14 protein-coding genes and 3 rRNA genes are annotated in these 53816 nt (G+C 62.9%); 9 read left to right on the top strand and 8 right to left on the bottom strand.

The window, feature by feature from the left end:
• Positions 1-3176 (bottom strand): retention module-containing protein (locus tag CCOS865_RS00085; protein WP_119136963.1); only part of this gene is annotated, 3176 nt, incomplete at its 3' end.
• 339 nt (positions 3177-3515) lie between these two features.
• Between CCOS865_RS00085 and CCOS865_RS00080 the strand changes: the two genes are divergently transcribed.
• From CCOS865_RS00080 to CCOS865_RS00070, 3 genes are read left to right on the top strand one after another with little or no spacing between them, the layout of a single operon-like run.
• A complete protein-coding gene (locus CCOS865_RS00080; protein WP_119136962.1) occupies positions 3516-4853 on the top strand; it encodes a TolC family outer membrane protein in 1338 nt (445 codons plus the stop codon).
• A 44-nt stretch (positions 4854-4897) separates the two neighbouring features.
• Positions 4898-7054: a type I secretion system permease/ATPase gene (locus CCOS865_RS00075; protein WP_119136961.1), complete on the top strand. Its 2157-nt coding sequence runs from the start codon at positions 4898-4900 to the stop codon at positions 7052-7054.
• A gap of 7 nt (positions 7055-7061) precedes the next feature.
• The gene (locus CCOS865_RS00070) at positions 7062-8420 is read left to right on the top strand and encodes an HlyD family type I secretion periplasmic adaptor subunit (RefSeq protein ID WP_415842627.1); all 1359 of its coding nucleotides are present in this window, start codon (positions 7062-7064) and stop codon (positions 8418-8420) included.
• Between the two features lie 263 nt (positions 8421-8683).
• Here the strand turns inward: CCOS865_RS00070 and CCOS865_RS00065 are convergent, their stop codons facing one another.
• Together CCOS865_RS00065 and CCOS865_RS00060 are read right to left on the bottom strand one after the other, a co-directional pair.
• A complete protein-coding gene (locus tag CCOS865_RS00065; protein ID WP_119136959.1) occupies positions 8684-10060 on the bottom strand; it encodes an HlyD family type I secretion periplasmic adaptor subunit in 1377 nt (458 codons plus the stop codon).
• A complete protein-coding gene (locus tag CCOS865_RS00060) occupies positions 10050-12206 on the bottom strand; it encodes a type I secretion system permease/ATPase (protein ID WP_119136958.1) in 2157 nt (718 codons plus the stop codon). Before CCOS865_RS00060 ends, CCOS865_RS00065 begins: the two co-directional genes overlap by 11 nt.
• Before the next feature lie 758 nt (positions 12207-12964).
• Between CCOS865_RS00060 and CCOS865_RS00055 the strand changes: the two genes are divergently transcribed.
• Together CCOS865_RS00055 and CCOS865_RS00050 are read left to right on the top strand one after the other, a co-directional pair.
• Positions 12965-44290: an immunoglobulin-like domain-containing protein gene (locus CCOS865_RS00055; protein WP_119136957.1), complete on the top strand. Its 31326-nt coding sequence runs from the start codon at positions 12965-12967 to the stop codon at positions 44288-44290.
• Positions 44291-44401: 111 nt separating this feature from the next.
• Complete coding sequence (locus tag CCOS865_RS00050) at positions 44402-44743, top strand: tryptophan synthase subunit beta (RefSeq protein ID WP_119136956.1); 342 nt, start codon at positions 44402-44404, stop codon at positions 44741-44743.
• Positions 44744-44781: 38 nt separating this feature from the next.
• Here CCOS865_RS00050 and lapD read toward each other — a convergent pair whose 3' ends face one another.
• Positions 44782-46728, bottom strand: a complete 1947-nt coding sequence (gene lapD / locus CCOS865_RS00045; RefSeq protein ID WP_119136955.1) for a cyclic di-GMP receptor LapD — start codon at positions 46726-46728, stop codon at positions 44782-44784.
• Between the two features lie 10 nt (positions 46729-46738).
• Entirely contained in the window at positions 46739-47500 is a 762-nt protein-coding gene (gene lapG, locus CCOS865_RS00040) for a cysteine protease LapG (RefSeq protein ID WP_208644484.1), read from the bottom strand.
• Between the two features lie 207 nt (positions 47501-47707).
• Between lapG and CCOS865_RS00035 the strand changes: the two genes are divergently transcribed.
• The 4 genes from CCOS865_RS00035 to CCOS865_RS00020 all read left to right on the top strand — a co-directional run bounded on the left by CCOS865_RS00035 (position 47708) and on the right by CCOS865_RS00020 (position 52544).
• Positions 47708-48400, top strand: a complete 693-nt coding sequence (locus CCOS865_RS00035; RefSeq protein ID WP_119136953.1) for a GntR family transcriptional regulator — start codon at positions 47708-47710, stop codon at positions 48398-48400.
• Positions 48401-48487: 87 nt separating this feature from the next.
• The gene (locus CCOS865_RS00030) at positions 48488-48991 is read left to right on the top strand and encodes a sigma-70 family RNA polymerase sigma factor (RefSeq protein WP_119136952.1); all 504 of its coding nucleotides are present in this window, start codon (positions 48488-48490) and stop codon (positions 48989-48991) included.
• Positions 48992-48994: 3 nt separating this feature from the next.
• The gene (locus CCOS865_RS00025) at positions 48995-49963 is read left to right on the top strand and encodes a FecR domain-containing protein (protein ID WP_119136951.1); all 969 of its coding nucleotides are present in this window, start codon (positions 48995-48997) and stop codon (positions 49961-49963) included.
• A gap of 169 nt (positions 49964-50132) precedes the next feature.
• Positions 50133-52544: a TonB-dependent siderophore receptor gene (locus CCOS865_RS00020; RefSeq protein ID WP_279630102.1), complete on the top strand. Its 2412-nt coding sequence runs from the start codon at positions 50133-50135 to the stop codon at positions 52542-52544.
• 114 nt (positions 52545-52658) lie between these two features.
• On the opposite strand, the gene rrf (CCOS865_RS00015) is transcribed toward CCOS865_RS00020, so the two are convergent.
• The 3 genes from rrf (CCOS865_RS00015) to CCOS865_RS00005 all read right to left on the bottom strand — a co-directional run.
• Positions 52659-52774 (bottom strand): 5S ribosomal RNA (gene rrf / locus CCOS865_RS00015).
• Between the two features lie 109 nt (positions 52775-52883).
• Positions 52884-52999 (bottom strand): 5S ribosomal RNA (gene rrf / locus CCOS865_RS00010).
• A gap of 134 nt (positions 53000-53133) precedes the next feature.
• Positions 53134-53816 (bottom strand): 23S ribosomal RNA (locus CCOS865_RS00005); the annotation flags it as partial.

Below are 53816 nucleotides of genomic sequence, written 5' to 3'. Positions count from 1 at the left end.
TCGTGTGTGCCGCCGAGCGTGATCTGATGTTGCTGGCCATTGAAGGTATAGGTCAGCACAACCGGATCGCTGCCTGCCTTCGGCGCGGAGCTCATCTGGAAGTTGAAGGTGATGTCTTGGCCTTCGTTGACTGGGTTAGCAGTCACGATGGCGGTGACTGGTGTCTCGGTGTCAGAGACCTGGACGGTGCCATTCGACGTACCGATCTTCTCGAAACCACCGCCGGTGCCGCTGTCTACGGTCAGGGTCAGGGTGCCGCCGTCGACGTAGACGTCTTCGCCGTTCGGGTTGGCAACAGTCAGCGAGCCGTGGCCGGTAGAGTCCAGGGTGATCTGGTGTTGCTGGCCATTGAAGGTGTAGGTCAGCACAACAGGATCGCTGCCTGCCTTCGGCGCGGAGCTCATGGCGAAGTTGAAGGTGATGTCCTGGCCTTCGTTGACTGGGTTAGCAGTCACGATCGCAGTTACTGGGGTCTCGGTATCCGAGACGACCACGGTGCCATTCGACGTACCGATCTTCTCGAAACCACCGCCGGTGCCGCTATCTACGGTCAGGGTCAGGCTGCCAGCGTCGACGTAAACGTCTTCACCGTTCGGGTTCGCTACGGTCAGCGAGCCATGGCCCTTGTCGTCCAGGGTGATCTGGTGCTGCTGGCCATTGAAGGTGTAGGTCAGCACAACAGGATCGCTACCCGCTTTCGGCGCAGCGCTCATCTGGAAGTTGAAGGTGATGTCCTGACCTTCGTTGACTGGGTTAGCAGTCACGATCGCGGTGACCGGCGTTTCGGTATCCGATACGACTACGGTGCCAGCCGAGGTACCGATCTTCTCGAAACCACCGCCGGTGCCGCCCTGGACCTCAAGGGTCAGAGTGCCGCCGTCGACGTACACATCTTCGCCGTTCGGGTTAGCAACAGTCAGCGAGCCGTGGCCGGTAGCGTCCAGGGTGATCTGATGTTGCTGGCCGTTGAAGGTGTAGGTCAGGACAACAGGATCGCTGCCTGCCTTCGGCGCGGAGCTCATGGCGAAGTTGAAGGTGATGTCCTGGCCTTCGTTGACCGGGTTAGCAGTCACGATCGCAGTCACCGGCGTTTCGGTATCCGAGACGACCACGGTGCCATTCGACGTACCGATCTTCTCGAAACCACCGCCGGTGCCGCTGTCTACGGTCAGGGTCAGGGTGCCGCCGTCGACGTAGACGTCTTCGCCGTTAGGGTTCGCTACGGTCAACGAGCCGTGGCCGGTAGAGTCCAGGGTGATCTGGTGCTGCTGACCGTTGAAGGTGTAGGTCAGGACCACAGGATCGCTGCCTGCTTTCGGCGCGGAGCTCATTTGGAAGTTGAAGGTGATCTCTTGACCTTCGTTGACCGGATTAGCAGTCACGATTGCGGTGACCGGCGTAAGGGTGTCTTCGACCGTAACGGTAGTGGTCGCGCCCGCCAGGTCCACGCCTTCGAAGTTACCGCCATTTACGGCAGTGACGCTTGCAGTCACGGAAGATGGATCTATGTAGACATCATCGCCGTTAGTGTTAGGAACCTGCAGGGTTCCCTTGCCGTTCGCATCGATCTCAACGGTATAGACGGTACCACCGACATTGACGGTCAGCGTGGTAGGGCTGCCAGCCTGCGGCGGGTTGCTCAGCTGGAAGTTGAAGGTGATGTTGGCATCACCCTCTTTCGCAGGCTCCGCGGACACCGCCACGGTGGTGGTGTCGACGGTGTCTTCGACAGTGGCGTTAGTGGTCGCGCCCGTCAGGTCCACGCCTTCGAAGTTGCCACCGTTTACCGCAGTAACGGTAGCGGTAACGGAAGAAGGGTCTTTGTAGGCATCTTCGCCGTTAGTGTTAGGAACCTGCAGAGTGCCTTTACCGTTCGCATCGATCTGAACGGTGTAGTTGGTGCCACCGACATTGACGGTCAATGTGGTCGGGCTACCCGCCTGCGGCGGATTGCTCAGCTGGAAGTTGAACGTGATGTTGGCATCACCCTCTTTCGCAGGCTCCGCGGACACCGCCACGGTCGTGGTGTCGACGGTGTCTTCCACGGTAGCGGTAGTGGTCGCGCCAGTCAGGTCCACAGCTTCGAAGTTACCGCCGTTTACAGCAGTAACCGTCGCAGTCACCGACGATGGATCCTTATAGGCGTCCTCACCGTTGGTGTTCGGGATGACCAGGGTGCCCTTGCCGTTCGCGTCGACGGTCACTGTGTAGTCAGTACCACCGACGTTCACGGTCAGGGTGGTCGTGCTGCCAGCCTGCGGCGGGTTGCTCAGCTGGAATTCGAAGGTGATGTTGGCATCGCCTTCTTTCGCCGGCTGCGCGGTAACGGCAACCGTCGTGGTGTCGATGGTGTCGACGATCTGGGTGACCGCTGGGGCCGGATTCGGGGTGATGATCAGGCCGCCACCACCGGAGGTGCCGGTGATGGTCGTGGAAATCTCGCTCCCGTCGATGTACGGCGTGTCGTTCGGCGGGATGGTCACGCTGACGGTGCCGGTGGTCTGGCCGGCGCTGATGACGATGACCTGGCCATTGGAGAGGGTAATGGTCAGGTCGGTCAGCGGCGGTTGGCCGACGGTCGCGGTGTAGACGATCACACCACCCGCTTCGGTAATCGTAGGCGTGCCGGTGAGGGTCAGCCCGGTGGCAACCGGTACGGCAGTGACGGTCTGGTCGGCGTTGAGGTTGGTATCAATGCCGCCCACTTCTTCGCGCGTAGCGAAGGTTTCAAAGCCGATCGGGGCAGTCGGGAAGCCAATGGTCGGATCAACCACGCCAGCCGTCTCATCGAGCATGACGAACGAGTGCCCACCGCCTACCGAACCACCCGCGCCCGCGGCAGTCGGGCCCGCAGCGGTCGCTTCGAGCTCGGTGGTCGGGTCGAGGCCGGCGGAGATCGCTTGTTGCAGTTCTTCGACCGAGGGCGCTGCCTGTGCGGTGGCCTGGCTCAGGTCGGTGGTGCTATCCGGAGCGTCCGCGCTCCATTGAGTGTCGCGGCCCAGGTCGAGTGTGCGGCCATCCGCCAGCTCGAGCGTCACAGCACCGCCGACACCGGTCAGCACCTGCTCGCCGGCCAGCAAACGGTCGCCTTCGATAAGGACGCGTCGAATGCCTTCAGGGGATACCGCGATGACTTGGCCAACAATGCTTTTGACGATGGCAACAACACTGCTCATTGGACTCTCCGGATTTAGCCGTTCTGTTTGGCTTCATGCCTAGCCGGCCGGGATAAGCCGCTATGCGAAGGAAATAAATTAGTAACTATTGGCGTCAAATTTCTGTCTATACTATTTGGCAATTAACTTTATGCCAAACTATTGACCTTCTGCCCGCCATCCTAAACAATCGGCAACGTAATGTCACATTGATATTTTTACCGCTCGTCACCCTTCCTTTCGTACTAATAGCAGTACCTCTTCGGAAGCGACTTCTTACGGTTATTCAGGCTGCCATTTACCAGGCTGGCTCGGCTTTGGCCGTGATTTGGAACAAGCATCTTCGGGATCAACTAAAAAATGCGTGCTTTTGTATTCACAGCTCTTCCGTTTGCGCTCTCCATCAGCTTCGTACAGGCCCAGACCCTGCCTGAAGCCATGCAGAAAGCGCTCGAGGTTCATCCCGAAATCCAGGCTGGGGTAAATGCCCGCGTGGCCGCCGACTACCAATTGCGTGCCGCCAAGGGTGGCTACCTGCCAAAAGTCGACATCACAGCCGGTTATGGCCGTGAAGGCACTGACAGCCCGAGCACAGGCAACCGCTGGGAAACCCTCAACCGCGGTGAGTCGAGCCTGCGCCTGCGGCAGATGGTGTTCGACGGCTTCGCCACCTCCAACGAAGTCGGCCGCCAGCAAGCCACCGTCAACTCGCGCGCCTACAACCTGCTCGGCACCTCCGAGCGCACCGCGCTGAACGTTGCCCAGGTGTACCTGGATGTGCTGACCCGCCGCGAGATGGTGCAGTTGGCAGAAGACAACCTGCGCAACCACGACCGTGTGCTCGACCAGATCAAACTGCGTACCAGCCGCGGCGTCGGCCGCTATGCCGACCTCGATCAGGCCGAAGCGCGCCAGGCCCAGGCCCGCAACAACCTGATCACCGAGCAGACCAACCTGGCCGATGCCAACACCAACTACCTGAGCGTGGTCGGGCAGATGCCGGACGAGCTGAGCGCGCCAGCGCCGTTCATCGACCTGCTGCCGGCCAACCTCGACGAAGCCCGTCATCAATTGGTAGAGAACAGCCCGGTGCTGCGCTCGGCAGAAGCCGACATCGCTGCCGCCGAGAAGCAATACGAAACCGCGAAGTCTACCTTTTACCCGCGCTTCGATGCAGAACTCGGACGTACGGCTGACAACAACCTCGACGGCGTGCAGGGCCACAACAACGAGTGGCAGGCCATGCTGCGGATGAACTTCAACCTGTACAATGGCGGCAGCAACAAGGCAGACCTGGAATCCAAGTCGTACCTGGCCAACCAGGCACTGGATATCCGCAACAATGCCCTGCGTCAGCTCAACGAAGAGCTGGGCCTGGCCTGGAATGCCATGGATAATGCCAACGCCCAGCTGCCGATCGCCCAGCAGTACGTCGACCACAGCAACAAAGTGCGCAGCGCCTATCAGCAGCAGTTCAGCCTGGGCGAGCGTACCCTGCTCGACCTGCTCGACAGCGAGAACGAAACCTTCTCGGCGCAACGTCGCCTGGCCGAAGTGAAAACCCTGCAGCTCTTTACCCAGTATCGAATCAAGGCGACCATGGGTCAGTTGCTCAAGAGCCAAGGCGTGGTTGCGCCGATGGCCACCGTTGTGCAGAACGACCTGAAACCCAATGTGAGCCTGCCAGGCATGAACTGAGGCGCACATCTCCCGTACACCCGAAAGGATAAAGAGAGCGCCGCGTGGAATCCGAAGTCAGTCGAGTTCAACTCAGTCACGATCCGCGCAGCCAGCATGACGATCCTTTACTGGATAGCCTGCTGACCCTGTGTGTTCTGCATCAGAAGCCCGCCAGCCGGGCCATGCTGACCACCGGGCTGCCTTTGCCCTCCCAGCGCCTGGACCCTGAGCTGCTGCCCCGTGCGGCGGCCCGGGCCGGGCTGCAGGGGCGCCTGCTGCAGCGCAAGCTGGAGCAGATCCCGACTATCGCCATGCCGGCCATGCTGCTGCTCAAAGAGGGCCGCAGCGCCGTCCTGCTCGGCTGGGAAAACACCGACAGCGCGCGCCTGCTGCTCAGCGAGAGCGACGGCGGCGAAGTGCTGGTCAGCCGTGAAGCGCTGCTCGAGGACTACAGCGGCAAGGTGTTCTTCGCCCAGCCGCAGCACAAGTACGACGTCAACCACGGCAACCTGATCCCGCGGACCAAGTCCTGGTTCCGCGACACCCTGCTGCGCAGCAAGTGGCTGTACGTCGACGCCATCGCCGCGAGCCTGGTGATCAACCTGATCGCCCTGGCGGCGCCGCTGTTCGTGATGAACGTGTATGACCGGGTGGTGCCCAACCAGGCCACCTCGACCCTCTGGGTGCTGGCCATCGGCATCATGGGTGCCTACGTCTTCGACCTGGTGCTCAAGCTCATGCGCAGCCTGTGCCTGGACCTCGCCGGCAAGAAGACCGACCTGATCGTCTCGGCGACCCTGTTCGAGCGGATCGTCGGCATGTCGATGAAGTACCGCCCAGCGCGGGTCGGCAGCTTTGCCCAGAACATCCATGAGTTCCAGGGGCTGCGCGACTTTCTCGCATCACTGACCCTGACCAGCCTGATCGATCTGCCGTTCACCCTACTGATATTGATCGTCATCGCCATTCTTGGCGGCCATCTGGTGTGGATCCCGATCCTGGCCTTCCCGCTGGCCCTGGGCATCGGCTATGCCCTGCAAAAACCGCTGATGTCGACCATGGAGCGGACCATGGCGCTGGCCTCCGAGCGCCAGTCCAGCCTGATCGAAACGCTGGCCGGCCTTGATGCGATCAAGGTCAACAACGCCGAAAGCGAACGCCAGTACATGTGGGAACAGACCCTCGGCACCCTTAGCCGCCTCGAATTGCGGGTCAAGGTGCTGTCGGGCCTGGCAATGAACATCACTATGCTGATCCAGCAGCTGGCCGGCGTCGCGATGATCTGTGTCGGCGTCTACCTGATCATCGACGGCAACCTGAGCATGGGCGGCCTGGTGGCCTGCTACATGCTCAGCGGTCGCGCGCTCGGCCCGCTGGGCCAGCTCAACGGTTTGCTGGCACGTTATCAACAGGCCAAGGTGACCATGGTCGCCACCGACCAGATGATGGACCTGCCCCAGGAGCGCAACTTCGAGGAGCGCCCGCTGAGCCGCCAGGTACTGCAAGGCGCCATCGAGTTCCGCGGGGTCGACTTCACCTACCCGAACCAGCAGAACCAGGCACTCAAGGGCATCAACCTGACCATTCGCCCGGGCGAAAAAGTCGGCATCATTGGCCGCAGCGGCTCGGGCAAGAGCTCGCTGGCCAAGCTGATCGTCGGCCTCTACGAGTCGGACGCCGGCTCGCTCTTGGTCGACGGCGTGGACATCCGCCAGATCGACGTCAGCGAGCTGCGCCACAACATCGGCTACGTGCCCCAGGACATCCAACTGCTCGCCGGCACCCTGCGCGACAACCTGGTCAGCGGCGCGCGCTACGTCGAGGACGAGCTGATCCTGCAAGCCTCGGAACTGGCAGGGGTGCATGAGTTTGCCCGCCTGCACCCGGACGGCTACGAGCTGCAAGTCGGCGAGCGCGGCCAGAACCTCTCCGGCGGCCAGCGGCAGAACGTCGCCCTGGGCCGTGCGTTGCTGCTCAACCCGCAGATCATGCTGCTCGACGAACCGACCGCGTCCATGGACAACACCGGTGAAGAGCGCCTCAAGCAACGCTTGCAGGCAGTGATCGAACACAAGACCGTCGTGCTGGTGACCCACCGCGCCTCGTTGCTGTCGCTGGTCGACCGGTTGATCGTCATCGACCGTGGCCAAGTGGTCGCCGACGGCCCGAAAGCCTCGGTCATGGATGCGTTGAAGAAGGGGCAGATCAGTGTCGCTTAAGCTGGATGTGAGCCGTTTCAAGGACAATTTGCGCAGCTACTTCAAAGGCGCCGAGACATTTGCCGGCGAACCGCTGCCCGAAGTGCGCAAATCGCTGGTCGAAGATGCGCCGCGTGTGGCGCGCCTGACGATCTGGGGGGTGATTGCGTTCTTCCTGTTCCTGATCGTCTGGGCCAGCCTGGCCCCGATCGATGAAGTCACCCGCGGCGAAGGCAAGGCGATCCCGTCGTCCAAGCTGCAGAAGATCCAGAACCTCGAGGGCGGCATCATTGCCGAGATCTACGCCAAGGAGGGGGAGATCGTCGAGGTTGGCCAACCCCTGCTGCGCCTGGATGAAACCCGCTTCGCGTCCAACGTGGGCGAAACCGAAGCCGACCGCCTGGCCATGGCCATGCGCGTCGAGCGCCTGAGCGCCGAGGTCGAAGACCGCCCGCTGCAGATCGACGATGTGTTGCGCAAGGCTGCGCCGCATCAGGCGAGCAACGAAGAGTCGTTGTTCCAGAGCCGTCGCCAGCAACTGCATGACGAGATCGGCGGGCTCGAGCAGCAACTGGTGCAGCGCCAGCAGGAGCTGCGCGAGTTCAACTCCAAGCGCGGCCAGTACGCCAACAGCCTGCAGTTGTTGCGTCAGGAAATCGGCATGTCCGAGCCGCTGGTGGCGCAAGGTGCGATCTCCCAGGTGGAGGTCCTGCGCCTGCGCCGCTCCGAGGTGGAAAACCGCGGGCAACTGGACGCCACGACCCTGGCTATTCCGCGGGCCGAAGCGGCCATCAAGGAAGTGCAGAGCAAGATCGAAGAGACTCGCGGCAAGTTCCGCAGCGAAGCCCTGACCCAGCTCAACGAAGCCCGCACCGAGCTGAGCAAGGCTACGGCCACCGGCAAGGCGCTGGACGATCGGGTCAACCGCACCCTGGTGACCTCGCCGGTGCGCGGCATCGTCAAGCAGCTGTTGGTGAACACCATTGGTGGGGTGATCCAGCCGGGCAGCGACATCATCGAGATCGTTCCGCTGGACGATACCTTGGTGGTCGAGGCGAAGATCCTGCCCAAGGACATCGCCTTCCTGCACCCGGGGCAGGAAGCCACGGTCAAGTTCACCGCCTACGACTACACGATCTATGGCGGGCTGAAGGCCAAACTTGAACAGATCGGTGCCGACACCATCACCGATGAAGACAAGAAGACCACGTACTACCTGATTCGCCTGCGCACCGACCGCAGCCACCTGGGGACGGATGAGAAGCCGCTGCTGATCATTCCGGGGATGGTGGCTACGGTGGATATCATGACGGGCAAGAAGACCATCATGAGCTATCTGCTCAAGCCGATCGTCAAGGCGCGGTCCGAGGCCTTGCGCGAGCGTTGATCTGGTGTTCAGTCATCACGAGGGCCGCTTTGCGGCCCTTTCGCGTTAATGGGCCATGGCGGGCCTGTGGTGCCAGGGCCGGCCTCTTCGCGGGCAAGCCCGCTCCCACAGGGTTAAGCGGCGCTGCCCTTTCCTGTTCCATGCGCAACAGCGCAGCCATAAAGGCTGGGTGATCTCCACAGGGACCGCGCAAATCTCCAGAACAGCGCCATCCCTGTGGGAGCGGGCTTGCCCCGCGAAGAGGCCGACACGCAATCACTCGCCTAGCGCTCGCGCAGCGCCTCCCCACGGGCCTTGATGATCGGCTTGAGCAAGTAGCTCATGATGGTCTTCTTGCCGGTCATGATGTCCACCGTGGCGACCATCCCGGGGATGATCAACAACGGCTTCTCGTCAGTCCCCAGATGGCTGCGCTCGGTGCGCAAGCGGATCAGGTAGTACGTGGTCTTCTTGTCTTCATCGGTGATGGTGTCGGCGCCGATCTGTTCGAGCTTGGCCGTCAGCCCGCCATAAATGGTGTAGTCATAGGCGGTGAACTTGACCGTGGCTTCCTGCCCGGGATGCAGGAAGGCAATGTCCTTGGGCAGGATCTTCGCCTCGACCACCAGGCTGTCATCCAGCGGGACGATCTCGATGATGTCGCTGCCGGGCTGGATCACCCCACCGATGGTATTGACCAGCAGCTGCTTGACGATTCCGCGCACCGGTGAGGTCACCAGGGTGCGGTTGACCCGGTCATCCAGGGCCTTGCCGGTCGCGGTGGCCTTGCTCAGCTCGGTGCGCGCCTCGTTGAGCTGGGTCAGGGCATCGCTGCGGAACTTGCCGCGGGTCTCCTCGATCTTGCTCTGGATCTCTTTGATGGCCGCTTCGGCGCGCGGAATGGCCAGGGTGGTGGCGTCCATCTCACCGCGGTTCTCGACCTCGGAACGGCGCAGACGGAGGATCTCGACCTGGGAGATTGCGCCCCGGGCCACCAGCGGCTCGGACATGGCGATCTCCTGGCGCAGCAGCTGCAGGCCGCTGGCGTACTGGGCACGCTTGGAGGTGTACTCGCGCAGCTCCTGCTGACGCTGCACCAGTTGCTGCTCGAGGCCGCCGATTTCGTCGTGCAACTGCTGCCGGCGGCTCTGGTACAAGGACTCTTCGCTGTCTGCCTGGCGCGGTGATGCCTCGCGCAATTGCTCGTCGATCTTCAACGGCACTTCTTCGACCTCGGCACTCAGCCGCTCCACACGCATGGCCATGGCCACCCGCTCAGCTTCGGTTTCGCCCTTGTTCGAGGCAAAGCGGGTTTCATCGAGGCGCAGCAAGGGCTGGCCAACCTCGACGATCTCACCTTCCTTGGCGAAGATCTCGGCGACGATGCCGCCCTCGAGGTTCTGGATCTTCTGCACCTTGGACGAGGGGATCGCCTTGCCCTCCCCTCGGGTCACTTCATCGATCGGCGCCACACAAGCCCAGACGATCAGGAACAGGAAAAACGCGATCACCCCCCAGATGGTCATCCGCACCACCCGTGGGGCATCCTCGATCAAGGCCTTGTTGACCTCGGGCAGGGGCTGCCCGTTGAGCGAGTCAGAGCCTTTGAAATAGCGCCGCAGGTTGTCCTTGAAGTGCCCCACATCGAGCTTATGCAACACTGATCTGCCCCTTCTTCAGCGCATCCATGACCGTGGCTTTCGAGCCATCGGCGACCACCTGGCCACGGTCGATGACGATCAACCGGTCGACCAGCGTCAGCAGCGAGGCGCGGTGGGTGACCAACAGCACGGTCTTGTGCTCGATCACCGCCTGCAGGCGCTGCTTGAGCCGCTCTTCACCGGTGTTGTCCATGGACGCGGTCGGTTCGTCGAGCAGCAGGATCTGCGGGTTGAGCAGCAAGGCACGGCCCAGGGCGACGTTCTGCCGCTGGCCGCCGGAGAGGTTCTGGCCCCGTTCGCCGACCTGAAGCTCATAGCCGTCGGGGTGCAGCCTGGCGAACTCGTGAACACCGGAGAGCTCGGCAGCCTGGAGGATCATTTCGTCTTCGATGTAGCGCGCACCGCTGACCAGGTTGTCACGCAGGGTGCCGGCGAGCAGCTGGATGTCCTGAGGCACGTAACCGATGTTGTGGCGCAGCTCGCTGACGTCGATCTGGCGGATGTCTACGCCGTCGACCAAGAGCGAGCCATTGTCCGCCTCGTAGAGGCCGACGATCAGCTTGGCCAGCGAGCTCTTGCCCGAGCCGCTGCGGCCAATGATGCCGACTTTTTCGCCCGGGCGAATGGTCAGGTTGATACCCTTGAGCGCCTGGTTCTGCTGGTTCGGGTAAGTGAAGTCGACCCCGCGGAATTCGATGGCGCCTTGCAGTACCTGTCGGCTCAGCGGGCGCTCCTCGAAGTTGCGCTCCTGGGGCAGGTCCATCATCTGGTCAGTCGCGACCATGGTCACCTTGGCCTGCTGGTAACGGGCCAGCAAACCGTTGAGCTGGCCCAGCGGGCCAAGCGCTCGGCCACTGAGCATGTAGCAGGCGACCAGGCCGCCCATGCTCAGGTTGCCGTCGATGATCAGGTAGACCCCCACGCAGATCATCGCGACGCCCGCCAACTGCTGGATCAGCAGGGTGATGTTCATCGCCAGGCCCGACAGCACCTTGACCCGCAGCTCCAGCCGGCTAAGGGTGCCGAGGGTCTGCTCCCACATGTACTGGCGCTCGCTTTCGGCATTGTTGACCTTGACCGCGTCTAGCCCAGCGAGGGTTTCGATCAGGCTGGACTGGCGCTCGGAGGCCAGCGCCATGGTCCGCTCCATGGTCGACATCAGCGGTTTTTGCAGGGCATAGCCGATGCCCAGGGCCAGCGGGAAGGCCAGGATCGGGATCCACACCAGATGGCCCCCGATGATCGAGATGACGATCAGGATCAGCACGGTGAACGGCAGGTCGATCAGGCTGGTCAGAGTCAGTGACGCGAGGAAGTCGCGCAGCCCCTGGAACTCGTGGATGTTCTGGGCAAAGCTGCCGACCCGCGCCGGGCGGTACTTCATCGACATGCCGACGATCCGTTCGAACAGGGTCGCCGAGATGATCAGGTCGGTTTTCTTGCCCGCCAGGTCCAGGCACAGGCTGCGCAGGCCCTTGAGGATCAGGTCGAAGACGTAGGCGCCGGTAATGCCGACTGCCAGCACCCAGAGGGTCGACGTGGCCTGGTTCGGTACCACCCGGTCGTACACGTTCATCACGAACAATGGCGCTGCGAGGGCGATCAGGTTGATCACCAGGCTGGCGGCGATGGCGTCGATGTACAGCCATTTGCTGCGCAGCAGGGTGTCGCGAAACCAGGACTTGGTGCGCGGGATCAGGTTGCCGTGGTTGACGTCGTACTTGTGCTGCGGCTGGGCGAAAAACACCTTGCCGCTGTAATCGCCGAGCAGCGCCTCACGGCTCACCAGCACCTCGCCGCCGTCGCTTTCGCTGAGCAGCAGGCGCGCAGTGTCGGCATTCTCCCAGCCAAGCAGGACGGCGCTGCGGCCCTCTTTGAGCAGCAGCATGGCCGGCATGGCGATCGTCGGGATCTGCTCCAGCTTGCGCTGCAGCAGGCGCCCCTGCAGGCCGGCGCGAGCCGCCGCGCGGGGCAGCAACTCGGCATTAAGGCGCTGAGCCGGCAACGGCAGGCCGGTGGTCAGCATGGCCCGGCTGGCGGGCTTCTGGTGCAGGACACACAGGGTCAGCAGGCTGTCCAGCAACGGGTCATCGTGCTGGCTGCGGGGATCGTGACTGAGTGGGGCTCGACTGACTTCAGGTTCCACGCGGCGCTCTCTTCTTCCTGACGGTAGAGGGGGCAGGTGCGCATCCAGGCAGTGCCTGGTGGCTCACCCAGGTTCAGGCCACCTTCGACCCCCATGGCCCTGCACTATCAACCTCGGCGCTGCTCAACATTCATCGGGCAATTACATCACTGCGGTAGCGAAAACCCACGCTGTCCACTGCTGTTCCTGACCGTGCAACATGCTGGAGGTTTCATTGAATATCTGTCGGTTATGGTCAACAACAATGGCTGCGGAGATGGCTATTAGCCACTGACTAAATCAATTCATATCCCCCAAGACTAACTGTTCATCAAATCGATGCAAGTGGCGATACCGAATTTCATTCAATGATCCGCACTCAATACCTGCAGCGCCTGATCTAGACGATCTGGCGCTGTTAAACATACCCCGGAGAGCCTTTATTTAGTGCGACATTTGTCGCAATTCTCTGCAGGGCTATGCTCGTTCAATGGTTCAAATCCCCGTACACATTAATTGGAACCTTTGGTCAACCGAAGGACTAATACGAAAGTAAGAGTTGGCAACAGCGCAACTCCCGATGTGACATGGCTTTAGCAGTTGGCGTAATTAACCTGACGCACACAGTCAATAACCCGCCACTCGCCAACATCGGCGAAACGTCTCACGCGGTAAGTGCATGGAAATCAGCTGAAAACAACTTTGAAGTATTCCATCTGGCGGCCGCCTCTCGTCGCTGCAGCCATGGAAGCTACCGATCGGGTAACCCGGAGAGTCTCATGAGCACTGTCGTAGCCATCGTCAAAAGCGTTGTTGGCCAAGTCGTCGCAGTATCCCCAGAAGGCATCCGGCGTGTACTGATCGAAGGCGACCGGCTGTATGCCGGGGACCAGGTGCTGACCGGCGAGAGCGGCGCAGTGACGCTGGAGCTTACCGATGGGCGGATCCTCGACCTCGGCCGCGAGACACAGTGGAGCGCGCAGACGCCGGATGTCAGTACCGACCTGAGCCAGGAGAGCACGCCCACGGCGCCCTCGGTCGACGAATTGCAGCGCGCCATCCAGGCGGGTGATGACCCGACCGTAGACTTCGAAGCGACCGCGGCGGGGCCTACTGCGGCGGGCAGTTCGGGCTCGCTGGGCGGTGGCCACACCTTTGTCATCCTCGAGGCGTCGGGCGGTGTTGCGCCGACGATCGGCTTCCACACCGCCGGGCTGAGCTTTGACGACGAACTGCGGGTCGAGCCCACCTACGGTATTGATGAACTCCCGGTCGACACCACCTCGGCCACTCAGGCCGTACCGGCTGAGTCGGTCCCTGAGGTCATCACCGCCACCAGTGTGACCTTGAGCGCAACGCCCAGCCTGACCGAAGCCGGCGGCGTGATCACCTACACCGCGACCCTCGGCCAAGTGCTGCAGACCGACCTCACCGTGACCTTGTCCAACGGCGCGGTGATCGTCATTGCAGCGGGCCAGAACAACGGCTCGATCAATGTCGGTGTGGTGCCCACCGACAGCGTCTACATCGACGCCAGCCAGGTGGCTGCGCACATCACCACCACCGTTGGCGGCAACCTGACGGTGAACATCGACGGGACACCCGCCGTCACGCAGATCGTCGACACCGTCGACATCACCCACCTCACCCTCAGCGCCACCCCCAGCGTCACCGAAGGCGGTGTGATCACCTACACGGTAACCCTGAGCAACCCAGCGCAGACGCCGGTCACCGTGACCTTGTCCAACGGTCAGAGCCTCTCCATCGCGGCGGGCCAGGCCAGCGCCAGCGTGAACGTGCAGGCCACGGCCAATGACGTGTACAAAAGCGCCAGCACCGTTGCGCTGAGCATCGACAAGGCCGAGGGCGGCAACTTCGAGAGCCTGGTGGTCAGCAAGACCCCGGCGACCACCGCGATCAGCGACAGCCTCGACACCTCGACCGTGACCCTCACGGCGACGCCTTCGGTGAGCGAAGGCGGCAGCATCGTCTACACCGCCTCGATCAACGCGCCGGTGACCGGCAGCCCGGTGTTGGTGACCCTGGCCAACGGCAAGATCATCACCATCGCGGTTGGCCAGAGCTCGGGCTCGGTCAGCGTGGCAGTGAGCAATGACACGGGCAAAGGCCATGCGCCGGTCAGCACCAGCATCAGCGGTGTCAGCGGTGGCAACTTCGAGAACCTGGTGGCCAACCAGAGCCCGGTTTCCACGAGCGTCGACGATGCCAAGGACACCACCACCGTAACCCTGACCGCGACACCGTCGGTAACCGAAGGCGGGACCATCGTCTACACCGCATCGCTGGGCGCGCCGGTGACCGGCAGCCCGGTCGTGGTAACCCTGGCCAATGGGCAAACCATCACCATTGCGGTCGGGCAGAGCTCGGGTTCCATCGGCACGCCGGTGGGCAACGACGTGCACGCTGATCATCCGGCCATCAGCAACAGCATTAGTCAGGTCAGTGGCGGCAACTTCGAGAGCCTGGTGGGCGACCAGACGCCGGTCAGTACCACGGTCACTGCGCTACAAGACACCACCACCGTGTCGCTGTCGGCAACGTCGTCGGTTGCCGAAGGCGGGACAATCCTCTACACCGCCACCCTCGGCGCCCCCGCGGGCACCCCGGTGACAGTCACGCTGAGCAATGGTCAGGTCATCACCCTCGCCGCCAACCAGATCTCCGGCAGCGTGGCGGTTGCTGCGCCTGCGAATGATCCGTACGCGGATGCAGACTCGGTCAGCGTTCGCATCACCGGCGCCAGCGGGGGGAATTTCGAGAACCTGGCAGTCGATGGCAGCACTGTCGTGACCCGTATCGTGGATACCGTCGACACTTCGACCGTATCACTGACCGCGACGGCATCGGTTGCCGAAGGCGGGACTATTGTCTACACCGCCAGCGTGACGGCTCCGGTCACTGGCAGCCCGGTCGTGGTGACCTTGGCCAATGGCCAGAGCATCACCATCGCTGTCGGTCAGAGCGCTGGCACCGTCAGCACGTTGGTCAGCAACGACGCGTACCAGGGCCATGCGGCGGTCTCCAATAGCATCACCAGCGTCAGCGGGGGCAACTACGAGAATCTGGTAGCCAATAACGCTCCCGTATCTACGGGCGTCACCGACGTAACCGACACCACTACCGTCACTCTGACTGCTACGCCTTCGGTTGCTGAAGGCGGCACCATCGTTTACACCGCATCGGTCGGGGCGCCCGTCATCGGCAGCCCGGTCGTGGTCACCCTGGCCAACGGCCAAAGCATCACCATCGCGGTCGGACAGAGCTCCGGTACCGTCAGCACGCCGGTCAGCAACGACGCTTATCAGGGTCATGCTGCCGTCACGACAAACATCACCAGTGTCAGCGGCGGCAACTACGAGAACCTGGTGGCGAACCAGAGCCCGGTTTCCACCGGCGTCACCGATGTTCGAGACACCACCACCGTCACCCTGACCGCCACCCCATCGGTCGCCGAAGGCGGGACCATCGTCTACACCGCATCGGTCGACGCCCCAGTCACCGGCAGCCCAGTCGTGGTCACCCTGGCCAACGGCCAGAACATCACCATTGCCGTCGGCCAAAGCTCCGGCACCGTCAACACGCCAGTCAGCAACGACGCTTACCAGGGCCATGCCGCAGTCACGACTCAAATAACCGGGGTCAGCGGTGGTAACTACGAGAACCTGGTGGCTAACCCGACAGCGGTTTCCACCTCGGTCACCGATGTTCGTGACACCACCACCGTGACCCTGACCGCCACGCCTTCGGTGGCTGAAGGCGGCACCATTGTCTATACAGCCTCGCTGGGTGCTCCGGTTACCGGCACTCCTGTCGTGGTCACCTTGGCCAACGGTCAGAGCATCACCATCGCCGTCGGCCAAAGCTCTGGCACGGTCAACACGCCGGTCAGCGATGACGTCTACCAAGGCCATGCCGCAGTCACGACCAACATCACCAGCGTCAGCGGCGGTAACTACGAGAATCTGGTGGCGAACCAAAGCCCGGTTTCCACCGGTGTCACCGATGTCCGTGACACCACGGCCGTGACCCTCACGGCAACCCCGTCGGTCGCCGAAGGCGGCACCATCGTTTACACCGCTTCGGTCGAGGCGCCGGTCGCCGGCAGTCCAGTCGTGGTCACCTTGGCCAACGGCCAAACCATCACCATCGCCGTCGGCCAGAGCTCAGGCACCGCCAACACGCCAGTCAGCAACGACGTCTATCAAGGCCATGCCGCAGTTACGACCCAAATCACCGGGGTCAGCGGCGGGAGCTACGAGAATTTGGTCGCGAACCAAAGCCCGGTTTCCACGGGCATCACCGATGTCCGCGACACCACCACCGTGACGCTGACCGCTACGCCTTCGGTCGTTGAAGGCGGCACCATCGTCTACACCGCATCGGTCGACGCACCTGTCACCGGCAGCCCTGTCGTGGTCACCTTGGCCAACGGCCAGAGCATCACCATCGCCGTGGGCCAAAGCTCCGGCACCGTCAACACGCCGGTCAGCAACGACGTGTACCAGGGCCACGCGGCCGTCACTACCAACATCACCAGCGTCAGCGGCGGCAATTACGAAAACCTGGTGGCGAACCAAAGTCCGGTTTCCACCGGCGTCACCGATGTTCGCGACACCACGACCGTCACACTGACGGCTCCACCTTCGGTTGCCGAAGGCGGCACCATCGTTTACACCGCATCGGTCGGGGCACCCGTCACCGGCAGCCCGATCGTGGTGACATTGGCCAACGGCCAGAGCATCACCATTGCCGTCGGCCAAAGCTCCGGCACCGTTAACACGCCAGTCAGCAACGACGCTTACCACGGCCATGCCGCAGTCACGACTCAAATAACCGGGGTCAGCGGTGGTAACTACGAGAACCTTGTGGCGAACCAAAGCCCGGTTTCCACAGGCGTCACCGATGTTCGCGACACCACCACCGTCACCCTGACAGCCACCCCTTCGGTCGCCGAGGGCGGGACCATCGTTTACACCGCGTCGGTCGACGCCCCAGTCACCGGCAGCCCGGTCGTGGTGACATTGGCCAACGGCCAGAGCATCACCATCGCCGTAGGCCAGAGCTCCGGCACCGTCAACACGCCGGTCAGCAACGACGTGTACCAGGGCCACGCGGCCGTCACTACCAACATCACCAGCGTCAGCGGCGGCAATTACGAAAACCTGGTGGCGAACCAAAGCCCGGTTTCCACCGGTGTCACCGATGTTCGTGACACCACCACCGTCACCCTGACCGCTACACCTTCGGTCGCTGAAGGCGGCATCATCGTCTATACGGCCTCGGTGGGTGCTCCGGTTACCGGTAATCCGGTCGTGGTCACCCTTGCCAACGGTCAGAGCATCACCATCGCCGTGGGCCAAAGCTCCGGTACCGCCAACACGCCAGTCAGCAATGACGTCTATCAAGGCCATGCGGCGGTAACAACCAACATCACCAGCGTTAGCGGCGGCAACTACGAGAACCTGGTGGCGAACCAGAGCCCGGTTTCCACCGGTGTCACCGATGTTCCAGACACCACGACCGTCACCCTGACAGCCACCCCTTCGGTTGCCGAAGGCGGCACCATCGTTTACACCGCGTCGGTCGGGGCACCCGTCACCGGCAGCCCGGTCGTGGTGACATTGGCCAACGGCCAGAGCATCACCATTGCCGTCGGCCAAAGCTCCGGCACCGTTAACACGCCAGTCAGCAACGACGTGTACCAGGGCCACGCGGCCGTCACTACCAACATCACCAGCGTCAGCGGCGGCAATTACGAAAACCTGGTGGCGAACCAAAGCCCGGTTTCCACCGGTGTCACCGATGTTCGTGACACCACCACCGTCACCCTGACCGCTACACCTTCGGTCGTTGAAGGCGGCATCATCGTCTATACGGCCTCGGTGGGTGCTCCGGTTACCGGTAACCCGGTCGTGGTCACCCTGGCCAACGGTCAGAGCATCACCATCGCCGTGGGCCAAAGCTCCGGTACCGCCAACACGCCAGTCAGCAACGACGTCTATCAAGGCCATGCCGCAGTCACGACCCAAATCACCGGGGTCAGCGGCGGGAGCTACGAGAATCTGGTCGCGAACCAAAGCCCGGTTTCCACGGGCATCACCGATGTCCGCGACACCACCACCGTCACCCTGACGGCTACTCCTTCCGTCGCCGAGGGCGGCACCATCGTCTACACCGCATCGGTCGATGCACCGGTCACCGGCAGCCCAGTCGTGGTCACCTTGGCCAACGGACAAAGCATCACCATCGCTGTCGGCCAGAGCTCTGGGACGGTCAACACACCGGTCAGCAATGACGTCTATCAAGGCCATGCCGCGGTGACCAACAGCATCACCGGCGCAAGCGGTGGCAATTACGAAAACCTGGTGGCGAACCAGAACACAGTTACTACCGGTGTCACCGATGTGACTGACACCACCACCGTCACCCTGACGGCCACGCCTTCCGTTGCCGAGGGCGGGACCATCGTCTACACCGCGTCGGTCGATGCGCCCGTCACCGGTAGCCCAGTCGTGGTCACCCTGGCCAACGGCCAGAGCATCACCATAGCTGTCGGCCAGAGCTCCGGCACGGTCAACACGCCGGTCAGCAACGATGTCTACCAAGGCCATGCTGCCGTCACCAACAACATCACCGGGGTCAGCGGCGGCAATTTCGAAAGCCTGGTGGTGAACCAGAGCCCAGTATCCACGGGCGTTACCGACGTCACCGACACCACTACCGTGAGCCTGACCGCCACGCCTTCGGTGGCCGAAGGCGGCACCATCGTCTACACCGCCTCGGTCGACGCACCGGTCACCGGCAGTCCCGTCGTGGTGACCTTGGCCAACGGCCAAAGCATCACCATCGCCGTCGGCCAAAGTTCTGGGACGGTCAACACGCCGGTCAGCAATGACGTCTACCAAGGCCATACTGCCGTCACCAACAACATCACCGGGGTCAGCGGCGGTAATTTCGAAAACCTGGTGGCGAACCAGAGCCCGGCTTCTACGGGCGTCACCGATGTCACCGACACCACCACCGTGACCCTGACGGCCACCCCTTCGGTCGCCGAGGGCGGCACCATCGTCTACACCGCCTCGATCAACGCGCCCGTCACTGGCAGCCCAGTCGTGGTCGCCCTGACCAACGGTCAAAGCATCACCATCGCCGTCGGCCAAAGCTCGGGCACGGTGAATACACCCGTCAGCAATGATGTGTACCAAGGCCATGCCGCCGTTACGACTCAGATCGCTGGCGTGAGCGGCGGCAATTACGAGAACCTGGTTGCCAATAACGGCCCCGTATCTACGGGCGTCACCGACGTGACCGACACCACCACCGTCACCCTCACCGCCACCCCTTCGGTCGCCGAAGGCGGCACCATCGTCTACACCGCCTCGGTCGATGCGCCGGCCACCGGCAGCCCGGTCGTGGTCACCCTGGCCAACGGCCAGAGCATCACCATTGCCGTCGGCCAAAGCTCTGGCACCGTCAACACGCCGGTCAGCAACGACGTGTACCAGGGCCATGCAGCAGTCACGACCCAGATCACTGGGGTGAGCGGTGGGAATTACGAAAGTCTGGTGGCAAGCCAGAGCCCGGTATCTACGGGCGTTACCGACGTGACCGACACCACTACCGTGACCTTGACCGCCACACCTTCGGTCGCCGAGGGCGGTACCATCGTTTACACCGCATCGGTCGACGCTCCGGTCACCGGTAGCCCAGTCGTGGTCACCTTGGCCAACGGCCAGAGCATCACCATCGCCGTCGGCCAGAGCTCTGGAACCGTCAACACATCCGTCAGCAACGACGTCTACCAAGGCCATGCCGCCGTCACCACCAACATCACCAGCGTCAGCGGTGGCAATTACGAAAGTCTGGTGGCGAACCAGAGCCCGCTCTCGACCGGCGTCACCGATGTCACCGACACGACCACCGTCACCCTGACCGCCACACCGTCGGTCGCTGAAGGCGGCACCATCGTCTACACCGCGTCGGTCGATGCGCCGGTCACCGGCAGCCCCGTCGTGGTCACCCTGGCCAACGGCCAGAGCATTACCATCGCCGTCGGCCAGAGCTCCGGTACAGTCAACACACCGGTCAGCAACGATGTGTACCAGGGCCATGCAGCCGTCACGACTCAAATCACTGGTGTCAGCGGTGGCAGCTACGAGAATCTGGTCGCCAATAACGCCCCCGTATCCACGGGCGTTAGCGACGTCACCGACACCACCACCGTAACCCTGACCGCCACTTCTTCGGTCGCCGAAGGCGGCACCATCGTCTACACCGCATCGGTCGATGCACCGGTCACCGGCAGCCCTGTCGTCGTCACCTTGGCCAACGGCCAAAGCATCACCATCGCCGTCGGCCAAAGCTCCGGCACTGTGAATACGCAGGTTAGCAACGACGTCTATCAAGGCCATCCCGCCGTTACTACACAGATCACTGGGGTCAGTGGCGGTAATTACGAGAGTTTGGTCGCCGATAACGCCCCCGTAACTACAGGCGTTACCGACGTAACCGACACCACCACCGTGACCTTGACGGCTACCCCTTCGGTCGCCGAGGGCGGTACCATCGTTTACACCGCATCGGTCGATGCTCCGGTCACCGGCAGCCCAGTCGTAGTCACTTTGGCCAACGGCCAATCCATTACCATCGCCGTCGGCCAAAGCTCCGGCACTGTGAATACGCCGGTCAGCAACGACGTGTACCAGGGCCATGCAGCCGTCACGACTCAAATCACTGGGGTGAGCGGTGGCAGCTACGAGAATCTGGTCGCCAATAACGCCCCCGTGTCCACGGGCGTCACCGATGTAAACGACACAACCACCGTGACCTTGACGGCTACCCCTTCGGTCGCCGAGGACGGTACCATCGTTTACACCGCATCGGTCGATGCTCCGGTCACCGGCAGCCCAGTCGTAGTCACTTTGGCCAACGGCCAATCCATTACCATCGCCGTCGGCCAAAGCTCCGGCACTGTGAATACGCCGGTCAGCAACGATGTGTACCAAGGCCATGCAGCAGTCACGACCCAGATCACTGGGGTCAGCGGCGGCAGCTACGAGAATCTGGTAGCCAATGACGCCCCCGTATCTACGGGCGTTACGGACGTAACCGACACCACCACCGTCACCCTGACCGCCACACCTTCGGTCGCCGAGGGCGGTACCATCGTTTACACCGCATCGGTCGACGCTCCGGTCACCGGTAGCCCAGTCGTGGTCACCTTGGCCAACGGCCAGAGCATCACCATCGCCGTCGGCCAAAGCTCTGGCACCGTCAACACGCCGGTCAGCAACGATCTGTACCAAGGCCATACGGACGTCACGACCCAAATCACTGGGGTGAGCGGCGGTAATTACGAAAACCTGGTGGCGAACCAGAACACGGTTTCCACCGGCGTCACCGACGTAACCGACACCACCACCGTCACCCTGACCGCTACGCCTTCGGTCGCCGAAGGCGGCACCATCGTCTACACCGCCTCGGTCGATGCGACGGTCACCGGTAGCCCAGTCGTGGTCACCCTGGCCAACGGCCAGAGCATCACCATCGCCGTCGGCCAGAGCTCTGGAACCGTCAACACATCCGTCAGCAACGACGTCTACCAAGGCCATGCCGCCGTCACCACTCAAATCACTGGGGTCAGCGGTGGCAGCTACGAGAATCTGGTCGCCAACAACGCCCCCGTATCCACGGGCGTTACCGATGTCACCGACACCACTACCGTCACCCTGACCGCCACCCCTTCGGTCGCCGAGGGCGGGACCATCGTGTACACCGCATCGGTCGATGCGCCCGTCACTGGCAACCCGGTCGTGGTCACCTTGGCCAACGGCCAGAGCATCACCATTCCCGTCGGCCAAAGCTCTGGCACCGTCAACACGCCGGTCAGCAATGACGTCTACCAAGGCCATGCCGCCGTCATCACTCAAATCAGCGGCGTGAGCGGCGGTAATTTTGAGAGTTTGGTCGCCAATACCGCCTCCGTGTCCACGGGCGTTACCGACGTGACCGACACAACTACCGTAACCCTGACCGCCACCCCTTCGGTCGCCGAGGGCGGCACCATCATCTACACCGCATCGGTCGACGCGCCGGTCACTGGCAACCCGGTCGTGGTCACCTTGGCCAACGGACAGTCCATCACCATCGCCGTAGGTCAAAGCTCCGGTACCGTTAACACGCCGGTCAGCAACGATGTGTACCAAGGCCATGCAGCAGTCACGACCCAGATCACTGGGGTCAGCGGCGGCAACTACGAGAACCTGGTAGCGAACCAGAACACGGTGTCGACCGGCGTTACCGATGCGACTGACACCACCACCGTCACCCTGACCGCCACTCCTTCGGTCGCTGAAGGCGGCACCATCGTCTACACCGCCTCGGTCGATGCGCCAGTCACCGGTACCCCAGTCGTGGTCACCCTGGCCAACGGTCAGTCCATCACCATCGCTGTCGGTCAGAGCTCCGGCACCGCTAACACGCCGGTCAGCAACGATGTGTACCAGGGCCATACAGCCGTCACGACCCAGATCACCGGAGTCAGCGGCGGCAATTACGAAAACCTGGTGGCCAACCAGAGCCCGGTATCTACGGGCGTTACCGACGTAACCGACACCACTACCGTCACCCTGACTGCCACACCATCAGTCGCCGAAGGCGGCACCATCGTCTACACCGCATCGGTCGATGCGCCAGTCACTGGCAGTCCCGTCGTGGTCGCCTTGGCCAACGGCCAAAGCATTACCATCGCGGTCGGCCAAAGCTCCGGCACCGTCAACACACCGGTCAGCAATGACGTCTACCAGGGCCATGCGACAGTCACCACGAACATTAACGGTGTCAGCGGTGGTAACTACGAAAACTTGGTAGCGAACCAGAACCCGGTTTCCACCGGCGTCACCGATGTCACCGACACCACCACTGTCACCCTGACCGCCACGCCTTCGGTCGCCGAGGGAGGCACTATCGTCTACACCGCATCGGTCGACGCCCCAGTCACCGGCAACCCGGTCGTAGTCACCCTGGCCAACGGCCAAAACATCACCATCGCGGTCGGCCAAAGCTCGGGCACGGTCAATACCCCGGTCAGCAACGATGTGTACCAAGGCCATACGGCCGTCACGACCCAAATCACTGGCGTGAGCGGCGGTAATTACGAAAACCTGGTAGCGAACCAGAACCCGGTTTCCACCGGCGTCACCGATGTCACCGACACCACCACTGTCACCCTGACCGCCACGCCTTCGGTCGCCGAGGGAGGCACCATCGTCTACACCGCATCGGTCGACGCCCCCGTCACCGGCAGCCCAGTCGTAGTCACCCTGGCCAACGGCCAGAGCATCACCATTGCCGTCGGTCAAAGCTCTGGTACCGTCAACACGCCGGTCAGCAGCGACGTCTATCAAGGCCATGCCGCAGTCACCACCCAAATCATCGGCGTGAGCGGCGGTAATTTCGAGAGTCTGGTCGCCAATACCGCCTCCGTGTACACGGGCGTTACCGACGTCACCGACACCACTACCGTGACCCTGACCGCCACGCCTTCGGTCGCAGAAGGCGGCACCATCATCTACACCGCATCGGTCGATGCGCCGGTCACCGGCAGCCCGGTCGTGGTGGCGTTGGCCAACGGCCAAAGCATCACCATCGCGGTTGGCCAAAGCTCCGGCACTGTGAATACGCCGGTCAGCAACGACGTCTATCAAGGCCATGCGGACGTCACCACTCAAATCACTGGGGTGAGCGGGGGCAATTACGAAAGTCTGGTGGCAAACCAGAGCCCCGTATCTACGGGCGTTACCGACATAACCGACACAACCACCGTCACCCTGACCGCCACACCTTCGGTCGCCGAGGGCGGCATCATCGTCTACACCGCCTCGGTCGATGCGCCGGTCACCGGCAGCCCGGTCGTGGTGACCTTGGCCAATGGTCAAAGCATCACCATCGCCGTCGGCCAAAGCTCCGGCACCGTCAACACGCCGGTCAGCAATGACGTCTACCAAGGGCACGCTGCCGTTACGACCAACATCACCGGGGTCAGCGGCGGCAATTACGAAAACCTGGTAGCGAACCAGAACACGGTGTCGACCGGCGTTACTGATGTCACCGACACCACCACCGTCACCCTGACCGCCACTTCTTCGGTCGCCGAAGGCGGCACCATCATCTACACCGCATCGGTCGACGCGCCGGTCACCGGTAGCCCAGTCGTGGTCACCTTGGCCAACGGCCAAAGCATCACTATTGCGGTCGGCCAAAGCTCCGGGACTGTGAATACGCCGGTTAGCAACGACGTCTACCAGGGCCATGCGGCCGTCACGACTCAAATCACTGGCGTGAGCGGCGGTAATTACGAGAGTTTGGTGGCGAACCAGAGCCCGGTATCCACCGGCGTTACCGACGTGACCGACACAACCACCGTCACCCTGACCGCCACGCCTTCGGTCGCCGAAGGCGGCAGCATCGTCTACACCGCGTCGGTCGACGCGCCCGTCACTGGTAGCCCCGTCGTAGTCACCCTGGCCAACGGCCAGAGCATCACCATTGCCGTCGGCCAGAGTTCCGGCACCGTCAACACGCCGGTCAGCAACGACGTGTACCAGGGCCATGCCGCCGTCACGACCCAGATCACTGCAGTCAGTGGTGGCAACTACGAGAACCTGGTAGCAAACCAGAGCCCGGTCTCCACCGGCGTCTCCGATGTGACTGACACCACCACCGTGACCCTAACGGCCACCCCTTCGGTCGCCGAAGGCGGCACCATCGTCTATACCGCATCGGTCGATGCTCCGGTCACCGGTAGCCCAGTCGTGGTCACCTTGGCCAACGGCCAAAGCATCACCATCGCCGTCGGCCAAAGCTCCGGCACTGTGAATACGCAGGTTAGCAACGACGTCTATCAAGGCCATCCCGCCGTTACTACACAGATCACTGGGGTCAGTGGCGGTAATTACGAGAGTTTGGTCGCCGATAACGCCCCCGTAACTACAGGCGTTACCGACGTAACCGACACCACCACCGTGACCTTGACGGCTACCCCTTCGGTCGCCGAGGGCGGTACCATCGTTTACACCGCATCGGTCGATGCTCCGGTCACCGGCAGCCCAGTCGTAGTCACTTTGGCCAACGGCCAATCCATTACCATCGCCGTCGGCCAAAGCTCCGGCACTGTGAATACGCCGGTCAGCAACGACGTGTACCAGGGCCATGCAGCCGTCACGACTCAAATCACTGGGGTGAGCGGTGGCAGCTACGAGAATCTGGTCGCCAATAACGCCCCCGTATCTACGGGCGTTAGCGACGTCACCGACACCACCACCGTAACCCTGACCGCCACTTCTTCGGTCGCCGAAGGCGGCACCATCGTCTACACCGCATCGGTCGATGCTCCGGTCACCGGTAGCCCAGTCGTGGTCACCTTGGCCAACGGCCAGAGCATCACCATTGCCGTCGGCCAGAGCTCCGGCACCGTCAATACGCCGGTCAGCAATGACGTCTATCAGGGCCACGCAGCGGTCACGACCCAGATCACCGGTGTCAGCGGCGGCAACTACGAAAACCTGGTAGCGAACTCGAACACGGTCTCGACCGGCGTCACCGACGTAACCGACACCACCACAGTGACCTTGACCGCCACACCTTCGGTCACCGAAGGCGGGACCATCGTCTACACCGCATCGGTCGATGCACCTGTCACTGGCAACCCGGTCGTGGTCACCCTGGCCAACGGCCAGAGCATCACCATCGCCGTCGGTCAAAGCTCTGGCACCGTCAACACGCCGGTCAGCAACGACGTCTATCAAGGCCATGCGGCCGTCACGACCAACATCACCAGCGTCAGCGGCGGTAACTACGAGAGTTTGATCGCCAATGGCACTCCCGTGTCCACGGGCGTCACCGATGTAAACGACACAACCACCGTCACCCTGACCGCCACCCCTTCGGTAGCCGAAGGCGGCACCATCATCTACACCGCATCGGTCGACGCTCCGGTCACTGGCAGCCCAGTCGTGGTCACCTTGGCCAACGGTCAAAGCATCACCATTGCTGTCGGCCAGAGCTCCGGCACCGTCAACACGCCGGTCAGTAACGACGTGTACCAAGGCCATGCCGCGGTCACCACCAACATCACAGGGGTCAGCGGGGGCAGTTACGAAAACCTCGTGGCGAACCAAAGTACGGTTTCGACGGGTGTCACCGATGTCACCGACACCACCACCGTAACCCTGACCGCCACCCCATCGGTCGCCGAAGGCGGCGTCATCGTCTACACCGCGTCGGTCGATGCTCCAGTCACCGGGAGCCCGGTCGTGGTCACCTTGGCCAACGGCCAAAGCATCACCATCGCGGTCGGTCAAAGCTCGAGCACGGTCAACACGCCGGTAAGCAACGACGTCTACCAGGGCCACGCGGCCGTCACTACCAACATCACCAGCGTCAGCGGTGGCAATTACGAAAGTTTGGTGGCGAACCAGGGCCCGGTTTCCACCGGCGTCACCGATGTGACCGACAATACGACGGTGACGTTGACCGCCACACCTTCGGTCGCCGAAGGCGGCACCATCGTCTACACCGCATCGGTCGACGCCCCAGTCACCGGCAACCCGGTGGTGGTCACCCTGGCCAACGGCCAGAGCATTACCATCGCCGTCGGCCAGAGCTCCGGTACCGTCAACACACCGGTCAGCAACGACGTCTACCAAGGGCATGCGGCGGTAACGACCCAAATCACTGGGGTGAGCGGTGGCAATTACGAAAGTCTGGTGGCAAACCAGAGCCCGGTATCCACGGGCGTTACCGACGTAACCGACACCACTACCCTTACCCTTACCGCCACACCTTCGGTCGCCGAGGGCGGCACCATCGTCTACACCGCCTCGGTCGACGCGCCCGTCACCGGCAGCCCGGTCGTGGTCACCTTGGCCAACGGCCAGAGCATCACCATCGCCGTGGGCCAAAGCTTGGGCACGGTCAACACGCCGGTCAGCAACGACGTGTACCAGGGCCATGCAGCCGTCACGACTCAAATCACCGGGGTCAGCGGTGGCAGCTACGAGAACCTGGTGGCGAACCAGAGCCCGGTGTCCACGGGCGTTACCGATGTCACCGACACCACTACTGTGACCCTGACCGCCACGCCTTCGGTCGCCGAAGGCGGGACCATCGTTTACACCGCATCGGTCGACGCTCCGGTCACTGGCAGTCCCGTCGTGGTGACCTTGGCCAACGGCCAGAGCATCACCATTGCTGTCGGCCAGAGCTCCGGCACCGTCAACACGCCGGTCAGTAACGACGTGTACCAAGGCCACGCAGCGGTCACCACCCAGATCACTGGGGTCAGCGGTGGCAACTACGAGAACCTGGTAGCAAACCAGAGCCCGGTCTCCACCGGCGTCACCGATGTCGCTGACACCACTACTGTCACCTTGACCGCCACGCCTTCGGTCGCTGAGGGCGGCACCATCGTCTACACAGCTTCGGTCGACGCTCCAGTCACCGGCAGCCCAGTCGTGGTCGCCTTGGCCAATGGCCAATCCATCACCATCGCCGTCGGCCAAAGCTCAGGAACGGTCAACACTCCGGTCAGCAACGATGTGTACCAGGGCCATGCCGCCGTCACGACCCAAATTACTGGGGTCAGCGGTGGCAACTACGAGAACCTGGTAGCAAACCAGAGCCCGGTCTCCACTGGCGTCACCGATGTCACCGACACCACCACCGTGACCCTGACCGCCACGCCTTCGGTCGCCGAAGGCGGGACCATCGTTTACACCGCGTCGGTCGATGCGCCGGTCACCGGCAGCCCGGTCGTAGTGACCTTGGACAACGGCCAAAGCATCACCATCGCCGTCGGCCAGAGCTCCGGCACCGTCAACACACCCGTCAGCAACGACGTCTACCAAGGTCACGCGGCAGTCACCACTCAAATCAGCGGCGTGAGCGGCGGTAACTTTGAGAGTTTGGTAGCCAATAACGCCCCCGTATCTACAGACGTTACCGACGTAACCGACACCACCACCGTGACCCTGACCGCCACGCCTTCAGTGGCCGAAGGCGGCACCATCGTCTACACCGCATCGGTCGATGCTCCGGTCACCGGCAGCCCGGTCGTGGTCACCTTGGCCAATGGCCAATCCATCACCATCGCAGTGGGCCAAAGCTCCGGGACTGTGAACACGCCGGTCAGCAACGACGTCTACCAGGGCCATGCCGCCGTCACGACCCAGATCACTGCAGTCAGTGGTGGCAACTACGAGAACCTGGTAGCAAACCAGAACACGGTCTCGACCGGTGTCACCGATGTCACTGACACCATCACCGTCACTCTCACTGCCACACCGTCTGTCGCCGAAGGCGGCACCATTGTCTACACCGCGTCGGTCGACGCGCCGGTCACCGGCAGCCCGGTCGTGGTCACCTTGGCCAACGGCCAATCCATCACCATCGCCGTCGGCCAAAGCTCCGGCACCGTCAACACGCCGGTCAGCAATGACGTCTATCAAGGCCACGCAGCGATCACCACTCAGATCACTGGGGTCAGCGGCGGCAGTTACGAGAATCTGGTAGCGAGCCAGAACACGGTATCTACGGGCGTTACCGACGTGACCGACACCACTACCGTGACCTTGACCGCCACACCTTCGGTCGCCGAGGGCGGTACCATCGTTTACACCGCGTCGGTCGACGCCCCAGTCACCGGCAGCCCTGTCGTGGTTACCTTGGCCAACGGCCAGAGCATCACGATCGCCGTCGGCCAAAGCTCGGGCACGGTTGATACACCAGTCAGCAATGATGTGTACCAAGGCCATCCCGCCATTACTACACAGATCACTGGGGTCAGTGGCGGTAATTACGAGAGTTTGGTCGCCGATAACGCCCCCGTAACTACAGGCGTTACCGACGTAACCGACACCACCACCGTGACCTTGACGGCTACCCCTTCGGTCGCCGAGGGCGGTACCATCGTTTACACCGCATCGGTCGATGCTCCGGTCACCGACAGCCCAGTCGTAGTCACTTTGGCCAACGGCCAATCCATTACCATCGCCGTCGGCCAAAGCTCCGGCACTGTGAATACGCCGGTCAGCAACGACGTGTACCAGGGCCATGCAGCCGTCACGACTCAAATCACTGGGGTGAGCGGTGGCAACTACGAAAGTTTGGTGGCGAACCAGAGCCCAGTTTCCACCGGCGTCACAGATGTGACCGACAATACGACGGTGACGTTGACCGCCACCCCTACGGTCGCCGAAGGCGGCACCATCATCTACACCGCGTCGGTCGATGCGACGGTCACCGGCAGCCCGGTCGTGGTCACCCTGGCCAACGGCCAAAGTATCACCATCGCCGTTGGCCAAAGCTCTGGGACGGTCAACACGCCGGTCAGTAACGACGTCTATCAAGGCCACGCCGTCGTTACGACCCAGATCACTGGGGTCAGTGGCGGTAATTACGAGAGTTTGGTCGCCGATAACGCCCCCGTAACTACAGGCGTTACCGACATAACCGACACCACCACCGTAACCCTGACTGCCACCCCTTCGGTCGCCGAGGGCGGTACCATCGTCTACACCGCATCGGTCGATGCGCCCGTCACCGGCAGCCCGGTCGTGGTCACCTTGGCCAACGGCCAGAGCATCACCATCGCTGTCGGCCAGAGCGCTGGAACCGTCAACACGCCGGTCAGCAATGACGTGTACCAGGGCCATGCAGCAGTCACGACCCAGATCACTGGCGTGAGCGGCGGTAACTACGAGAGTTTGGTGGCGAACCAGAGCCCGGTTTCCACCGGCGTCACCGATGTCACTGACACCACCACCGTCACCCTGACCGCCACACCGTCGGTCGCCGAAGGCGGCACCATCGTCTACACCGCATCGGTCGATGCGCCGGTCACCGGCAGCCCAGTCGTGGTCACCCTGGCCAACGGCCAAAACATCACCATCGCGGTCGGCCAAAGCTCCGGCACCGTCAACACCCCGGTCAGCAACGACGTGTACCAGGGCCACGCGGCCGTCAATACCAACATCACCAGCGTCAGCGGCGGTAACTACGAGAGTTTGATCGCCAATGACACTCCCGTGTCCACGGGCGTCACCGATGTAAACGACACCACCACCGTCACCCTGACCGCCACCCCTTCGGTCACCGAAGGCGGCATCATCGTTTACACCGCATCGGTCGACGCGCCGGTCACTGGCAACCCGGTCGTGGTCACCTTGGCCAACGGCCAGAGCATCACCATCGCTGTCGGCCAGAGTTCCGGCACCGTCAACACGCCGGTCAGCAACGACGTGTACCAGGGCCATGCCGCCGTCACGACCCAGATCACTGCAGTCAGTGGTGGCAACTACGAGAACCTGGTAGCAAACCAGAACACGGTCTCGACCGGTGTCACCGATGTCACTGACACCACCACCGTCACCCTGACCGCCACCCCTTCGGTCGCCGAGGGCGGCACCATCGTTTACACCGCGTCGGTCGATGCGCCGGTCACCGGCAGCCCGGTCGTGGTCACCCTGGCCAACGGCCAAAGTATCACCATCGCCGTTGGCCAAAGCTCCGGCACCGTCAACACACCGGTCAGCAACGACGTCTATCAAGGCCATGCGGCTGTCACCACTCAAATCACGGGTGTGAGCGGCGGCGATTACGAGAATCTGGTAGCCAATAATGCTCCCGTATCTACGGGCGTCACCGACATCACCGACACCACGACCGTCACCCTAACCGCCACACCGTCGGTCGCTGAAGGCGGCACGATCGTCTATACCGCGTCGGTCGACGCCCCAGTCACCGGCAGCCCTGTCGTGGTTACCTTGGCCAACGGCCAGAGCATCACGATCGCCGTCGGCCAAAGCTCGGGCACGGTTGATACACCAGTCAGCAATGATGTGTACCAAGGCCATGCCGCCGTTACGACCAAGATCACTGGGGTCAGCGGCGGCAATTACGAGAACCTGGTAGCGAACCAGAACACGGTCTCGACCGGCGTTACTGATGTCACCGACACCACCACCGTCACCCTGACCGCCACACCTTCGGTCGCCGAGGGCGGCACCATCGTCTACACCGCATCGGTCGACGCTCCGGTCACCGGCAGCCCGGTCGTCGTCACCTTGGCCAATGGCCAATCCATCACCATCGCCGTGGGCCAAAGCTCCGGGACTGTGAACACGCCAGTCAGCAACGACGTCTACCAGGGCCATGCGGCCGTCACGACTCAAATCACTGGCGTGAGCGGCGGTAATTACGAGAGTTTGGTCGCCAATACCGCCTCCGTGTCCACGGGCGTTACCGACGTAACCGACACAACCACCGTGACCTTGACGGCCACACCTTCGGTCGCCGAGGGCGGCACCATCGTCTACACCGCGTCGGTCGACGCGCCCGTCACTGGCAGCCCCGTCGTAGTCACCCTGGCCAACGGCCAATCCATCACCATCGCCGTCGGCCAAAGCTCCGGGACGGTCAACACGCCAGTCAGCAACGACGTCTATCAAGGCCATGCGGCTGTCACCACTCAAATCACGGGTGTGAGCGGCGGCGATTACGAGAATCTGGTAGCCAATAATGCTCCCGTATCTACGGGCGTCACCGACATCACCGACACCACCACCGTCACCCTGACTGCCACCCCTTCGGTCGCCGAAGGCGGGACCATCGTCTACACCGCCTCGGTCGACGCGCCGGTCACCGGCAGCCCGGTCGTGGTGACCTTGGCCAATGGTCAAAGCATCACCATCGCCGTAGGCCAAAGCTCCGGCACCGTCAACACGCCGGTCAGCAATGACGTCTATCAAGGCCACGCAGCGATCACCACTCAGATCACTGGGGTCAGCGGCGGCAGTTACGAGAATCTGGTAGCGAGCCAGAACACGGTCTCCACCGGCGTCACCGATGTCACTGACACCACCACCGTCACCCTGACCGCCACACCTTCGGTCGCCGAGGGCGGTACCATCGTTTACACCGCATCGGTCGACGCCCCAGTCACCGGCAGCCCAGTCGTGGTCACCCTGGCCAACGGCCAGAGCATCACCATTGCCGTCGGTCAGAGCTCCGGTACGGCTAACACGCCGGTAAGCAACGACGTGTACCAAGGCCATTCTGCTGTAACGACCCAAATCACTGGCGTGAGCGGCGGCAATTACGAGCACCTGATAGCGAACCAGAACACGGTGTCGACCGGCGTTACTGATGTCACCGACACCACCACCGTCACTCTGACCGCCACCCCTTCGGTCGCCGAAGGCGGCATCATCGTTTACACCGCCTCGGTCGACGCGCCGGTCACTGGCAACCCGGTCGTGGTCACCTTGGCCAACGGCCAATCCATCACCATCGCCGTCGGCCAGAGCTCCGGTACCGTCAACACGCAGGTCAGCAATGACGTCTACCAAGGGCACGCTGCCGTCACGACCAACATCACCAGCGTCAGCGGTGGCAATTACGAAAGTTTGGTGGCGAACCAGAGCCCGGTTTCCACCGGCGTCACCGATGTCACTGACACCACCACCGTCACCCTGATCGCCACCCCTTCGGTCGCCGAAGGCGGCATCATCGTTTACACCGCATCGGTCGACGCGCCGGTCACTGGTAACCCGGTCGTGGTCACCTTGGCCAATGGCCAATCCATCACCATCGCCGTCGGCCAGAGCTCAGGCACCGTCAACACCCCGGTCAGCAACGACGTTTACCAAGGCCACGCGGCAGTCACCACTCAAATCACTAGCGTGAGTGGTGGTAACTACGAGAATTTGGTCGCCAATAACGCCCCCGTAACTACAGGCGTTACCGACATAACCGACACCACCACCGTCACCCTGACTGCCACCCCTTCGGTCGCCGAAGGCGGGACCATCGTCTACACCGCATCGGTCGACGCGCCGGTCACCGGCAGCCCAGTCGTGGTCACCTTGGCCAACGGCCAGAGCATTACCATCGCTGTCGGCCAAAGCTCTGGCACGGTCAACACGCCGGTCAGCAATGACGTCTACCAAGGCCATGCAGCAGTCACGACCCAGATCACTGGGGTCAGCGGCGGCAGCTACGAGAATCTGATAGCGAACCAGAACACGGTGTCGACCGGCGTTACCGATGTCACCGACACCACCACCGTCACCCTGACCGCCACCCCATCGGTCACCGAGGGCGGCACCATCGTTTACACCGCATCGGTCGATGCGCCCGTCACCGGCAGCCCGGTCGTGGTCACCCTGGCCAACGGCCAATCCATCACCATCGCCGTCGGCCAGAGCTCCGGCACCGTCAACACGCCGGTCAGTAACGACGTCTATCAAGGCCACGCCGTCGTTACGACCCAGATCACTGGGGTCAGTGGCGGTAATTACGAGAGTTTGGTCGCCGATAACGCCCCCGTAACTACAGGCGTTACCGACATAACCGACACCACTACCGTCACCTTGACCGCCACTCCTTCGGTCGCCGAAGGCGGCACCATCGTCTACACCGCATCGGTCGATGCGCCCGTCACCGGCAGCCCGGTCGTGGTCACCCTGGCCAACGGCCAGAGCATCACCATCGCCGTCGGCCAAAGCTCTGGCACCGTCAACACGCCGGTCAGCAACGATGTGTACCAGGGCCATGCCGCCGTCACGACCCAGATCACTGGGGTGAGCGGTGGGAATTACGAAAGTCTGGTGGCAAACCAGAGCCTGGTATCTACGGGCGTTACCGACGTGACCGACACCACTACCGTGACCTTGACCGCCACACCTTCGGTCGCCGAAGGCGGTACCATCGTTTACACCGCATCGGTCGACGCTCCAGTCACTGGCAACCCGGTCGTGGTCACCTTGGCCAATGGTCAAAGCATCACCATCGCGGTCGGTCAGAGCTCAGGAACGGTCAACACTCCGGTCAGCAACGATGTGTATCAGGGCCATGCAGCCGTCACCACTCAAATTACTGGCGTGAGCGGCGGTAATTACGAGAGTCTGGTGGCAAACCAGAGTCCAGTCTCCACGGGCGTTACCGACGTCACCGACACCACCACCGTAACCCTGACTGCCACCCCTTCGGTCGCCGAGGGCGGTACCATCGTCTACACCGCATCGGTCGATGCGCCCGTCACCGGCAGCCCGGTCGTGGTCACCTTGGCCAACGGCCAGAGCATCACCATCGCTGTCGGCCAGAGCTCTGGAACCGTCAACACGCCGGTCAGCAATGACGTGTACCAGGGCCATGCAGCAGTCACGACCCAGATCACTGGCGTGAGCGGCGGTAACTACGAGAGTTTGGTGGCGAACCAGAGCCCGGTTTCCACCGGCGTCACCGATGTCACTGACACCACCACCGTCACCCTGACCGCCACACCGTCGGTCGCCGAAGGCGGCACCATCGTCTACACCGCATCGGTCGATGCGCCGGTCACCGGCAGCCCAGTCGTGGTCACCCTGGCCAACGGCCAGAGCATCACCATCGCCGTCGGTCAGAGCTCTGGAACCGTCAACACGCCGGTCAGCAACGACGTCTACCAAGGCCATGCCGCCGTCACTACCAACATCACCAGCGTCAGCGGTGGCAATTACGAAAGTTTGGTGGCGAACCAGAGCCCGGTTTCCACCGGCGTCACCGATGTCACTGACACCACCACCGTCACCCTGACCGCCACCCCTTCGGTCGCCGAAGGCGGCATCATCGTTTACACCGCATCGGTCGACGCCCCCGTCACTGGCAACCCGGTCGTGGTCACCTTGGCCAACGGCCAGAGCATCACCATTGCCGTCGGCCAAAGCTCGGGCACGGTCAACACGCCAGTCAGCAATGACGTCTACCAAGGCCATGCCGCCGTCACTACCAACATCACCGGCGTCAGCGGCGGCAATTACGAAAGTCTGGTAGCGAACCAAAACACGGTGTCGACCGGCGTTACTGATGTCACCGACACCACCACCGTCACCCTGACCGCCACACCGTCGGTCGCTGAAGGCGGCACCATCGTCTACACCGCATCGGTCGATGCACCTGTCACTGGCAACCCGGTCGTGGTCACCCTGGCCAACGGTCAAAGCATCACCATCGCCGTCGGCCAGAGCTCCGGCACCGTCAACACGCCGGTCAGCAATGACGTCTACCAAGGGCACGCTGCCGTCACGACCAACATCACCAGCGCCAGCGGCGGTAACTACGAGAGTTTGATCGCCAATGGCACTCCCGTGTCCACGGGCGTCACCGATGTAAACGACACCACCACCGTCACCCTGACCGCCACCCCTTCGGTCGCCGAAGGCGGCATCATCGTTTACACCGCATCGGTCGACGCGCCGGTCACTGGCAACCCGGTTGTGGTCACCTTGGCCAACGGACAGTCCATCACCATCGCTGTCGGCCAAAGCTCCGGCACCGTGAATACGCCGGTCAGCAACGACGTGTACCAAGGCCATGCTTCCGTAACGACCCAGATCACTGGGGTCAGCGGCGGCAACTACGAGCACCTGGTAGCGAACCAGAACACGGTGTCGACCGGCGTTACCGATGTCACCGACACCACCACCGTCACCCTCACCGCCACCCCTTCGGTCGCCGAAGGCGGCACCATCGTCTACACCGCCTCGGTCGACGCGCCCGTCACCGGCAGTCCCGTCGTGGTCGCCTTGGCCAACGGCCAGAGCATTACCATCGCTGTCGGCCAAAGCTCTGGCACGGTCAACACGCCGGTCAGCAATGACGTCTATCAAGGCCATGCAGCGGTCACGACCCAGATCACCGATGTCAGCGGCGGCAGCTACGAGAATCTGGTCGCCAATAACGCCTCCGTATCTACGGGCGTTACCGACATCACCGACACCACCACCGTCACCCTGACGGCCACGCCTTCCGTTGCCGAGGGCGGCACAATTGTCTATACCGCATCGGTCGACGCCCCCGTCACCGGCAGCCCAGTCGTGGTCACTCTGGCCAACGGCCAGAGCATCACCATCGCCGTCGGCCAAAGCTCCGGCACCGTGAATACGCCGGTCAGCAACGACGTGTACCAAGGCCATGCTGCCGTAACGACCCAGATAACTGGGGTCAGCGGCGGAAACTACGAGAATCTGGTCGCCAATAACGCCCCCGTATCCACGGGCGTTAGCGACGTCACCGACACCACCACCGTCACCCTCACCGCTACACCTTCGGTCGCCGAGGGCGGCACCATCGTCTACACCGCGTCGGTCGATGCGCCGGTCACCGGCAGCCCAGTCGTGGTCACTCTGGCCAACGGCCAGAGCATCACCATCGCCGTCGGCCAAAGCTCCGGCACCGTCAACACGCCGGTCAGCAATGACGTCTACCAAGGGCACGCTGCCGTTACGATCAACATCACCGGGGTCAGCGGCGGCAATTACGAAAACCTGGTGGCGAACCAGAGCCCGGTATCCACCGGCGTTACCGATGTCACCGACACCACCACCGTCACCCTGACCGCCACCCCATCGGTCGCCGAAGGCGGCACCATCGTCTACACCGCATCGGTCGACGCGCCAGTCACTGGCAGCCCCGTCGTGGTCACCTTGGCCAACGGCCAAAGCATCACCATCGCCGTCGGCCAAAGCTCTGGCACCGTCAACACGCCGGTCAGCAATGACGTCTACCAAGGCCATGCCGCCGTCACCACTCAAATCACTGGGGTCAGCGGTGGCAGCTACGAGAGTCTGGTCGCCAACAACGCCCCCGTATCCACGGGCGTTACCGACGTCACCGACACCACTACCGTAACCCTGACCGCCACGCCTTCGGTCGCTGAAGGCGGCACCATCGTTTACACCGCATCGGTCGACGCTCCAGTCACTGGCAGCCCTGTCGTGGTCACCTTGGCCAACGGCCAGTCCATCACCATTGCCGTCGGCCAAAGCTCTGGCACTGTGAATACGCCAGTCAGCAATGACGTCTACCAAGGCCATGCCGCCGTCACCACCCAAATTACTGGGGTCAGCGGCGGCAACTACGAAAGTCTGGTGGCGAACCAGAGCCCGGTTTCCACCGGCGTCACCGATGTGACCGACAATACGACGGTGACCCTGACCGCCACCCCATCGGTCGCCGAAGGCGGCACCATCATCTACACCGCGTCGGTCGATGCACCTGTCACCGGCAGCCCGGTGGTAGTTACCCTGGCCAACGGCCAAAGCATCACCATTGCCGTCGGCCAAAGCTCGGGCACGGTCAATACGCCGGTCAGTAACGACGTTTACCAAGGCCATGCCGCGGTTACCACCAGCATCACCGGCGTCAGCGGCGGCAGTTACGAGAATCTGGTCGCCAACCAGAGCCCGGTTTCAACAGGCGTCACCGATGTCCAGGACACCACCACGGTAAGCCTCAGCGCCACACCGTCCGTGGCCGAGGGCGGCAGCATCGTCTACACCGCGAGCCTGACCAATCCGGCGGGCACGCCGGTCACCGTAACGTTGAGCAACGGCCAGACCATCACCATCGCCGCCAACCAGACTTCCGGTAGCGTCACGGTCGCAGCGCCAGCAGACAACCCCTACCTGGATGCGGGCCAGGTGAGCGCCAAGATCACCAACGCCTCGGGCGGCAACTTCGAAAACCTGGCGATCAACAGCAGCGCGGCAGTGACCAACGTCACCGATACGGTCGATACCTCGACCGTGTCCCTGACCGCGACGCCATCGGTCGCCGAAGGCGCCAGCATCACCTACACCGCCAGTGTGACCGCGCCAGTCACCGGCAGCCCGGTCGTGGTGACCCTGGCCAACGGCCAGACCATCACCATCGCCGTTGGCCAGAGCTCAGGCACCGTCAGCACGCCGGTCAGCAACGACGTGTACCAAGGCCACGCTGCGATCACCAACAGCATCACCAACGTCAACGGTGGCAATTACGAGAACCTGGTCGCAAACAAAACTGCCGTCAGCACCAGCGTCACGGACGTCCAGGACACCACCACGGTAAGCCTCAGCGCCACACCGTCCGTGGCCGAGGGCGGCAGCATCGTCTACACCGCCACCCTGACCAACCCGGCAGGCACCCCGGTTACCGTCACACTGAGCAACGGCCAGACCATCACCATCGCCGCCAACCAGACCTCTGGTAGCGTCACTGTGGCCGCGCCAGGCGATGATCCGTACATCGACGCAGGCCAAGTCAGTGCACGCATCACCAATGCCTCGGGCGGCAACTTCGAAAACCTCGCGATCAACGGCACTGCGGCGGTGACCAACGTTACCGACACCGTCGACACCTCGACCGTATCCCTCACCGCGACCCCATCGGTCGCCGAAGGGGGCAACATCGTCTACACCGCCAGCGTGACCGCCCCGGTCACTGGCAGCCCTGTATTGGTGACATTGGCCAACGGCCAGACCATCACCATTGCGGTTGGCCAAAGCTCCGGTTCTGTCAGCACGCCGGTCAGCAATGACGTCTACCAAGGCCATGCACCGGTGAGCAACAGCATCACCAACGTCAGTGGCGGTAACTACGAGAATCTGGTCGCCAATTCGACCCAGGTCAGCACCAGCGTCACCGATACGCAGGACACCACCACCGTCACCCTGACCGCCACGCCTTCGGTCAACGAGGGTGGCACCATCGTCTACACCGCGTCGGTGGGGGCTCCGGTCACTGGCAGCCCGGTCGTGGTGGCATTGGCTAACGGTCAGAGCATCACCATCGCTGTCGGGCAAAGCTCCGGCACCGTCAGCACACCCGTCAGCAACGACGTCTACCAAGGCCATGCGGCGGTAACGACCCACATCACCAGCGTCAGCGGCGGCAACTACGAGAATCTGGTGGCCAACCAGAGCCCGGTCTCCACCGGCGTGAGCGATGTCCAGGACACCACCACGGTCAGCCTCAGCGCCACACCGTCCGTGGCCGAGGGCGGCAGTATCGTCTACACCGCGACCCTGACCAACCCAGCCGGCACACCGGTTACCGTCACGCTGAGCAACGGCCAGACCATCACTATCGGCGCCAACCAGACCTCCGGTACCGTCACGGTCGCAGCGCCAGCTGATAACCCCTACCTCGATGCGGGCCAGGTAAGTGCCAAGATCACCAACGCCTCGGGCGGTAACTTCGAGAACCTGGCGATCAACAGTGCGCCCGCGGTGACCAACGTCAGCGACACCGTCGATACCTCGACCGTGTCCCTCACCGCCACCCCATCCGTCGCCGAAGGCGCCAGCATCGTCTACACCGCCAGCGTGACCGCGCCGGTCACTGGCAACCCGGTCGTGGTCACCCTGACCAACGGCCAGACCATCACCATCGCCGTCGGGCAAAGCTCTGGCACGGTCAGCACACCCGTGGCCAACGACGTGTATCAGGGCAACCCTGCCGTCACCAACAGCATTTCCAACGTCAGCGGCGGCAACTACGAAAACCTGGTCGCCAACAAGACCGCCGTCACCACCACGATCACCGATGTCCAGGACACCACCACCGTGTCGCTGTCGGCGACACCGACCGTGGCCGAAGGCGGCAGCATCATCTACACCGCCACCCTGACCAACCCGGCCGGCACGCCAGTCACCGTCACCCTGAGCAACGGCCAGACCATCACCATCGCCGCCAACCAGACCTCTGGCAGCGTCACCGTGGCGGCGCCCGGCGATGATCCGTACATCGATGCCGGCCCGGTCAGCGCCATCATCACCAGGGCCACCGGGGGCAACTTCGAAAACCTGGCGGTCAACGGCAGCGCGGCCGTGACCAACGTCACCGACACCATCAACACTTCGACCGTGTCCCTGACCGCCACCCCGTCGGTGGTCGAGGCGGGCAACATCATCTACACCGCGAGCGTCACAGCGCCCGTGACGGGGACGCCGGTGGTGGTCACCCTGGCCAACGGCCAGACCATTACCATTGCCGTCGGCCAGAGCGCCGGCAGCGTCAGCACGCCGGTCAGCAACGACGTTTACCAGGGCCACGCCGCGGTCACCAACAGCATCTCCAACGTCAGCGGCGGCAACTACGAGAACCTGGTCGCCAACAAAACGACCGTCAGCACCAGCGTCACTGACCTGCAAGACACCACCACGGTCACCCTCAGCGCCACCCCGACCGTCGCCGAGGGCGGCCAGATCACGTATACCGCAACCCTCACCAACCCGGCCGGCACGCCGGTCACGGTGACCCTGAGCAACGGCCAGACCATCACCATCGGCGCCAACCAGAGCGCCGGCAGTGTCACCGTGGCGGCGCCCGCCGACAGCCCGTACATCGATGCCAGCACGGTCAGCGCAACCATCACGACGGCCACTGGCGGCAATTTCGAGAACCTGGCAGTGGTCAGCACGCCGGCGACCACGGCGGTCACCGATACCCTCACCACCACCACGCTCGGTATCAGCGGCACCGCCGCAGTGGTCGAAGGCGGCACGGCCAGCTACACCCTGACCCTGAGCAACACGGCACAAACCGACGTCACGGTGAAGCTGAGCTACTCCGGCACCGCCAGCAACGGCGCCGACTACACCGGGGTCGCCACGGCCGTGATCAAGGCCGGCAGCAGCCAGGCGACCTTCAGCATCCCGACCCTCAAGGACAACGTCACCGAGGGCACCGAGCAGTTCACGGTGAAGATCGACTCGGCCACCGGTGGCAACTTCGAGGGGCTGGTGGTCAGCAGTGCAGCGGGCAGCGCCACGACGCAGATCTTCGAGCCTGCGCCGGTCCTCGACCTGGACGCCAACGACTCGAGCGGCAAGACCGGCGCAGACTTCGTCACCACCTACACCGAGAACCAGGTCGGCGTCTCGATCGGTGATATCGACGTGTCGATCACCGACTTCGACAGCACCCAACTGACCGGCGCGACCGTTACCCTCACCAACCGCCAGCCAGGCGACGCGCTGAACCTGGGCAATAGCGTCAACGGTATTACCCTCAACGCCAACAGCACCGACGGCAAAGTGGTCCTGACCCTGAGCGGCAGCGCCTCGCTGGCCGATTACATGCAAGCGATCAAGAACATCAGCTTCACCAGCAGCAGCGAAGACCCGAGCACCACGCCACGGATCATCACGGTGACGGTGACCGACGGGGTCAACACGTCCAACACCGCGACCACCACGGTCAATGTCGTCTCGGTCAACGATGCGCCGGTGTCCAGCGGTGGTGCCGTGACCGGTACCGAAGACACCGAGCTGGTGCTGGGTTGGAGCAACTTCAATGTCAGCGATGTCGACAGCAGCCTGTCGAGCCTGGGGGTGACCATCACCAAGCTGCCCGATCTTGGCACCCTGAAGTTCAACAACGGCACGGCCTGGGTCAATGTCAGCGTCAACCAGACCATCAGCCAGGCCGACATCGCCGCCGGCAAGCTCAAGTTCGTGCCGCTGGCCAACCAGTCGGGCGCGGATGGCTACGGCGGCAGCGGGGTCGGCAACAAGCAGGCCGACTACGCCCAGATCAACTTCAAGCCCACCGACGGCGTGACCCCGGGCAGCGAAACCACCCTCAAGGTCGACATCACGCCGGTGGCCGACAAGCCGACCCTGAGTATCGCCAGCAACACCGTCAGCTCGCTGAGCCTGACCAAGGAAACCTGGACCAGCCTCACCGGCCTGGGCACCAACGGCAACGGCGTCACCGGCGACGCGTTGAAGACGGTGTTCGCCAACTCTGGCACCGCCAACAGCAGCCAGACCATCACCAACGTGCAGTCCGATGCCACCGTCGCCGGCGGCTCAGGCTCGAAGACCTCGGGGCTGATCTACCTCGAGGCCGGCAAGACCTACACCTTTAGCGGCAGTGCCGACGACAGCCTGCTGGTGGCGATCGGCGGCAAGAGCGTGGTCACCTCCACCTGGGGGACCAACAGCGGCGCGGTGGCGGGCAGCTTCACGCCGACCGTCAGCGGCTACTACACCCTGGAGATCTACCACGCCAACCAGTCCGGCCCGGGCAGCTACGACGTCAACGTCAAGATCGGCAGCGGCGCGGTGACCGACCTCAATAGCGCCAGCATCCCGATGTACCCCAACCTCACCGAGCTGGCGAACGCGGGGGTCAGCGTCTCCGACCTGCATGGCAGCAACGGCCAGGGCTACTACGATGGCTTCAAGCTCAACGAGGGGCCGGAGAACGGTACCGTCAAGCTGGTCGGGATCAGTTCCAGCCTGACCGACAGCGACGGCTCGGAGACCTTGAGCGTCAAGCTCAGCGGGATCCCGGCGGGCTCGGTGGTCAGCGACAACGCCGGCCACAGCATCACCGTGGGCGCCACCGCAGTGGATGTCAGCGGCTGGAACCTCGGCAGCCTGGCGATCAAGCCCCCGGCCTACTATGCCGGCCAGTTCGACGTGAAAGTCAGCTCGACCTCCAGCGAAAGCGTCGGCGGCAGCACAGCGCTCAACGAAAGCACGCTGAAGGTCACGGTGTACCCCGAGACCTACACCACCAGCAACCTCGGCATGGAGGCCAACACCACCACAGGCACCATCAGCAATGACCTGATCATCGCCGACACCAGCGGCCTGCACGTGGTGGCCGGCAAGGACTACAACCTCGCCTTCATCATCGATACCTCGGGCAGCATGGGCGCGGCCGGTGTCGACGCGGCGAAAAAATCCATGGAGTCGGTGTTCACCACCCTGGCGGCGAGCATCAAGGGCGCAACCACCGGTACCGTCAACGTGCTGCTGGTGGACTTTGCCAGCCAGGTCAAGAGCACGGTCTCGGTGCAGCTCAACGACGCCGGTCTGCAGACCTTGATCAATGCCCTGAAAACGCTCAGCGCCGAGGGCGGGACCAACTACGAGGATGCCTTCAAGACCACCGCCAACTGGTTCCAGAACCTCAAGAATGCCGGCAGCACCGGCAGCAACCAGACCTTCTTCGTCACCGACGGCCAGCCGACCTTCTACCAGACCGGCGAGCAGACCAACCCCAACCTGGCCAACAGCAGCGTCAAGCTGGACACCTTCCTCACGACCATCAACTACAAGGCGGGCGATACGGTCACCAACTACCAGCTCGACACCAGCAACCGGGTGTCGATCGACAGCACCGGCAAGCTGACGGCCGAAACCCGCAGCTTCGACCTGTTCAGCCTGGGCTACAAGTGGACCGCCGTCACCACCGGCACGGTGCGCGCCGAGGGTAATGGGGGTTACGAGCTGTCGACCCGCGCCGGCACCGGCAGCTCGACCAGCGACGCGACCCTGAGCAACTCGACCTCCAGCTTCGCGATTCTCGCGGCGCTCTCGGCGGTCGAGGCGATCGGCCTCAACAATGACGTCAAGGCTGAAGACCTCAGGGGCTTCGACTCGGACAAGACACCGCAGGTCAACGTCGACCCGAGCAAGCTGGCGGACGCCATCCTCGGCCACAGCGAGCTCGCCTCGGGGGCCGACAAGATCGACGGCAGCGATGGCCACGACATCATCTTCGGCGACCTGGTGCAGTACGACTCGATCCCCGGCACGGGTGTCGAGGCGATCCAGGCCTTTGTCGCCATCAAGCTGGGGCTCGATGCCGGCGACGTGGACGCCAAGACCCTGCACAAGTACGTCTCCGAGCATTACACCGAGTTCGATATCTCGCGCACCGCCGACGGCGCCGACACCCTGATGGGTGGCGCCGGCAACGACATCATCTTCGGCCAGGGCGGCAACGACTACATCGACGGGGGCACGGGCAACGACATCCTGCTGGGCGGCACCGGCAACGATATCCTGGTCGGTGGCGACGGCAATGACGTGCTGTTCGGCGGCGCCGGCAGCGACACGCTGATTGGCGGCAAGGGCAGCGATATTCTCACCGGCGGCGCGGGTGCCGATACGTTCGTGTGGAAAGCCGGCGACCTGGGCAGCGATGTGATCAAGGACTTCAAGCCGGCCGACGGTGATCGCCTCGACCTCAGCGACCTGCTGCAGGCAGAAAAAGGCACCACCATCGACAATTACCTGAAAATCACCACCGTGGGCGGCGAGTCGACGTTGCAGATCAGCACCGAGGGCAAGCTGAATGCGGCGGGTGGCCTGGCCAACGTGGATGTGTCGATCAAGCTCGAGGGGGTCAACTGGTCCAACACCACGATCAATTCGTTGATCAGCGGTGCAGACCCGACCATCAAGATCGACAACTCCAACACCTGAAGGGGCTGCAGCCGGTCAGGCGGCGCTGGGCGCTGCCGACCGGCATCTACACTGAATAGTGGCCATGCTGCCGAGCATCTGAAACCTACCAATGGAATGAGGGAGGACGCCATGTTCTACGTGCAACGCGACATCGACGGCCAGTTGCTGAGGGTTGAAGCCGCCCCGTATGAGCACTACACGGAGATGCTCCCGGCCGACCACGCGCAGATCCAGGAGTGGTTTTCCGACGTGGTGGTGGAAAACAGCCTCAAGCAGCTCAAGCAGAGTGACCTGGACATGATCCGGGTGCTCGAGGACCTGATCGAGGTGCTCACCAGCAAGGGCGTGTTCAGCATCACCGACTTGCCGATGGGGGCGCAGTCCAAGCTGCTCAGCCGCTCAACCGCGCGTAAGGCATTGGGCAGCTTGAACAACCTGATCGAGGAGGACGAGGGTGGCGGGTTGATCTGAGGCGGGCCTGCGCAAGGGCCGCAATGCGGCCCCGAGGTTCAACGCCAAGGTGCAGGCTGGCCTACCAGCTGACCCTGAATCCCCTGCACGCCCATCTCGCGCAGCACGCGCAATTCGCCTTCGGTCTCGACCCGCTCGGCAATCAGCGGCAAGTCGATGCTGTGCGCGGCGCGTTGCACCGCCTCGATGAACAGCCGCTTGTGCTGTTCCAGGTCGATGCTGCGGATATAACCGCCATCGATCTTCAGGTAGGCCAGGCCCAGGTGCGCCAGGTTGCCGATCATGCTGAAACGCCCACCAAAGCGCTGCAACCCGAGGCCAAAGCCCAGGCCATGCAGACGCCGGGTCAGCTGTTCGAGCACCGGTTGCTCTGGCAACTGCTCCTCACCGATCTCGAAGGTCAACCGCGTACCCAGCGCGCGGTGATGGCTGAGCAGGTCGAAGACTCGCTGCAGCGCCTTAGGGTCAGCCAGGGTCGGCGCCGACAGGTTCAGCGCCAGCGACTCACGGTGCCCCGGCAGGTGCTTGAGGACCTTTTCCAGCACCAGCAGGTCCAGCCGTGCCATCCAGCCAAACCGCTCCAGCCACGGCAGGAAGCGCCCGGCGGCCAAGGCTTCGCCATGCTCGTCATACAGCCGCGAGATGACCTTGTAGTGGAGAATCCGCTCGGGCGCCTGGCTGTCCACCACCGGCTGGAAGAACAGCTCGAACTGGCCCTTTTCGAGCGCTTGGTCGAGCCGCGCATGCCAGGCGTGATGACTGTCGGCAGCCTGCGCCGCAACGCCTTGCTCCAGGCACACCCAGCTCGGCTCGGGTTGGCTTTCGGCACGGGCCAGGGCCTCATCGGCCAACTTCAGCAGGGCCTGTGGCGCGTCCCCTGGGTTGTACGGCGCCAAGCCGATGCAGGCCACCGGGGCGACATCCGTGGCACCGGTCTCATGCAGGCTGCGCAAGGTGGCTTCCAGCGCCTGGGCCAGCTGCACGGCCTCCTGGTGGACCATGCCCGGCGCCAGCACGGCAAACTCGCCACCGCGGCTGCGGGTGATCAGGTCGTTGGTCTGCGGGAAGCTCGCGCAGGTGCGGCGCAACTGCTCGCCCACGGCCTGCAGCAACTGGTCGGTGCGCTGGCCGCCCATGCGCGCGTTGAGCCCCGCCAGGTCCATGACCCGCAGCAACAGCAGGTAACCGGAACGCGCTTCCTCCAGATTGCTGACCCGGGCCGCCAGCTGCATTTCGAAGTAACGCCGGTTGGCCAGCCCGGTGAGGCTGTCCTGGTAGGACTCGGTCCGCAGCTTCTCGCTGCGCTCAGCCTGCTCGGAGAACAGCGCCTTGAGCTTTTCGACCATCTGGTTCATCGCCTGCACCACCCGGCGCAGCTCCGGCGTGCGCGGCAGCTCGGGCAGGCTGAGGAACTCTCGGCGGGCAATCGCGTACGACTGCTCGACCATGTAGTCCAACGGGCGCAACTGCCGGCGCAGCAGCAGTGCGCCTAGCACCGCGCTGACCGCGCCGCACAACAGCAGCCAGCCGAGGCTGCCGAGGGCGCTCTGCCAGAGCTTGGCCAGGGCGAACATCGGGTGGCTGATCACCTCGACCCGCGCCGCCTGCTGCCAGCCACGGCTGACGATCGCATCGCCGCCGGCGGCCTCGAGGCCGATCATGCGGACGAACCACTCCGGTACCCCGCCGCGGTCTGGCTCGGCGTGGCGTTCGACCAGCAAGGCATTGGAGCCCAGGTCGACGACCTTGATGCTCGAGTAGTAGCCACTGTCGAAGATCGAGCTGACCATCAGCTCGACCATCGCCGGGTCGTCGATATTCGGCGTCAGCGACAACGCCAAGGCAGTTGCTGCATCCTGAGCATGCGAGCGCAGTTGGTTGACGTACTGGCTGCGCGAGCTTTCCAGGCTGACCATGAAGCTGCCGCTGAAGGCAACGACCAGGAACAGGCAAATAGCCAGCAGCAATTGTTTGAACAGTGACATCTGTGCTCCTTCAGTAAACCGGCTCGGCCGGGAACCCTTCGGCCTGCATTTTCTTCAGCAAATCCTGCCAGCGCGACAGGCGCTTGGTGTCGCCGACCTTCTTGTTGCCTGCCGCCCCGGTCAGCCACAGACCCTCACCATTGAAGGAATACACCGGCAACAGGTCGGTCCGCTGGCTGGCCGGCTTGATCGCGTCCATCAAGCTGTCGAGCACCAGGGGTTGTGCCTGCGGATTTGCATAATAGGTCAGGACCATGTGCGCGCGGTTCTGGCGCAGGGCCTTTACGTAGGTAATACGCAGTTTTTCACTGGCGATGCCCATGCGCCGCAAGCTGAAATACTTGGCGATGGCGTAGTCTTCGCAGTCGCCGGCGCCTTTGATCAACGACTGGATGGGCGTGGCCCAGTAATCCACTTCGTGCCACAGGTCGATGTCTTCCATGTAACGCAGTTGCTGGTTGAAGAACCGGTTGACCACCTGCAGCCGCTCCAGCTCACTGCCTTGCTGCTGTGTGGCCAGCAGGTTCTGCCAGGCATCGATACGCGCGCGTCCTGGCCCCAGTGGCCCGTACAGGGTCTGCGCACGCTGGCTGATCTGGGAAAAATCCCAATCCGCGCGCAAGCCACCGAGCAGCAGGCAGCCCAGCAACGCAGCACAGCCGAGCCGACCCAGGGCGACTCTGAGCATCCAAGGTATCGCCACTGCGAAGACCTGTTCAGACCAATCGAAAGCCGCGATGGTGCGGCCTGTGGCGGGAAAAGACAATGGCACCTTACAATCATTGCGCCACTGTCGAGGCCCCCGTCATTGCGGTGCTCGGGCGCGTGTTCCGCTTCCCCTGGTGACGGACTTCATTCACCATAGCTGGAGTTGCCCTGCAGGCGCCTGATGACTGTTCATCGCCTGGGTTTGACACCGTTCAAGCCGAACCCTAATTTCATTGGATCCAATATCGCCCGTTGTTGAGGCTGACGCCGAGTGCCCGAGAAAATCAAACTGTTGACCGCCGTACTCGGCACTGAGCAAGTGCCGCCGCACCTGGCACGCAGTGTTATCGAAGAGCGCCTGCGTGGCGCGATCATCGATGGCCGCCTGCCGCCGGGCACGGCCTTGCGCCAGCAAGAACTCGCCAGCCTGTTCGGCGTCAGCCGCATGCCGGTACGCGAGGCTTTGCGCCAGCTCGAAGCACAGGGGTTGCTGCAGGTGGTCATGCACAAGGGCGCGGTGGTTGCGCCGCTGATCGGTGAGGACGCCGTCGACACCTATGCGTTGCGGGTACTGCTCGAGTCCGAAGCGCTGCGCCAGTCGATCCCCCTGCTCGACGCCGAAGACATTGCCCGCGCGCGTGGTTTTATCCAGCAACTGGAAAACGAAACCCGCCACGCCGAGCTCGGCCGGCTCAACCGGTTGTTCCACATGAGCCTGTACGCCAAAGCACAGAACCAGAAACTGCTGCGCCTGATCGAGAACGAGCTCAACGAAGAGGAGCGCTTCCTGCGCTTCCACCTGTCGTCGATGGGCTTGGGCAAACTGACCCAGGACGATCACCACGCCCTGGTCGATGCGGCCAGCGACAAACAGGTGGAGCAAGCGGTCAAGGTCCTCGAAGAGCACCTCAACAACGGCGCCCGGACCATCCGCAAATACCTGGATAGCCAGTCGGCCGTGTGAGATCGACGTCAGCCATCGGAGTTGCAAAATCCCGCCAGCCCGCAAACAATGAGACTAATTATCATTCATTGACTCGCGGCGCACTCCATGCCTCCTCACGACTCCGTGCACACGCTCTACAGCGACCACCACGGCTGGCTGCACGCTTGGCTGCGCAGCAAGCTGGGCAATGCCGCCGATGCCGCTGACCTGGCCCACGACACCTTCGTGCGCCTGCTGCAGCGCCGCGAACCGCTCGAGCTGATTACCCCACGGGCATTTTTACGCACGGTCGCGCGTGGCCTGGTCATCGACCATTGGCGCCGCGAAGAGCTGGCCCGCGCCTACCTCGAAGCCCTGGCACACCTGCCAGAGGCGCAAGCGCCGTCGGCGGAGACCCGCGAACTGCTGCTCGAACTGCTCGAACGCATCGCGCGCATGCTCGACGGCCTCAAGCCCAAGGTCCGCCGCGCCTTTCTGCTGGCCCAGTGCGAAGGCCTGAGCCACAAGGCGATCGCCGAACAGATGGGCATCTCCCTGCGCTCGGTCGAACGCTACATCGCCGACGCGCTGTACCACTGCTACCTGCTGCGCTACGCGGACGAGTGCTGAACGATGAGCGTTGCCCTCCCTTCACCCAAGGTGGTCAAGCAGGCGATCCAGTGGATGCTCAGGCTGCGCGAAGGCGGCCATAACCCGACGCTGCAACAGCAGTGCGAACAATGGCGCGACGCCCACCACGAGCATGAGCTGGCCTGGCAGCGGGTGATCAGCCTGCACCAGGACCTGAACCTGCGCGCCGTGCCAGGCGCCGGGCTGGCCTTGCAGGCGCTGGAAACCAGCGAGCGACGCCTGCACCGGCGCCAAGCCTTGAAACTGCTGAGCGGGATTGCCCTGGCGGGTTCGGCTGCGTGGCTGGGCAAGGACCTGCAGGTGCTCGATGACTGGACGTCCGACTACGCCACGGGTACCGGCGAGCGCCGCAGTTTCCCGTTGCCGGACGGCTCGCTGCTGCAACTCAATACGCGCAGTGCGGCAGACCTGGCCTTCGATGACCGCCAGCGCCTGATCCGCCTCAAGCACGGCGAGCTGATGCTCACCTGCAGCGCCGGCCAGGCGCAGGGCAGGCCTCTGCTGGTGCAAACACAGGACGCCTTGCTGGAGGGCTTCGACGGACGCTTCGTGGTGCGCCAGGACAGCGATTGCACGCGGGTCAGTGTCAGCCACGGCAAGGTCGCCATCCACCGTCCGGGCAACGGCCCGCTGCAGTGGATCAGCAGCGGCCAGCAGTGGCGCCTGGACGGCCAGGGTGCGCACCTGATGACGCATGAGGACATGGACGCGGGTGCGTGGGCTGAGGGGCTGATCGTCACCCGTGACATGCGTCTCGCGGACTTCATTGCCGAGGTGGGCCGCTATCGCCCTGGCTATCTGGGCTGCAGCGAGGAGATCGCCGAGCTGCGTCTGTCGGGGGTGTTCCGCCTGGCGGACACAGACAAGCTACTGGCATTGCTGCCGCAGACCCTGCCCATCAGGCTTCGCCAGCACACGCGCTGGTGGGTGCGCCTGGAGCGGCTGGCCTGAGTAGCCCTGTTCAAGGAATTTTTGGCGGGAACGGGCCGTGAGTCCGGCTAGGACAGTAAGCGAACCCTTCTGCCCTCAACCATCTCACGGACCTCTCATGCGCACCGCCCTACCCTTGTCACGCGCTCCCCACGCGAATGATTTTCGACCTGTCTTGAATTCAACCCGCCTGCGCAAGGCGGTACGCGCCGCACTGTTCGGTACCGCTCTGGGCATCAGTGGCGTGTCGCCACTGGCCATGGCCGCAGAGCCCGCTGCCGCCACCCAGCAGTTCGCCATCCCTGCGGGCAACCTCGACGCGGTGCTCAACCAGTTCGCCCGCCAGGCCGGGATCACCCTGTCGAGCACACCGCAGCTCACCGCTGAGCGGCAATCGCCTGGCCTGCAGGGCCACTACTCCATCAACCAGGCGCTGCGTCAACTGCTCAATGGCACGGGCCTGGAGGCACTCAGCGAGGACGGCGGCAACTATGTGCTGCGCGCCCAGCCCGAGGGTGCCGGGTTGGCCCTGCCGAGCACCGATGTGCGCGGCTTCGCCCTGGGCAACGCACTGGGCAGCATGGAGGGCTACAACGCCACCCATAGCCAGATCGCGACCAAGACCAGTACACCGATCCTGGAAACCACGCAGTCGGTCTCGGTCGTCACGCGTCAGCAGATGGACGACCAGGGCTCGCAGACCGTGGCCCAGGCCATGCGCTACACCCCAGGCGTGCTGACCAACCCCTATGGCGCCACCCACCGCTACGACTACGTGGCCATGCGCGGCTTCAACGACGGCTCGGTGGACAACATCTACGTCGACGGCCTGAAGTCGATGGGCGACAACGGCACCTACAGCACCATGCAGGTCGACCCGTACTTCCTCGAGCGCATCGACATCCTCAAGGGCCCCTCCTCGGTGCTGTACGGGCGCAGTTCGCCAGGTGGCCTGGTGGCCCTGACCACCAAGAAGCCGACCTTCGACCCGTACCACCAGGTCCAGGCCACGGTCGGCACCCAAGGGCAGCGCGGGATGGGCTTCGACTTCAGCGGGCCGCTGGATGACGACAAGCGTATTGCCTATCGCCTGACCGGCCTGGCAGACGCCTCCGACACTCAGTTCGACCACAACAAGGAAGAGCGCTACGCCATCGCCCCGGCCGTCAGCATCGACTTCAGCGAAGACACCTCGCTGACCCTGCAGGCCTACCTGCAGAAAGACCCCAATGGGGGCTACCACGGCGCCCTGCCCTCCGACGGCGCCTTGCACCCGCGCAACGGCCAGCGCCTGTCCGATCACTTCTTCGAGGGTGAGCGTAGCGACAACTACGAGCGCACCCAGCAGTCCTTCAGCTACCAGCTGGAGCACCGTTTCAACGACGTCTTCACCGCACGCCAGAACTTCCGTTACCAGGATTCTGATGTGTCGATGGACCAGGTCTACTTTGCCGGCTGGGCGGATGCCGACAGCAACCTGATGAACCGCGCGTATACCGGCGGCGACGAGCGTCTGCATTCGTTCATCATCGACAATATGCTGCAGGCCGAATTCTTTACCGGGTCGGCCAAGCACACACTGCTGCTGGGCACTGACTACCAGCGGCGCAAGGCCGACGTGTCGTGGCGTTATGGCTCGGTCGACGGCCTCGATGCCGGCAACCCGCAATACGGCAACGGCAACCTTCAGGTCCTCGGCGAAAACAACTACCTGCGTCGCTTGCAGCAGACCGGCATCTATTTGCAGGACCTGGTCGAACTCGACCAATGGCGCTTCTCGCTGGGGCTGCGACAAGACTGGGTCAAGGTCTCTGAAGAGAACCGTGACAGCGACACCCGCGTCAGCGACGACCGCTCGAGCTTCACCACCCGTGCCGGTGTGCTGTACCTGTTCGAGAACGGCATCGCGCCCTACGTGAGCTACTCCGAATCGTTCAACCCGAACACCGTGTCGGACCAGGACGGCCGCCCACTCGCACCGACCGAGGGCACTCAGTGGGAAGCGGGCATCAAGTACCAGCCGCCGGGCACTGACAACCTGTTCACCGCCTCGGTGTTCCGCATCGAGCAGGAGAACCTGGCGTCCAAGCAACCGAACGAAGAGTTCTACCGTGCCGTCGGTGAAGTGCGCTCGCAGGGCCTGGAGCTCGAAGCCCACGTGCAGGTGACCGACAACCTCAAGCTGCTGGGTGGCTACACCTTCACCGACATCGAATACGCCAAGTCGATGCCGAGCCTGGCCTCGCCTGGGCGGGATAACCAAGGCAACTCGCCGACCCAGGCACCCAAGCAGATGGTCTCGCTGTGGGCTGACTACAACGTCCGCCAGGGCGCGCTGGATGGCCTGCGGCTGGGCGGTGGCGTGCGCTATGTGGGGTACAGCTGGGTCGATGCGGAAAACAGCATGAAGGTGCCCGCCTACACCCTGTTCGACGCCTCTATCGGCTATGACCTGGGCAAGGTCGGGCTCAAGGGCGTGGATCTGCGCCTGAACGCCAATAACCTGACCAATGAAAGCTACATCGCCTCCTGTGCCAGCCTGAGCTATTGCTACATGGGTGAGGAGCGCAATGTGAGCGCTACGGTGAGTTACCAGTTCTGAGGTTGAGAGCTGAAACTGAAAAGGCCCGCACCTGATGCCAGGTGCGGGCCTTTTTCATGTACCGGAAAAGACAAAGGCCCTGTCCGCGTTGCGGACAGGGCCTTTGGAATTGAATCTTGACGATGACCTACTCTCACATGGGGAGACCCCACACTACCATCGGCGATGCATCGTTTCACTGCTGAGTTCGGGATGGGATCAGGTGGTTCCAATGCTCTATGGTCGTCAAGAAATTCTGTGTGCCGAACCGTCTGACAGACGCTTCAGCGAAACTTGAGTCTCTATACTTAAAGACAAAACCCCTACCTGCTCGCGCAGATAGGGGTTTTGCGAAATGAATCTTGACGATGACCTACTCTCACATGGGGAGACCCCACACTACCATCGGCGATGCATCGTTTCACTACTGAGTTCGGGATGGGATCAGGTGGTTCCAATGCTCTATTGTCGTCAAGAAATTCTGTTACCAGAACGTCCTGTTGGACACTCCAGCGAATTCGGATATGCGATATTTGTGATGTTACGAATCTTCGGTTCTTTCGTCTTCACCACCGCAATCTGGCTTTCGCTCAAATTGCTTGGGTGTTATATGGTCAAGCCTCACGGGCAATTAGTATTGGTTAGCTCAACGCCTCACAGCGCTTACACACCCAACCTATCAACGTCGTAGTCTTCGACGGCCCTTCAGGGGATTCTAGATCCCAGTGAGATCTCATCTTGAGGCAAGTTTCCCGCTTAGATGCTTTCAGCGGTTATCTCTTCCGAACATAGCTACCCGGCAATGCCACTGGCGTGACAACCGGAACACCAGAGGTTCGTCCACTCCGGTCCTCTCGTACTAGGAGCAGCCCCTCTCAAATCTCAAACGTCCACGGCAGATAGGGACCGAACTGTCTCACGACGTTCTAAACCCAGCTCGCGTACCACTTTAAATGGCGAACAGCCATACCCTTGGGACCGGCTTCAGCCCCAGGATGTGATGAGCCGACATCGAGGTGCCAAACACCGCCGTCGATATGAACTCTTGGGCGGTATCAGCCTGTTATCCCCGGAGTACCTTTTATCCGTTGAGCGATGGCCCTTCCATACAGAACCACCGGATCACTAAGACCTACTTTCGTACCTGCTCGACGTGTGGGTCTCGCAGTCAAGCGCGCTTTTGCCTTTATACTCTACGACCGATTTCCGACCGGTCTGAGCGAACCTTCTTACTCCTCCGTTACTTTTTGGGAGTAGACAGCCCCAGTGCCATCACCCACCATTCACTGTCCT

The sequence above is a fragment of the Pseudomonas reidholzensis genome (assembly GCF_900536025.1).
In the GTDB taxonomy this organism is placed as follows: domain Bacteria; phylum Pseudomonadota; class Gammaproteobacteria; order Pseudomonadales; family Pseudomonadaceae; genus Aquipseudomonas; species Aquipseudomonas reidholzensis.
Note: the sequence above shows the minus strand (reverse complement) of the source record. Positions and strands in the feature narration are given on the sequence as shown.

Bases quoted from the DNA above. Each gene is read 5' to 3' on its own strand.
- CCOS865_RS00080 (WP_119136962.1), top strand. From the start codon at position 3,516: ATGCGTGCTTTTGTATTCACAGCTCTTCCGTTTGCGCTCTCCATCAGC.
- CCOS865_RS00055 (WP_119136957.1), top strand. From the start codon at position 12,965: ATGAGCACTGTCGTAGCCATCGTCAAAAGCGTTGTTGGCCAAGTCGTC.
- CCOS865_RS00050 (WP_119136956.1), top strand. From the start codon at position 44,402: ATGTTCTACGTGCAACGCGACATCGACGGCCAGTTGCTGAGGGTTGAA.
- lapD (WP_119136955.1), bottom strand. From the start codon at position 46,728: ATGTCACTGTTCAAACAATTGCTGCTGGCTATTTGCCTGTTCCTGGTC.
- CCOS865_RS00030 (WP_119136952.1), top strand. From the start codon at position 48,488: ATGCCTCCTCACGACTCCGTGCACACGCTCTACAGCGACCACCACGGC.
- CCOS865_RS00025 (WP_119136951.1), top strand. From the start codon at position 48,995: ATGAGCGTTGCCCTCCCTTCACCCAAGGTGGTCAAGCAGGCGATCCAG.